The organism is Lentilactobacillus senioris (genome assembly GCF_026798195.1).
Classification (GTDB): Bacteria; Bacillota; Bacilli; order Lactobacillales; family Lactobacillaceae; genus Lentilactobacillus; species Lentilactobacillus senioris_A.
The window spans coordinates 1-57671 of record NZ_JAPQEZ010000003.1; the positions used below are offsets into that span (position 1 = coordinate 1).

65 protein-coding genes (1 of these 65 running past the window's edge) are annotated in these 57671 nt (G+C 37.5%); 58 read left to right on the top strand and 7 right to left on the bottom strand.

Annotated elements, in window-relative coordinates; all coding sequences use genetic code 11:
• Nucleotides 1-83: 83 nt before the first annotated feature.
• Nucleotides 84-959: a LysR family transcriptional regulator gene (locus tag OXT66_RS04030; protein ID WP_268595936.1), complete on the bottom strand. Its 876-nt coding sequence runs from the start codon at nt 957-959 to the stop codon at nt 84-86.
• 167 nt (nt 960-1126) lie between these two features.
• On the opposite strand from OXT66_RS04030, the gene OXT66_RS04035 reads away from it, so the two are divergent.
• The 21 genes from OXT66_RS04035 to OXT66_RS04135 all read left to right on the top strand — a co-directional run bounded on the left by OXT66_RS04035 (nt 1127) and on the right by OXT66_RS04135 (nt 17456).
• A complete protein-coding gene (locus tag OXT66_RS04035) occupies nt 1127-2083 on the top strand; it encodes an alpha/beta hydrolase (RefSeq protein ID WP_268595938.1) in 957 nt (318 codons plus the stop codon).
• A 20-nt stretch (nt 2084-2103) separates the two neighbouring features.
• Nucleotides 2104-2628 carry a DapH/DapD/GlmU-related protein gene (locus OXT66_RS04040; RefSeq protein ID WP_268595940.1) on the top strand — a complete coding sequence of 175 codons (525 nt, stop codon included), beginning with the start codon at nt 2104-2106 and terminating at the stop codon, nt 2626-2628.
• Nucleotides 2629-2707: 79 nt separating this feature from the next.
• A complete protein-coding gene (locus OXT66_RS04045; protein WP_268595942.1) occupies nt 2708-3130 on the top strand; it encodes a MerR family transcriptional regulator in 423 nt (140 codons plus the stop codon).
• Nucleotides 3131-3143: 13 nt separating this feature from the next.
• Nucleotides 3144-3557: a cupin domain-containing protein gene (locus tag OXT66_RS04050; protein ID WP_268595944.1), complete on the top strand. Its 414-nt coding sequence runs from the start codon at nt 3144-3146 to the stop codon at nt 3555-3557.
• A gap of 3 nt (nt 3558-3560) precedes the next feature.
• Complete coding sequence (locus OXT66_RS04055) at nt 3561-3875, top strand: carboxymuconolactone decarboxylase family protein (RefSeq protein ID WP_268595945.1); 315 nt, start codon at nt 3561-3563, stop codon at nt 3873-3875.
• Nucleotides 3876-3940: 65 nt separating this feature from the next.
• Nucleotides 3941-4990: a zinc-binding dehydrogenase gene (locus tag OXT66_RS04060; protein ID WP_268595946.1), complete on the top strand. Its 1050-nt coding sequence runs from the start codon at nt 3941-3943 to the stop codon at nt 4988-4990.
• A gap of 395 nt (nt 4991-5385) precedes the next feature.
• Nucleotides 5386-6123, top strand: a complete 738-nt coding sequence (locus OXT66_RS04065) for a YebC/PmpR family DNA-binding transcriptional regulator (protein WP_268595948.1) — start codon at nt 5386-5388, stop codon at nt 6121-6123.
• Nucleotides 6124-6203: 80 nt separating this feature from the next.
• Complete coding sequence (gene comGA, locus OXT66_RS04070; RefSeq protein ID WP_268595950.1) at nt 6204-7175, top strand: competence type IV pilus ATPase ComGA; 972 nt, start codon at nt 6204-6206, stop codon at nt 7173-7175.
• Nucleotides 7141-8154 carry a type II secretion system F family protein gene (locus OXT66_RS04075; RefSeq protein WP_268595952.1) on the top strand — a complete coding sequence of 338 codons (1014 nt, stop codon included), beginning with the start codon at nt 7141-7143 and terminating at the stop codon, nt 8152-8154. Before comGA ends, OXT66_RS04075 begins: the two co-directional genes overlap by 35 nt.
• Nucleotides 8154-8459, top strand: coding sequence for a competence type IV pilus major pilin ComGC (gene comGC, locus OXT66_RS04080; protein ID WP_268595954.1), 306 nt, complete (start codon nt 8154-8156; stop codon nt 8457-8459). The genes OXT66_RS04075 and comGC overlap by 1 nt, the downstream gene beginning before the upstream one ends.
• Entirely contained in the window at nt 8446-8898 is a 453-nt protein-coding gene (locus OXT66_RS04085) for a prepilin-type N-terminal cleavage/methylation domain-containing protein (RefSeq protein WP_268595956.1), read from the top strand. The genes comGC and OXT66_RS04085 overlap by 14 nt, the downstream gene beginning before the upstream one ends.
• Nucleotides 8879-9085, top strand: a complete 207-nt coding sequence (locus OXT66_RS04090) for a type II secretion system protein (RefSeq protein ID WP_268595958.1) — start codon at nt 8879-8881, stop codon at nt 9083-9085. Before OXT66_RS04085 ends, OXT66_RS04090 begins: the two co-directional genes overlap by 20 nt.
• Nucleotides 9075-9467: a ComGF family competence protein gene (locus OXT66_RS04095; protein ID WP_268595960.1), complete on the top strand. Its 393-nt coding sequence runs from the start codon at nt 9075-9077 to the stop codon at nt 9465-9467. Before OXT66_RS04090 ends, OXT66_RS04095 begins: the two co-directional genes overlap by 11 nt.
• 255 nt (nt 9468-9722) lie before the next feature.
• Entirely contained in the window at nt 9723-10739 is a 1017-nt protein-coding gene (locus OXT66_RS04100; RefSeq protein ID WP_268595963.1) for a class I SAM-dependent methyltransferase, read from the top strand.
• 12 nt (nt 10740-10751) lie between these two features.
• Nucleotides 10752-11945 carry an acetate/propionate family kinase gene (locus tag OXT66_RS04105; protein WP_268595965.1) on the top strand — a complete coding sequence of 398 codons (1194 nt, stop codon included), beginning with the start codon at nt 10752-10754 and terminating at the stop codon, nt 11943-11945.
• Between the two features lie 53 nt (nt 11946-11998).
• A complete protein-coding gene (locus tag OXT66_RS04110) occupies nt 11999-13369 on the top strand; it encodes an amino acid permease (protein WP_268595967.1) in 1371 nt (456 codons plus the stop codon).
• Nucleotides 13370-13437: 68 nt separating this feature from the next.
• Nucleotides 13438-14046, top strand: a complete 609-nt coding sequence (locus OXT66_RS04115; RefSeq protein WP_268595968.1) for a metallophosphoesterase — start codon at nt 13438-13440, stop codon at nt 14044-14046.
• Nucleotides 14030-15427, top strand: coding sequence for a bifunctional metallophosphatase/5'-nucleotidase (locus OXT66_RS04120; protein ID WP_268595969.1), 1398 nt, complete (start codon nt 14030-14032; stop codon nt 15425-15427). Before OXT66_RS04115 ends, OXT66_RS04120 begins: the two co-directional genes overlap by 17 nt.
• A 21-nt stretch (nt 15428-15448) precedes the next feature.
• The gene (locus tag OXT66_RS04125) at nt 15449-16024 is read left to right on the top strand and encodes a YutD-like domain-containing protein (RefSeq protein WP_268595970.1); all 576 of its coding nucleotides are present in this window, start codon (nt 15449-15451) and stop codon (nt 16022-16024) included.
• Between the two features lie 6 nt (nt 16025-16030).
• The gene (locus OXT66_RS04130) at nt 16031-16813 is read left to right on the top strand and encodes a TIGR01457 family HAD-type hydrolase (protein ID WP_268595971.1); all 783 of its coding nucleotides are present in this window, start codon (nt 16031-16033) and stop codon (nt 16811-16813) included.
• Nucleotide 16814: 1 nt separating this feature from the next.
• Nucleotides 16815-17456 carry a TIGR01906 family membrane protein gene (locus tag OXT66_RS04135; RefSeq protein ID WP_268595973.1) on the top strand — a complete coding sequence of 214 codons (642 nt, stop codon included), beginning with the start codon at nt 16815-16817 and terminating at the stop codon, nt 17454-17456.
• 13 nt (nt 17457-17469) lie between these two features.
• Here the strand turns inward: OXT66_RS04135 and OXT66_RS04140 are convergent, their stop codons facing one another.
• Both OXT66_RS04140 and OXT66_RS04145 read right to left on the bottom strand, forming a co-directional pair.
• Nucleotides 17470-18078: a hypothetical protein gene (locus OXT66_RS04140; protein ID WP_268595975.1), complete on the bottom strand. Its 609-nt coding sequence runs from the start codon at nt 18076-18078 to the stop codon at nt 17470-17472.
• Between the two features lie 67 nt (nt 18079-18145).
• Nucleotides 18146-18334, bottom strand: coding sequence for a PspC domain-containing protein (locus tag OXT66_RS04145; protein WP_268595977.1), 189 nt, complete (start codon nt 18332-18334; stop codon nt 18146-18148).
• A gap of 120 nt (nt 18335-18454) precedes the next feature.
• Here OXT66_RS04145 and OXT66_RS04150 point away from each other — a divergent pair, with 120 nt between their 5' ends.
• Genes OXT66_RS04150 through OXT66_RS04160 form a run of 3 tightly spaced genes read left to right on the top strand, consistent with a single transcriptional unit; the run spans nt 18455 to nt 20418 of the window.
• The gene (locus tag OXT66_RS04150; RefSeq protein ID WP_268595979.1) at nt 18455-18700 is read left to right on the top strand and encodes a hypothetical protein; all 246 of its coding nucleotides are present in this window, start codon (nt 18455-18457) and stop codon (nt 18698-18700) included.
• Between the two features lie 47 nt (nt 18701-18747).
• The gene (locus tag OXT66_RS04155; RefSeq protein ID WP_268595982.1) at nt 18748-19917 is read left to right on the top strand and encodes a hydroxymethylglutaryl-CoA synthase; all 1170 of its coding nucleotides are present in this window, start codon (nt 18748-18750) and stop codon (nt 19915-19917) included.
• A 60-nt stretch (nt 19918-19977) separates the two neighbouring features.
• Entirely contained in the window at nt 19978-20418 is a 441-nt protein-coding gene (locus tag OXT66_RS04160; RefSeq protein WP_268595984.1) for a nucleoside 2-deoxyribosyltransferase, read from the top strand.
• A 34-nt stretch (nt 20419-20452) separates the two neighbouring features.
• On the opposite strand, the gene lexA is transcribed toward OXT66_RS04160, so the two are convergent.
• Nucleotides 20453-21082, bottom strand: a complete 630-nt coding sequence (gene lexA, locus OXT66_RS04165) for a transcriptional repressor LexA (protein ID WP_268595987.1) — start codon at nt 21080-21082, stop codon at nt 20453-20455.
• Between the two features lie 200 nt (nt 21083-21282).
• Here lexA and OXT66_RS04170 point away from each other — a divergent pair, with 200 nt between their 5' ends.
• Nucleotides 21283-21516, top strand: coding sequence for a DUF896 domain-containing protein (locus OXT66_RS04170; RefSeq protein ID WP_404819905.1), 234 nt, complete (start codon nt 21283-21285; stop codon nt 21514-21516).
• A 75-nt stretch (nt 21517-21591) separates the two neighbouring features.
• On the top strand, nt 21592-21819 hold the full coding sequence (locus OXT66_RS04175; RefSeq protein ID WP_054668907.1) for a YneF family protein: 228 nt from the start codon (nt 21592-21594) through the stop codon (nt 21817-21819).
• 24 nt (nt 21820-21843) lie between these two features.
• Here the strand turns inward: OXT66_RS04175 and OXT66_RS04180 are convergent, their stop codons facing one another.
• The gene (locus OXT66_RS04180; RefSeq protein ID WP_268595990.1) at nt 21844-22470 is read right to left on the bottom strand and encodes a lysophospholipid acyltransferase family protein; all 627 of its coding nucleotides are present in this window, start codon (nt 22468-22470) and stop codon (nt 21844-21846) included.
• 92 nt (nt 22471-22562) lie between these two features.
• On the opposite strand from OXT66_RS04180, the gene OXT66_RS04185 reads away from it, so the two are divergent.
• The 26 genes from OXT66_RS04185 to lepA all read left to right on the top strand — a co-directional run bounded on the left by OXT66_RS04185 (nt 22563) and on the right by lepA (nt 51383).
• The gene (locus OXT66_RS04185; RefSeq protein WP_268595992.1) at nt 22563-23300 is read left to right on the top strand and encodes a tRNA1(Val) (adenine(37)-N6)-methyltransferase; all 738 of its coding nucleotides are present in this window, start codon (nt 22563-22565) and stop codon (nt 23298-23300) included.
• The gene (locus OXT66_RS04190) at nt 23287-23583 is read left to right on the top strand and encodes a GIY-YIG nuclease family protein (protein ID WP_268595994.1); all 297 of its coding nucleotides are present in this window, start codon (nt 23287-23289) and stop codon (nt 23581-23583) included. Before OXT66_RS04185 ends, OXT66_RS04190 begins: the two co-directional genes overlap by 14 nt.
• A 35-nt stretch (nt 23584-23618) precedes the next feature.
• The gene (locus OXT66_RS04195) at nt 23619-24620 is read left to right on the top strand and encodes a D-2-hydroxyacid dehydrogenase (protein WP_268595996.1); all 1002 of its coding nucleotides are present in this window, start codon (nt 23619-23621) and stop codon (nt 24618-24620) included.
• 147 nt (nt 24621-24767) lie between these two features.
• Nucleotides 24768-25553: a 30S ribosomal protein S2 gene (gene rpsB, locus OXT66_RS04200; protein ID WP_268596487.1), complete on the top strand. Its 786-nt coding sequence runs from the start codon at nt 24768-24770 to the stop codon at nt 25551-25553.
• 84 nt (nt 25554-25637) lie between these two features.
• On the top strand, nt 25638-26516 hold the full coding sequence (tsf, locus tag OXT66_RS04205; RefSeq protein WP_268595999.1) for a translation elongation factor Ts: 879 nt from the start codon (nt 25638-25640) through the stop codon (nt 26514-26516).
• Nucleotides 26517-26645: 129 nt separating this feature from the next.
• Nucleotides 26646-27368, top strand: a complete 723-nt coding sequence (gene pyrH / locus OXT66_RS04210) for a UMP kinase (RefSeq protein ID WP_268596000.1) — start codon at nt 26646-26648, stop codon at nt 27366-27368.
• 1 nt (nt 27369) lies between these two features.
• Nucleotides 27370-27933: a ribosome recycling factor gene (frr, locus tag OXT66_RS04215; protein WP_268596002.1), complete on the top strand. Its 564-nt coding sequence runs from the start codon at nt 27370-27372 to the stop codon at nt 27931-27933.
• Between the two features lie 23 nt (nt 27934-27956).
• Nucleotides 27957-28394, top strand: a complete 438-nt coding sequence (locus OXT66_RS04220) for a hypothetical protein (protein ID WP_268596003.1) — start codon at nt 27957-27959, stop codon at nt 28392-28394.
• 67 nt (nt 28395-28461) lie between these two features.
• A complete protein-coding gene (locus OXT66_RS04225) occupies nt 28462-29232 on the top strand; it encodes an isoprenyl transferase (protein WP_268596005.1) in 771 nt (256 codons plus the stop codon).
• A gap of 9 nt (nt 29233-29241) precedes the next feature.
• Nucleotides 29242-30030, top strand: coding sequence for a phosphatidate cytidylyltransferase (locus OXT66_RS04230; protein WP_268596008.1), 789 nt, complete (start codon nt 29242-29244; stop codon nt 30028-30030).
• A 25-nt stretch (nt 30031-30055) separates the two neighbouring features.
• The gene (gene rseP / locus OXT66_RS04235; protein ID WP_268596010.1) at nt 30056-31330 is read left to right on the top strand and encodes an RIP metalloprotease RseP; all 1275 of its coding nucleotides are present in this window, start codon (nt 30056-30058) and stop codon (nt 31328-31330) included.
• 20 nt (nt 31331-31350) lie between these two features.
• Nucleotides 31351-33060 (top strand): proline--tRNA ligase, encoded by a 1710-nt coding sequence (locus tag OXT66_RS04240; RefSeq protein WP_268596012.1) that lies wholly within the window; start codon nt 31351-31353, stop codon nt 33058-33060.
• A 98-nt stretch (nt 33061-33158) separates the two neighbouring features.
• The gene (locus tag OXT66_RS04245; protein WP_419146378.1) at nt 33159-37469 is read left to right on the top strand and encodes a PolC-type DNA polymerase III; all 4311 of its coding nucleotides are present in this window, start codon (nt 33159-33161) and stop codon (nt 37467-37469) included.
• 112 nt (nt 37470-37581) lie between these two features.
• The gene (gene rimP, locus OXT66_RS04250; RefSeq protein ID WP_268596016.1) at nt 37582-38052 is read left to right on the top strand and encodes a ribosome maturation factor RimP; all 471 of its coding nucleotides are present in this window, start codon (nt 37582-37584) and stop codon (nt 38050-38052) included.
• 20 nt (nt 38053-38072) lie between these two features.
• A complete protein-coding gene (nusA, locus tag OXT66_RS04255) occupies nt 38073-39245 on the top strand; it encodes a transcription termination factor NusA (protein ID WP_268596017.1) in 1173 nt (390 codons plus the stop codon).
• Between the two features lie 18 nt (nt 39246-39263).
• The gene (gene rnpM, locus OXT66_RS04260) at nt 39264-39563 is read left to right on the top strand and encodes an RNase P modulator RnpM (protein WP_268596019.1); all 300 of its coding nucleotides are present in this window, start codon (nt 39264-39266) and stop codon (nt 39561-39563) included.
• Entirely contained in the window at nt 39553-39870 is a 318-nt protein-coding gene (locus OXT66_RS04265) for a YlxQ-related RNA-binding protein (RefSeq protein WP_268596021.1), read from the top strand. Before rnpM ends, OXT66_RS04265 begins: the two co-directional genes overlap by 11 nt.
• A 4-nt stretch (nt 39871-39874) precedes the next feature.
• On the top strand, nt 39875-42259 hold the full coding sequence (gene infB, locus OXT66_RS04270; RefSeq protein WP_268596023.1) for a translation initiation factor IF-2: 2385 nt from the start codon (nt 39875-39877) through the stop codon (nt 42257-42259).
• Nucleotides 42260-42272: 13 nt separating this feature from the next.
• Nucleotides 42273-42623, top strand: a complete 351-nt coding sequence (rbfA, locus tag OXT66_RS04275; protein ID WP_056978274.1) for a 30S ribosome-binding factor RbfA — start codon at nt 42273-42275, stop codon at nt 42621-42623.
• Nucleotides 42624-42705: 82 nt separating this feature from the next.
• Nucleotides 42706-43614: a tRNA pseudouridine(55) synthase TruB gene (truB, locus tag OXT66_RS04280; protein WP_268596026.1), complete on the top strand. Its 909-nt coding sequence runs from the start codon at nt 42706-42708 to the stop codon at nt 43612-43614.
• Nucleotides 43615-43626: 12 nt separating this feature from the next.
• Nucleotides 43627-44574 (top strand): riboflavin biosynthesis protein RibF, encoded by a 948-nt coding sequence (ribF, locus tag OXT66_RS04285; protein ID WP_268596028.1) that lies wholly within the window; start codon nt 43627-43629, stop codon nt 44572-44574.
• Nucleotides 44575-44696: 122 nt separating this feature from the next.
• Nucleotides 44697-45734 (top strand): heat-inducible transcriptional repressor HrcA, encoded by a 1038-nt coding sequence (gene hrcA / locus OXT66_RS04290; RefSeq protein WP_419146376.1) that lies wholly within the window; start codon nt 44697-44699, stop codon nt 45732-45734.
• 20 nt (nt 45735-45754) lie between these two features.
• A complete protein-coding gene (gene grpE / locus OXT66_RS04295; protein ID WP_268596030.1) occupies nt 45755-46312 on the top strand; it encodes a nucleotide exchange factor GrpE in 558 nt (185 codons plus the stop codon).
• Nucleotides 46313-46358: 46 nt separating this feature from the next.
• A complete protein-coding gene (gene dnaK, locus OXT66_RS04300) occupies nt 46359-48191 on the top strand; it encodes a molecular chaperone DnaK (protein ID WP_268596032.1) in 1833 nt (610 codons plus the stop codon).
• A gap of 101 nt (nt 48192-48292) precedes the next feature.
• A complete protein-coding gene (gene dnaJ / locus OXT66_RS04305; RefSeq protein ID WP_268596034.1) occupies nt 48293-49420 on the top strand; it encodes a molecular chaperone DnaJ in 1128 nt (375 codons plus the stop codon).
• Between the two features lie 124 nt (nt 49421-49544).
• Complete coding sequence (gene lepA / locus OXT66_RS04310) at nt 49545-51383, top strand: translation elongation factor 4 (protein ID WP_268596036.1); 1839 nt, start codon at nt 49545-49547, stop codon at nt 51381-51383.
• Nucleotides 51384-51476: 93 nt separating this feature from the next.
• Here the strand turns inward: lepA and OXT66_RS04315 are convergent, their stop codons facing one another.
• Nucleotides 51477-51872, bottom strand: coding sequence for a hypothetical protein (locus tag OXT66_RS04315; RefSeq protein WP_268596038.1), 396 nt, complete (start codon nt 51870-51872; stop codon nt 51477-51479).
• Between the two features lie 138 nt (nt 51873-52010).
• On the opposite strand from OXT66_RS04315, the gene OXT66_RS04320 reads away from it, so the two are divergent.
• Genes OXT66_RS04320 through OXT66_RS04345 form a run of 6 tightly spaced genes read left to right on the top strand, consistent with a single transcriptional unit; the run spans nt 52011 to nt 57480 of the window.
• Nucleotides 52011-52355, top strand: coding sequence for a hypothetical protein (locus tag OXT66_RS04320; protein ID WP_268596040.1), 345 nt, complete (start codon nt 52011-52013; stop codon nt 52353-52355).
• Between the two features lie 46 nt (nt 52356-52401).
• Nucleotides 52402-53364, top strand: a complete 963-nt coding sequence (gene prmA, locus OXT66_RS04325) for a 50S ribosomal protein L11 methyltransferase (RefSeq protein ID WP_268596042.1) — start codon at nt 52402-52404, stop codon at nt 53362-53364.
• A 3-nt stretch (nt 53365-53367) separates the two neighbouring features.
• A complete protein-coding gene (locus OXT66_RS04330) occupies nt 53368-54108 on the top strand; it encodes an RsmE family RNA methyltransferase (protein WP_268596044.1) in 741 nt (246 codons plus the stop codon).
• A gap of 19 nt (nt 54109-54127) precedes the next feature.
• The gene (locus OXT66_RS04335) at nt 54128-56359 is read left to right on the top strand and encodes a RelA/SpoT family protein (protein WP_268596046.1); all 2232 of its coding nucleotides are present in this window, start codon (nt 54128-54130) and stop codon (nt 56357-56359) included.
• 9 nt (nt 56360-56368) lie between these two features.
• Complete coding sequence (dtd, locus tag OXT66_RS04340; protein ID WP_268596489.1) at nt 56369-56815, top strand: D-aminoacyl-tRNA deacylase; 447 nt, start codon at nt 56369-56371, stop codon at nt 56813-56815.
• Nucleotides 56816-56838: 23 nt separating this feature from the next.
• The gene (locus tag OXT66_RS04345; protein WP_268596047.1) at nt 56839-57480 is read left to right on the top strand and encodes an HAD-IA family hydrolase; all 642 of its coding nucleotides are present in this window, start codon (nt 56839-56841) and stop codon (nt 57478-57480) included.
• Nucleotides 57481-57517: 37 nt separating this feature from the next.
• Here the strand turns inward: OXT66_RS04345 and OXT66_RS04350 are convergent, their stop codons facing one another.
• Nucleotides 57518-57671 carry the final stretch of an N-acetylmuramoyl-L-alanine amidase gene (locus OXT66_RS04350; protein WP_268596048.1) on the bottom strand. It continues 692 nt past the right edge of the window, so 154 of the gene's 846 nt are visible here — the last part of the coding sequence; the start codon falls outside the window, past its right edge — the gene reads right to left on this strand; it ends in the stop codon at nt 57518-57520.

Genomic DNA, 57671 nt, shown 5'->3' on the forward strand with positions numbered 1-57671 from the left:
TTTTAGTCATAAAAATACCCCTAAAGTTAAAGTATTTTTACTTCAACTTTAGGGGTATGGCACAATGTGAGAGGGTCTCTTTTTTATAAGCTAGCTTTTAGTTTATTCAAAAATAGGGTTGCCACTGATAATAAGGAATTATTTTTTTGCCAAATTAAAGTTGTTGGTTCAATTTGTTCGGGTTCTAGTGGCCGAAATGTTAATTGAGAATTTTGTTCAACTGAAATCAAATTTTCAAATGCTAATGCCAAGCAACTATGGTTTTGGACCATAATAGCAGCATTGAAAAGTAGGTTATAGGTGCCAATAATATTAATATTATCAGATTCATTGCGCCACCAATCTTCAAATCTTTGTTGTTGGTAGGCTTGTTCAGATAAAATAACTGGTCGATCGTTTAAGTCTTCAGGGGTAATGGTTTGTTTTTCAACTAAAGGATCCTCAATGGGTAAGATAATTCCCCACCTATCAATATCAGGGAGTCTGAGTGAATTATATTGAGTTAATCTTCGTTCGCCCATAATAACTCCGAAATCTAGTGTCCCGGAAACCAATTTATTTTCAATTTCGTCTGCGTCACCACTGTGTAAGTGTATTTTGACATCAGGATGATCTTTTTGAATTGCACTAACTATTTGTAAAATTCTTTTCATGCCATTACTTTCACCCGCCCCAATATCTAATTCTCCGTTGATTAATGAATTGTTGCTTTGTAAAGTAGCTTGAGTTTTATCAACTAAACGTACAATTTCTTTAGCTCGGAACTGTAAGTAACGCCCTTCTTCTGTAAGGGTCATCTCGTGGTAATCTCGATTAAATAATTTAACGCCCAAATCGGTTTCTAAATTACTAATTTGTTTAGATAAATTTGATTGAGAAATATGTAAAGAATTAGCCGCTTTAGACATAGTATGCATTTCGGCAATGATTAAAAAATAACGTAAAACCCTAATATCCATATTAACTACCCACTATCGTTTTTGTTCATAGTATACCATTCAATATCGATATTAGACATTAGTCATTAGAGTGATTAAACTATCTTCAAGTTAAATTATTAACTGATTTAATACAGATTAATTAAGTTTATTTATAAAACCAGAATAATAATTTGGAGGATAGGTTAATGGCTGCTAATTATATTACAGAGTTAAGTACTAACGTTGAAAGAAGACATGTTCGCTATAACAATCGATACGGGATCGCGATTGCGGCAGATATTTATCAAGCTAAAAATTTAGACACTGATCAAAAACATCCGGCTTTGATTGTAGGAGCTCCCTACGGCGGAACTAAAGAACAAGGACCAGCAGTATACGCCAATCAGCTTGCACAGCAGGGATTTGTAGTTTTAACATTTGACCAAGTATACATGGGAGAATCTGGTGGGGAACCAAGACATGTTTCATCTCCGGATTTGTTTGCAGAATCATTCAGTACCGTTGTGGATTATTTGGGTGTGAAAGTACCGTACGTTGATCGTAACAAAATTGGGGTTGTTGGTATTTGTGGTTCTGCTGGTTTCGCGTTATCAGCAGCAGCGGTTGATACCAGAATTAAAGCGGTAGTTACAACGTCTATGTATGATATTACTAACGTCCGTGGAATGATGAATTTATCGAAAGAACAAATTAATGATATGAAAAATCAATTGGTTGAGCAACGTTGGGTTGATTTTGAGAATGGTGACCCCCAATATATTCCTAGCTTCCCAGAAACTCCATATCCTAGTGTGGATGAACTCCTTGAAACTGATCTAATTACTAATGAATGGCAACGATTTTATGCTGTTCCCCGAGGATTCCATCCTAATGCTCGGGGTAATTTTACGACAACTTCTAGTTTAGCCATGTTGCAATTTGATGCTTTAAGATATGTAGACGAGATTAGTCCTAGACCAATTTTATTTATTTATGGTGATAAAGCTCATTCGAGAAGTTTTTCAGAAGTTGCTTATGACAAGGCAGCAGAACCAAAAGAAAAATATATTGTAGAAGACTGTGAACATATTGATTTATATGACAAAGTGGACAAAATTCCATTTGATAAAATTACATCATTTATGAATGAAAATTTGAAATGATTTTTTAAGGAGTAATCTAAATGGTCGAACGAGTAGTGTTAACTGAAAAGCAACAACAACTAATTACTAAAAATAAGCTTTTAATTCAAAAGTTAAATACAGAAGTACATTCAGATGATGAAATTCGAGAAATATTAAGCGAAATTACGGGTAAGATAATAGATTCATCTAATGAAATTAGATTACCATTTTTTACGGACAATGGTTTTAATACACATTTAGGTAAGCATATTTTTATTAATACTGGCGTGACGTTTACGGACTTAGGCGGTATTTATATTGGTGATAACGTGTTGATCGGCCCCGGAGCTAGCCTGCTAAGCGTGAATCATCCGCTAGACCCAGCCCAACGGCACCAATTAGAATTACAAGTCATTCACGTTAAGAAAAACGCCTGGATTGGCGCTGGATCAAGAATTTTACCGGGAGTAACTGTCGGTGAAAATGCAGTGGTGGGTGCCGGAGTAGTGGTTACCAAAGACGTTCCCGCTAATATGGTAGTTGCTGGGGTACCAGCAAAAGTTATTCGCCAAATTGAAAACTAAAGCCTAAATATCAATAGAAATTCTCTTGACTTAGAGTACACTCTAAGTTGTTCAATATAGATATTCATTAGGAGGCGAAATGATGACCCTAGCAAAACATTATAAAATTGGTGAATTTGCTCGGTTGGTAGGTCTATCAACCTATACGTTACGGTATTACGAAACTGAAGGGCTGATTGTGTCCCAACGAGATACCAATGGCGTCCGTTATTATACTGATCAAGATGTTAAATGGTTAGGATTCTTGCTACACCTCAAAGGGACCGGGATGAAAATCACGGATCTGAAAACTTACGTTAGATTACGGGCGCAGGGAGATAGCACCATTATGGAACGCCGCCAGTTATTAGACCGAGTTAAGCAAGAAAGTGAAGCCGAAATTCGAGAACGCCAAAATAATTTGGCCGTGTTGAGTAAAAAAATTGACTGGTATGACGGCAAACTTGATCGATCAATCGATTCTAATGAAAGTTTTGAAGAATATCTCAAACGATTTGAATAAGGGAGTAAGTTCGATGGTAAAAAATGAAAATGTTAAAAATGGAATTATCTTTCCAGTGGGTGAACCTAACGTAGAGTACGGCAAATACTTTGTGGGCCAAAGTTATTTACAGGGATTAGTCAATGATCCTACCGTTAATGTGGGAGTGGGCAACGTAACTTTTGAACCGGGTTGTCGCAACAATTGGCACATTCATCATGATGGTTATCAAATTTTATTAGTTACCGGTGGTGAAGGTTGGTATCAAGAAGCAGGGCAACCTGCTCAACTTCTGCATCCGGGTGACGTGATTGTGACCCATGATTGTGTGAAACACTGGCACGGAGCGACTAAGGACAGTTGGTTTGAACATATCGCAATTACTGCTTGTACTCCGGAATGGTTGGAACCGGTTAGCGATGAAGAATACGATCAATTGGAGGGCTAAATAATGGCAAAGAAACAAACGGCTGGTCGCGATAATTTAGGCGAATTTGCGCCTCAATTTGCGGCTTTAAATGATGATGTTTTGTTCGGAGAAGTTTGGGCCAAAGAGGATGAATTATCAGCCCACGATCGGAGTATGATCACGATTTCAGCGTTAATTTCTGGCGGCAACTTAGAGCAATTACCAGCACACTTAAATATTGGTAAACAAAACGGGATTACTAAAGAAGAAATTGTCGCCATGATCACCCACTTAGCCTTTTATGTGGGCTGGCCGAAAGCTTGGTCAGCTTTTAATTTGGCTAAGGAAATCTGGTAAGAAGTAAACCAATATTAATAAGGTATTTACTTGATTAAACTTATGTTTTAACAGAGGATAACAATATGAAAGCAACTATTTTTGAACAATCAGAATTAGTCCAAGTTGAAGATGTGGATAAACCCACAATTCAAGCTGACGATGATGTCATTATTCGGGTAGTTAGAGCCAGCGTGTGTGGTTCGGATCTGTGGTCATATGCTAATGGTGACGAAAAACCGGCTCATTCCATTAATGATGGTCACGAAGCTATCGGAATTGTGGAAGAAATTGGTTCAGCAATTACGACCGTTAAACCAGGCGATTTCGTGGTTGCACCATTTACCCATGGTTGTGGGGAGTGTGCTGCTTGTCTATCTGGATTTGATGGCACCTGTGATCGGCATCCCGGTTACACTAACTGGTCTAACGGTTTTCAATCAGAATATATCCGGTTTACCTATGCCAATTGGGCATTAATTAAAATTCCGGGCCATCCCGAAGATTACACTGATGGAATGCTTAAATCTCTCTTAACCTTAGCCGATGTTATGCCAACTGGTTACTATGCTGCGCGGTCAGCTAACGTCCAAAAAGGCGATAAAGTCGTCGTGATTGGTGATGGTGCGGTAGGGCAATGTGCCGTGATTGCTGCTAAGATGCGGGGAGCTTCCCAAATCGTATTGATGAGTCGCCATGCAGATCGCCAACAAATGGCCCTTCAATCTGGCGCTACTGCGGTAGTTGCTGAACGGGGCGCTGAAGGAATTGCTAAGGTACGAGAAATTCTAGGTGGCGACGGTGCAGATGCTGCCCTTGAATGTGTCGGAACTGAATCAGCTATTGAACAAGCTCTAGGTGTATTGCATAATGGTGGTCGCGTTGGGTTTGTGGGAGTACCACATTACAACACTCATCCAATTGGCTCAACTTTTGCGCAAAACATTGCGATTGCCGGGGGTTCAGCTTCAGTAACTACTTACGACAAACGCTTTTTGTTAAAAGCAGTATTAGATGGTGACATTAATCCTGGTCGGGTATTTACTAACACTTATGATTTAGTAGACATCAATCAAGCTTATCAAGATATGCAAAACCGTAAAACCATCAAGGCAATGATAAAAGTAGCGGATTAAATAATTAATTAAAATGAAAGAGACCTTCTTGATATGAGAAGATCTCTTTTTATTACCTGACTATATGGGGGGGATTATTAAGAAAGCAATTGATTAACCCAGTCAGTGTAAGGTAGGAAAATAGCATTGTGTTTGGCAAGACTTAAGTGCCTAAGGGAGGGAACTTTCAACGTTAGTTGGTGTTGATAAAGTTAATAATATTAGTAATAGAGTGTAACAGATTCAGATGATATCCAGATGACATCAGTAAGATAACAGTTTAATCTAGATATAGCTTATTAACTTAAATGATAAGCAAGTTAGCTGCTAACCTTGAAACACCGCCATTAGTTTGATAAAATAAACGAGTATGTAAACAGTAAATTAAATTAATTAAGAAAAGAGTTGTTTTAGATATGTCAGGACATTCAAAGTGGCATAACATCCAAGGCCGTAAAAACGCCCAAGATGCAAAACGTGGAAAAATTTTCCAAAAAATCTCTCGTGATCTTTATCAAGCTGCCAAAGCAGGTGGCGTAGACCCAGATAGTAACGCTCAACTTCGGCTTGTTATGGAAAAGGCTAAAGCAGCTAACATGCCTAAAGATAATGTACAACGTGCATTGGATAAGGCTTCTGGTGTTGGTGGTGCTAAGTTCGAAGAAATTACTTACGAAGGATATGGACCTGGTGGGACTGCTATCATGGTTTCTGCCTTAACTGACAACAAGAACCGGACTGCAGCTGCCGTTCGTTCCGCCTTTACTCACCACGGTGGTTCATTAGGAGCCAGTGGTTCTGTTTCATACATGTTCAATCGTCAAGGATACATTGTTATCTTGCGTGATGGTTTGGATACTGATGAAGACACTATGTTGATGGCTGCTTTAGATGCTGGTGCAGATGACATGAAGACTTCAGATGAAGTTTTTGAAATTTACACTGATCCTTCAGCATTACCAGCTGTTCGGGATGCTTTACAAGCTGATGGGTATGATTTGGATACTGCTGAAGTAACTATGTTCCCAGAAAATACTACTGAAGTTCCTGAAGGCAAAGTTTCCCAATATACTGGCTTAGTTGATGAATTGTCAGAAAACGATGACGTTCAAGACGTTTATGAAGCTGCTACGCTTCCTGAAGACGCCGAATAATATATTTTATAATTAAGAACCAATTGGATTAATTCCAATTGGTTCTTTTTTTCGTATGTACCTATTAAAGGAGTGAAACTATGATAGTGGAACATGCGTTTAACACATTAATGAAGGAAGCCGTTCAAAAAAGAATTAGTGACATTTATTTACTCCCACAAGGAGATAAATATTTCATTAAAATGCGGTGGCAAAATGAAATTGTATTGCACACAACGATGACAATCATTGATGGCCATAAATGGTTAAACTATTGTAAATTTCAAGCTGATATGGCAATTAGTGAACATCGTAGGCCTCAAGTTGGAGCCCTTAATTGGTATGACGATAATCAAAGTTATTCTCTAAGATTATCTACTGTGGGAGATTTTAATGCTCATGAAACATTAGTAATCCGTATTATCTATCCGTTAACTGCGATTCAAAAAAGCATTTATTTACCAGAACATATAGCTCATTTACGAGATTTAGTTGCTCAACGAGGATTAATTTTATTTGCGGGTCCCACCGGATCGGGGAAAACAACTTCTATTTATCAGATGGCTCAACAATATGCTAATGATAATTTGGTGATGACAATTGAGGACCCGGTTGAAATTTTGGAACCCAGATTTTTACAACTGCAAGTTAATGATAAGGCCGATATGGGATATGAGGAGCTGATTAAGGTGGGGTTACGTCACCGTCCAGATATCTTTATTATTGGTGAAATTCGCGATTTCAATACGGCCAATGCCGCTATTCAATCAGCACTTAGTGGCCACTTAGTTTTTAGTACGGTTCATGCACAAAGCCCATTAGGAATTATTAAACGACTCAGACAATTAGGGATTGACTCTGATTTTATTAGTCAGGCTGTTACTGGGGTAGTTTACCAACGCCTAATTCCCAATCAGCAACAACAATTAAAAGCCTTAATGGCTATTAAGGAACCAAATGAACTATATGGAAAAAGTGAATATGATTGGCTGAGCTGGCAACAAAATCTTACAGCGTTAGTAAAACGGGGTGAAATTGATGAACAAAATATTGAAAAGTATTGGTGGGGTTAAGCTTTCTAAAGAATCACAAAATCAACTTTTTAGTAAATTGGCAGATCTACTGATTATTGGATTTTCATTAAACCAGGGACTGAAATTTATTGGCCAAATTTATCCTAAGTTAGCTGATGCCACTCAACAAATTATGGAACGACTAAAATCGGGAGTTTCGTTTGCCCAATCGTGTACTGATTTGGTTGCTGATGAAGTTGTTGATCAATTAAGCATTGCTGAACAACATGGGCAACTACAAGCCACGTTAGAACAACTAGCCCAGTTTAATTTTCAGCGAATTGAGCAGCGAAAGAAAATTAAGGCATTATTAGTTTACCCGTTAGTATTGATGCTGATTTTATTGATATTACTGGTATTAATTCATAGTATTCTTTTGCCTCAGCTAAGTGAACTTAACGCAGGGAATGAAGAAGTCTCCAAACATCATGCAGGTATATGGATAGTTAGTGGCCTATTATTGAATTTTAGCGTGTTAATTTGGTTTTTACTTAAAAGATTACCGGTAACTAGACGTTATGGAATTTTAATGAAAATTCCATTAATAGGAAAATTAGTTCGCCAGTATACTAATTATTATTTAGCATCTAATCTGGCCATTTTGTTAGAGAACGGATTAACTAGTAAGGATATCTTAGCCGTGGTTCAACAATTTAAACCTAATTCTTTGCTCTATGAATTGGGTGGTGAAATTGCTGGTCATTTACAAAACGGTGATAGTTATAATGTCTCATTGTTTCACCACTCGTTAATAGATTCAGAGTTAATTTCGTTGCTTGATGGTGGAGAAACTATTTCAGAAATGGCAAGATTAATGACCGCCTATGCCCAACTAGTATTTAATAATTTGATTCGTGATTCTAATAAATTAATTTCGTTAATTCAGCCAACCGTGTTTATCGTGATTGGTTTGGTAGTAACAATTTCTTATTTACAAATTTTAATGCCAATTTATCAATCTATAAGGGGGCTTTACTGATGAAAATCAGCAGAAATAAGAAAGCGTTTACATTGATAGAAATGACAATTGTTCTTTTTGTGATTTCTTTGCTAATTTTGATTATTATTCCCAATCTTACAAATCAACGGAAAAATGCAGAAACTATTCATACAGGAGCAATGACTTCAATTATCCAATCTCAAATTGACGCCTATCTTAATGTATATCCAGCGGATATCAATGTTACTTACGCAGAACTACAAAAAAAGGGATATTTAACTAAAAAACAAGTTCAAAAGGCCAAATCGGAGGGCATTAGGATCAAAGATAATGAAGCTAAATAAAAGAAAACCGGGATTTACATTGGTGGAAACTATCTGTGCCATGACGATTACAGTTTTAGTTTTGGGAATTGGATTAACTTTAAACTCCATTACCAATCAAAAACAGGTATTAGCTGAGCAACGTTTTTTTGAAACTCTTAAAACCACTATAGCTGAAAGTAGTACTTCTGCACGAATATATAGAGTAGAGTTAAGAATTACCTTTAGAAAAGATAGTGATGTATTGGTTCAAATCAAAGAAAAACGTACAACTGTTATCAGAGTTATTCCTATTCCTAGGACCATTAAATTGATCGGGAGTCATGTAGTTGTAATTACAACTACTGGTTTTATTAGTCCGCAAACTATTCACTGGTATAGTTCCAAAGGACAGTTAAAATATTCACAAAAATTTCAGTTGGGATGGAGTGGATTTAAACTTGAAAAAAAGGATGTGTGATGGATTTACTACCGCTGATTCATTAATTGGATTAACGATTATTGTTATGTTTAGCTTACTTTATAGTGAAGTAACTGGGGTAATGAACCAAAAAATTGACCAGCAAGAAACTCAAATGCAAAAGGCACGGACAGCATATGAACTTAAACAAAGTGAACAAAAAAACAGGTTTTTTAATGATCGATAGCATTATCGGGTTGTTGATTTGTGGAATGGGAGTTTGGCTTATTTACTTTGTCGTCCAGAGTCTTACTAATTCACAATATGATTACCGATTAGATTATCAGCTTTTTTTACAAACTATAGAGAGTGACGAATTTAAATTTCAGCTGGAAAAGGTTGATGCTGAAACTATTCATTTTTATAGTCCTAAAACTAATAAAAAATACCGACTATCAAAATATAACGATACATTAAGACTTCAAGGTGCAACTAAAGGGCATCTACCAGTACTAGAGCATGTGAAAAAAGTTCATTGGGAATCACAAAGTAAATCACAAGTTTTAATAAAAGGAGAATTTGATAATGGTGAAACATTTTCATCCAGTTCAATTTTTGATAAAACCTAAAAGTAGGGGATCTTTAACTGTGGCAGCTATTATTTTTGTTAGTATAATAATGGTCTTTATCATCTTACAATGTGTTGTTTTTGCTAGTAAATTAAATACAATTGATGAAATTACAAGACAATATTTAAATTAAAATCAAGAAAAATGGTACCCCTTTCATCGCTTTTGGCATAGTATTTTTATCGGGGTTGGTCTTGAATTATACCCCCTATATCTGGTACTATTTACTGTGGTACTTTAATTACTGAAAAGGAGTTGATTGTCCTGGCGGAAAAACAAATCCAAGAATTATTTCAAATTCTTGATGACTCTTCACTTTTTCTCCAAGAAAAACTAGATCTTTCATACATTGATTCATTAATTGAAAGCCTAGATATCATTCAAAATGTGAATGATATTGAAGGGATTGAGGGACTATCAGCACAAGATTTTGAAAATTTCACAAGCAAAATGAAAAGCTTTGATCTTCAAAACCTCTCTGCAGAAGATGCCCGTAAAACAATTCAAATGACTATGCTAAAGGCAATTAAACAAGATAATCTTCAGGCCAACTATCAAATTACGCCCGATACTATTGCCGGCTTATTTAGCTATTTGATTAGTGGGCTGTCTAAAAAAGACACTGAAATCAGTCTCTTAGACCCTGCAGTGGGTTCTGGAAATCTGTTAGCTTCGGTAGTTAATTATTTACGAGCAGCCGGCAAAGACGTAGTTGCTACGGGATTAGAAAATGATGATGCTTTAGCAGATGTAGCTAGCTTAAACTTTGAACTGCAACGTTCTGAAGTCAATCTATATCATGAAGATACTATCCAAGATGTGGTGGCTGGAAACGTAGATTACGTTATTTCTGATCTACCGGTTGGATATTATCCAATTGATGATAACGTAGTTCGCTTCAAAACAAAGGCTAAAAAAGGCCATTCGTATTTGCATCATTTGTTAATTGAATTTGGGATGGAGCATGTTAATCCTGGAGGATTTGGACTCTTTTTAATTCCTAGTGACATCTTTAAGGACAAAGAAGCTCAGGCTTTACTTGAGTGGGTAAAAGAATCCGTCTACTTACAAGGTATTTTGAATTTACCAACTGAATTATTTCAGAATAAGGCCGCTGCAAAATCTATTTTGATTTTACAAAAACCTGGTAAAGGCGCTAAGCAAGTAAGCCAAGTGATGCTAGGAGAATTTCCATCCTTCAAGGATCCAGCAGCAATGAAACGATTCCTAACAGAAATTGATGATTGGGAACTAAAAAATTTAAATAATTAGGAGAATTTAGTCATGGGAAAATCAATTGCTATTAACGCAGGGAGTTCAACTTTAAAATTTAAGCTTTATGAAATGCCATCAGAAGAAGTTATTACTAGTGGTGCCATTGATCGAATCGGTTTGGGTGATTCTGATGTTACTATTAAGTATGGAGACGGCGAAAAGTTTTCAGAAACTATGAACATCCAAAACCATGAAGAAGCAATTCAATTATTGTTAGATAAACTACTTAGCTTAAAAATTATTAATGATTATAGTGAAATCACTGGTGTTGGTCACCGAGTGGTTGCTGGTGGTGAATACTTTACGGATTCCGTTGTGATTGATGATGAAGTATTGGCTAAAATTGAAGATTTAGTTGAATTTGCTCCGTTGCATGAACCAGCTAATATTATGGGAATTAAAGCTTTTAAGAAAATATTGCCAGATGTTATTAGCGTAGCGGTATTTGATACTTCATTCCACACTACACTTCCAGAAACTAATTATATGTATAGTTTGCCATATGAATACTACGAAAAATATCGTGCTCGTAAATATGGCGCTCATGGTACAAGTTACCGTTACGTTTCTGCCCGAGCTGCTGCTATGTTAGACAAGCCTATTGAAGATCTTAAAATGATTATCATGCACTTGGGAGCAGGTGCTTCATTAGATGCTATTAAAGGCGGTAAATCTTTCGATACTTCCATGGGATTCACTCCGGTAACTGGAATTACTATGGCAACTCGTTCTGGAGATGTTGATCCTTCAGTATTACAATACATCATGCAAAAAGAAGACATCTCTGATTTTGATGATGTGATTGACATTTTGAACCATAAATCTGGTTTACTTGGTATTTCTGGTGTTTCTGCTGATATGCGTGATATTGAAAAGAAAGCTGGAGAAGGGGATCATCGTTCACAATTAGCCCACGATATCTTTATTAACCGAGTAGTACGTTATGTTGGTAGTTATATTGCTGAAATGGGTGGCGTAGACGCAATTATCTTCACCGCCGGAATTGGTGAAAACGATAAAGGGATTCGAGCAGAATTAGCTGAAAAATTGGCTTGTTTCGGAGTTAAAATTGATGAAGCTAAAAATGATATTCGCGGAGAAGAACGAGATTTAAGTGCTGCTGATGCATCTGTTAAAACTTTATTGATTCCTACTGATGAAGAAGTAATGATTGTTCGTGATATTGAACGTTTAAGAAAATAATATTAATAAAAAAATATGCTATCATTATTTAAAAGTTAAGAGGTGAGATAGTTATGGAAAATAATTCTAATAACCAGCAACTATCACGGGAATTAAAGAATCGCCATGTTCAATTGATTGCCTTAGGGGGAACCATTGGAACAGGGCTGTTCTTAGGTGCTGGTGAATCAATTCACCTAGCTGGGCCGGCCATTTTAATTTCGTATATTATTGCCGGAATTGCATGTTTCTTTTTGATGCGAGCATTAGGTGAATTATTACTTTCTGATTTAGGAACCAATTCATTTGTTGATTTTATTCGAAAATACTTAGGAGATAAAGCAGGCTTTGTAGTTGGTTGGACATATTGGACTTGCTGGATTTCCATTGCAATGGCTGAGTTAACGGCTGCCGGATTATATGTTCAAATGTGGTTTCCGCATGTACCAGTCTGGGTAACTGCTTTGGTATTATTGGCCATTTTGTTCGCAATGAACATTTTTACTGTTTCTGCATTTGGCGAAACCGAATTTTGGTTTTCTATTATCAAGATTGTAGCAATTATGGGTTTGATTATTGCTGGAATAGTGATGGTGTTAATGAGTTATAAAACACCATTTGGCCATGCTAGTGTGAATAATTTAGTGTCTAACGGCTTCTTTGCTCACGGTGCTAAAGGATTTCTCCTTTCGTTTCAAATGGTACTTTTTAGTTTTGCTGGTGTGGAAATGATTGGTATGACCGCTTCTGAAACTAAAGACCCAGAAGTAATTATCCCTAAGAGTATTAATGAAGTTCCTCAACGGGTTATCATTTTTTATATTGGGTCGTTGTTAGCGATTATGTGTATTTATCCTTGGCAGCAAGTTTCTCCGGATTCTAGTCCTTTTGTTCAAGTTTTTTCTGGAATTGGAATCCAATCTGCAGCTGCGATTATTAACTTTGTTGTTTTAACTGCGGCGGCTTCTTCATGTAATAGTGCTATTTTTACGACTGGTCGGATGATTTTTTCAATGAATTACAATGCTAAATCAAAGTTTGGCAAGCAATTAGGTTCTTTATCATTAAGACAAATTCCACGTAACGGAATTATTTTCTCCACTTTAATAATCGCTTTGATTATTATTTTGGGTATTTTCTTACCTGGGAACTTGTTTACCTTTATATCTAGTGTTGCTACCACTTGTTTCTTATTTGTTTGGGGCATGATAGTGATTGCCCATTTAAGGTACCGAAAGTCAGTTAAGCAGAATAATGGTGAGGCTCAGTTGAAATTTAAAATGCCATTATTTCCATTGTCGGATTACTTTGTTTTATTGTTTTATGCGGCAGTGTTAGTGGTCCTTATGATGCGGCTTAATACTTTGATCGCATTAATTGGTTCGATCATTTGGTTAGCAATTTTATGGATTATTTCAATCTTTCGAAAAAATAATCAAGTTTAGACGGTGGACGATGGTCTCACCGTTTTTTTAATGGTATCATCAATTTAGTTAGTAAAGGAGGGGCGCAAATGCAGTATTTTACTTCGGATACTCATTTTTTTCATGATCAATTGGTGGGCGTGAACGATTTTTCCAATCGTGATTTTATCGATGCTGCTGACATGAATGAAATAATTATGCATAATTGGAATGAAAAAGTGAGTCCTAACGATACAGTTTATCATTTGGGTGATATTGCGATGCTGCATACCAAACCAAGTAAATTAGCAAATGAACGGATATTTGAAATTTTAAGTCGGTTAAACGGTCATTTAGTGCTGATAAAAGGTAATCACGATAGTCGTGAGCTATTTAAGTATTTAGACCGACATAATTTTTTAATAGCGGGCAAACCTAAATTTGAGTTTCATGATGTTGGCGTGCTGATTAAAATGAATCACCGCCAATATTATTTAACCCACTATCCAATGATGCTAGGAATTGTTAAACAAATTATTAATGTACACGGTCATTTGCATCGGTATACAGTGCCAATTAAAGAAAATATTAATGTGGGTCCCGACTCAAGAGACCTGGACTTTTTAAAAACTGCAGTTCCATTTGGGGCACCACTATCAGCCATGGAACTAGAAGAAATTGTAATTCATAAGGGGATCGATTTTGCTAAACGAAGATAATCACGAAACCATTTCTATTTTTCATACTAATGATTTTCATTCGCATTTTGCTAACTGGCCAAAAATTAAACGGTATATTCTATCCGGCAAGAAAAAAGAACGTGCCATAGGAAACACCGTTTTAACTTTTGATATTGGTGACTTTATGGATCGGTTTGAGCCCTTAACAGAGGCAACTAATGGTAAGGCCGGTATTCAATTCATGAATGAGTTAGATTATGACGGGGTAACCATCGGTAACAATGAGGGGTTAACCAATTCTAAGCAACAGTTAGACCAATTATATGAAGATGCTAACTTTGATGTTTTGTTAGCTAACTTGAAGGATCCATACACTAATGCTTTGCCCAAATGGGCTAATGAAGCCAAATTAATTGTTACCCCGCAACATACCAGAATTTTAGTATTTGGAATGACCGCTCCTTATTCTAGTACTTATCCTAAGTTAGGATGGGAAGTTAAAGACGTTTATCAAACCACGGAGCGGTTGTTAGCTAAATATGAGGATCAATACGATATTTGTATTTTGTTGTCTCATTTAGGTTTGCCAACTGATCGCGAATTGGCAAAACAATTTCCAGCAATTAACTTAATTTTGGGTGGACATACGCATCACTTGTTAATGAATGGAGAGTTAGTTAATCAAACGATGTTGGCGGCTGCTCAAAAATGGGGCAATTATGTGGGGCACGTCACACTAACGTTGGCTAATCATCAAATTACTGAACAAAACGTTAGCGTTCAAGAAGTAGCTGCTTTACCCTCTGAACCAGCTGACTTAAAAGCGATTAATAAAACTTTTAGTATGGGCACTGCTTTGCTTGCTTCACAAAAAGTGGCTCAATTAGATCATTCGGTAAAGACTCAATTATTGGGATCTTCGGAAATGGTTGATTTAAGCCTAGCTGCTTTACAATCAAAGGCACATACCGACAGCGCTATTATCAATACCGGACTTTTTTTGAAAGATTTACCCGCTGGAGTGATCGATGAAAATCAAATTCATGATGTTTTACCTCACGCCATGCAAGTTATGAAGGTGACTTTAGATGGTTACAATCTTTGGCGGTTAATCCAAGAGATGGAAAAAAATCGCAACTTCTTGTTACGCTATCCGCAAAAAGGGATGGGATTTCGGGGGAAGGTTTTTGGAGAACTTCACTATCGAGGGATTGAATATCAAAAATCTACGGGAGAAGTATGGTGGCACGGTGAACCCCTTGATCCCAATCGAAATTACGAAGTAGCAATGTTAGATCATTACCTGTATATTCCATTTTTTCCAACTATTCAAATTTGTGGTAAAAATGACATTTACTTTGATGAAAATTTACGACAGGTATTTGCTCGCTATTTAAGTGAACAATTTCCCATTAAGTAAGTGAAGTGAAACGGAGCGATTATGGATAAAAATGAATTAAAGAACTTAATTGAAGAACGAAATGAAAAACGCAAACCACTAGTTAAAATTACTTTTGAAGATTTGACTTCCTTTTCTATTAATGACCATCAATACAAAATGATTAGCGATCATAATAATAGTTTTGACGTTCATCAGTTTGAAATGACGTTTAATTCGTCGTTTAGTAAATTTGATTATATTGTCGGTCAATTATTTGACGACCAATTGCGTTTGAGGGGTTTCTATGATGCTGGTCGAGAAAATGCCGATGGACCATTTATTGATCAATTAAATGATATTTTAGTCGAGCAACTTATTTTTAGTGATGATCTTTATATTATTCAAAATCTAGAACCTAGGCCCATTCCAGTTCCTAGAAGTAATTCCAGACGTCGTCGTTCTAGAAGAGGCCGGCAACGAAATCGGCGTAGTAATGCTGACAATAAGAATGGCGGCTTTAAGACTACTACCACTAAAGTTCAAAATAATGAAGGAAAACGCAAGATGGTAGTCAAAGAAAAACGTAAAACTGGCAACCATGATTTTGTGATTAAGGAAAACAAGAAGGGAAAATAATTAACTATGAAGCAATATCGAGGATACATGATTGACCTTGATGGTACCGTTTATGCGGGAACTAAAAAAATTCCGGCTGCTAAAAGATTTATTGAACGATTACAACAAAAACAAATTCCATTTTTATTTGTTACTAATAATTCTACGCAATTACCCGACGCAGTAGCTGCTAATCTAGCTAATAATCACGATATTCATGTGGATGCTAATAACGTTTATACGTCTGGAATGGCTACGGTAGATTATTTAAATCAAGAAACTAAGGATTGGCCAATTGAAGACAAAACAGTATTGGTGGTGGGAGAATACGGTTTAAAACAAGTTATTTTGCAGGCAGGTTATACACTAGCCATTGATAATCCAGCGTTTACAGTGGTGGGATTAGATTCTGACTTGACCTATGAAAAACTTACCCAAGCCGTGTTAGCCATTAGAAATGGTTCTCAATTTGTTGGGACTAACCCAGATACCAATATTCCTAAAGAACGGGGCTTATTGCCAGGAGCAGGAGCAGTGGTTGATTTTGTTCGTTATGCTACTCAAAAAGAGCCAATAATGATTGGCAAACCGCAGGCTCAAATTATTAATACGGCCCTAAAACGAATGGATTTGACGGCAGAAGAAGTTGTAATGGTAGGAGATAATTACAATACCGATATTAAAGCTGGAATTAATGCTAATGTGGACACGCTATTAGTTTATACGGGAGTTTCAACACCGGAATTGGTGGCTCAAGAAAAAATTCAACCAACTAATTTTGTTAATAGTTTGGATGAGTGGGAAGTTTAAAATGATTAAACGTAGCTTGCAGGCCGTTACCATTTTTTTATTTATGATTTCACTAGCTATATTTATTACAGTGAATTCAGTTTGGTTGTTTAGAATTTCCATTCCAATATTTGGGTTAACGGACTTAACGGGGCTGTATGTGCCACAGATGATGCATGAATATTTAAAAATGATTGGGTATTTGCAATTACCTTGGCAATCAGCTTTGCATTTTGATTTTTTTGCTAGTTCTGCACAGGGACTGCAACATTTTAAAGATGTTCGTTCACTAGTAATGGTTAATAATGCCGTAATGATAATTTCTGGAATTGCTAGCGGCTTAATCTTAGGGCAATTGGTTCAAACTAAACGTTTATATAATTTATTGAATCCACTAAGATTATTGATAGCAATGTTAGTTGCGGTTGCTGGAATAATGGCAGTCAACTTTGATCAGGCTTTTGTCTGGTTTCACCAATTATTTTTTAGAAACAATTATTGGCTTTTTGATCCTAATCAAGATGAAGTAATTAATATGCTACCTGATGGTTTTTTTGCTCTATGCTTTTTATTTTTTGGTGTATTAGTTGCAGCCGAAATTTTGGGACTATGGCTTATGATTCGCCACCAACTTAATGAAATGAAGACAGAAAAAAAGGACTGAATTTCAGTCCTTTTTAGTTGGCTTTTTGAGTGGTGTCTAAAATCGTATGGCCGTTGTAAATGATTAAAAACGGAAAGGTAGTTGAACCAGATTTAAATTGATATTCTAAATATGAATTTGCTTTTCCATGGTCATGAGCCAATTTTTGTGATTGCAAAATAGCTTGCTTTTTAAACCGATTCCAAGTATCCCGACCACCATCGGCAGTTAGTGCATCTGTAAATGAAGATTCATTATCAATGTTAATCTGAAATAAATTAAGCTGTTTATTCCAAGTTACTTTAGCATTACCGTACTGTTCAGAGGCGTATAGGTTATTTTTCATATCAGCTGCTAATTGTGGCTGATCCATAAATACGTACTTATGAAGAGGTAGGTAGATGATGAGTAAACAAGCAATGATAGCTGTCCAAAACCACCAACGAGTGTAAAAAGCCTTTTTCTTATGATCTTCAAATTCATCTTCTGATTCTAATGATGAATCTGTATCAGTACTAACCGTTTTTTTTAAATCTGATTTTGCAGTTATTGACGGTTGGGTGGCACCACAGTATTCACAGTATTCATCTGTAGCTTTAATATTTTGGTCACATTGAATACACTGTTTTGTTTCGTTGTTCAAGGTAATTCCCCCAAAAATTTAGTTAATTATTATTTTAAACTTTTAGAGGATAAAAGCAATCTACAGATTAATCAACTGGATCTTCCATTAGAATCCAGAGCACCAAATAGGCGATAATCCCTGGAAATAGGGGAGTAATTGCTAATAAAACAAATAAAATCCGCATTAAATTAGTATTCCAGTCAAAATGTTCACTGAGACCAGCAATTACGCCTGCGATAACTTTATTATTAGAACGATGAATATGAATTTTCATGTTATCACCTCTTTCTTATCAGTAGTCTATTAATAAATGTCTAAAATTTCAAACAAAAAGTTTCTTTTTTGGCAGAATAAAGCTAAAATATAATAGTAATTTTGGTAGGAGAATAATAATATGATAACTTTAAGTTTAAATGGTCAATTAGGTAATCAACAAGTCAGTTTATCCAATGGTAGCGAAGGACAATTATCTGGTGTCCGTATTTTTGGTGGTGTCCCTGGTCAAGTTCAAACTGTGCAATGGACCTTTATTCCCGGAGCTCCAGAATTAGAGGGCTTCGTATTTGCGGGTTCATTTACTGAAGGACAAGTAATTAAGTCAATTACTGGTCTAAATACGTATAAGATTCATTTTATTTAGGATTACATAGACTGCTTGATGCGGTCTTTTTCTTTTAGGAGGTTATTATGAAGGTAGGAATTGATAAATTAGGTTTTTATACCCCAGAAACCTATGTTGATATGACTGAACTAGCCAATGCTAGAGGTGAGGAACCTGCTAAATACTTAGTGGGAATTGGTCAGCAAAAACAAGCAATTGCCCCAGTAACTCAAGACGTAGTTACGATGGCTGCTAATGCGGCCACCCAAATTTTAACTCCTGCGGATAAACAAGCTATTAAAATGGTATTGTTTGGAACTGAAAGCGGCGTTGATAATTCAAAATCAACGGCCGTTTATCTTCAAACTCTCTTAAATTTATCTGCTGACGTGCGGGCCGTAGAAATTAAACAGGCTTGTTATGGAGCTACGGCCGGAGTGCAAATGGCTTGCGATTATATTAGAAGTCATCCAACTGCTAGTGTATTGGTTATTGGAGCTGATATTGCTCGTTATGGGTTGAATACTCCTGGAGAGGTCACTCAAGGTGCCGGGGCAGTAGCGATGTTAATTAAAGCTAATCCAGACTTAATTGAAATAGAATCGGAGAGCGTTTTTCATTCTGCTGACGTTATGGATTTCTGGCGGCCACTTTATAGATCAGAAGCATTAGTGGATGGTCACTACTCTAATAATGTTTATATTGATTTCTTCAATCAAACTTGGCAAGAATTTCAAAAGCGAACAAAGACTACCATTAATGATTTTGATGCCTTTTTATTTCACTTGCCATATACCAAAATGGGACTAAAGGCTTTGCGGACAATTGTTGCTGATGATCAACATTCTCAAGATTTACTTACGGAATTTGAAGCTGCTAAGAAATTTAATGCAGAAGTGGGCAATATCTATACTGGATCGTTGTATTTGAGTTTAATTTCTTGGTTAGTTAATTCTAAAACGATCACTCCGGGTAAGCATGTAGGTTTCTTTAGCTTTGGTTCTGGTGCTCAAGGAGAATTTTTTGCTGGTAAAGTGGGACCGTTAAAGCATCTAGAAAGTTTAACAAACCAAGTAACTACCTCACTTAATCAACGCCAACAAGTAAACATTAAGGAATATGAAAGTATGTTTATGGACCGTAAACCTTTTGATCCGAAAGACTATCTCTTTGATACTTCTGCTGAAAAAGCACAGTTTTACTTAAAAGGTCAGCAAAATAATCAATTAATATATGTAGATACGAAAAATAAGTAAATACGCTCTTGAAATGTTCGCATTTTTTGTTAAAATTAAGAAAAAACGGAGAGTGACAACATGAAAAATATTTATCTAGCTGCACCATTTTTTAGTGACGAACAAAATGAACGAGTAACTAGAGTAGAAGAGGCTTTAGCAGCTAATAAAACGGTCGGTGAAGTGTTTAGCCCTCGTAAAAATCAACTAGAGCAATTTGAGATGGGAACCAAAAAGTGGGCTCAAGAAATTTTTAAGCATGACACTTCTAAGATTGATTGGTGTGATGTAGTGGTTGCGGTTGTTGATTTTGATGACGATGATGTGGATAGTGGGACTGCATTTGAAATTGGTTATGCATACAGCACAAATAAACCACTCGTTATTTTCCATGAAAAAGACACAATTTTAAACTTAATGGTTTCAGAAAGCTTAGTGGCGCACTTGACTAGTGATAATCAATTAAAGGATTATGATTTCGAAACACTTCCTCAAATTCCATACGAAGGAAAAGTTATTTAAATAAAAAAGAGTTAACATTTTAGTTAACTCTTTTTTATTCGATATCATTACGATAAAGACCGACCACTTTTCCTAAAACTGAAACTTGAGTTAATATGATAGGAGCCATGGTATCATTTTCTGGTTGAAGACGGTAATGGTCACTTTCTCGGTAGAATCGTTTGCAAGTTGCTTCATTTTCATCTGTCATTGCAATTATGATTTCGCCGTTATCTGCAGTATTTTGCTTTCTAACAATGACGTAGTCACCATTTAAAATGCCAGCATTAATCATACTTTCTCCTCGAATCTGTAGCATGAATAGAGGTTGATCAGAGTTTCCCATATCAGGAGGTAATGGGAAATAATCGGTAGCTTCTTCTACAGCCAAAATAGGTTCACCGGCTGTTACTGTACCTAAGACCGGAATTTGCTTTTGTTCTGGTTCTACCCCCAGTTCTTCTAATCCAGCGGCAGTAACCTCTAATGCTCTTGGCTTGGAAGGGTCTTTAACTAAAAATCCTTTTTTTTCTAACCGGGATATGTGCCCGTGAACAGTTGAAGTAGAAGATAAATTCACTGCTTCGCCAATTTCACGAACGGTTGGCGGATAACCATGCTCGTTAACCTTTTCCCAGATGTAATGCAAAATTTGAATTTGCTTATTTTTTGGTGAATCCGTCATATTACTTACCTCAGTTTAATCGTTTGAATAATCACATTCTAGCATAGTTAAGCTAGCAATTCAAACAAATGTTCGGTTATTTTCTTAGCGTGTTTGCTAACAAACTGGTATAATGATTGAGATAAAAAATTCGATAGGGGGCATTTTTAATGGCTGAAGATAAAAAAGAAAACAAATTAGACCAAATCGAAGATGAGGTAATGAAACAAATCGTTCCGCGAATTAACGAATTGGCTAAAAAGGCTAAGGCTGAAGGCTTAACGGAATTAGAAAAAGTGGAACAAAAGGATTTACGGGACAAATACGTTAAGAGATTCCGGGAAAACTTCAAGTCACAAATTGAAATGATGAAAATTTACGATAAAGAAGGCAAAGAAGTTACTTCTGATAAAGTAAAGGATATCCAACGAGAAAAAGGGCTTCGTGACGATTAAATTTCAGATTCCTGCTTTTAATTTAGCTCGCTCTTGTGTAGAATTAAAGGGTGAGATTATAAAGGAGGACTGAACTTGGCTACTTGGGTTTGGATTTTACTTATTGTATTAGCTTTGGTATTGGGACTTGTTGGTGGCTTCTATGGCGCACGTCGTTACATGGAAAACTACATCAAGGATAACCCACCAATTAGTGAAGACCAATTGCGACAAATGATGATGCAAATGGGACAAAAACCTTCACAAAAGAAGATTAATCAAATGATGCACAGCATGAAAAATCAAAGTCGTAATCAAAAATAAAAAACCTGCCTTTGGGCAGGTTTTCTATTTTTTCTTGGAAACATCTACGTATTTAAAATCCGGATTAATTGATTTATCTAGTTCATCAAATGCGGTTTGCATCTGTGCGTCGATTTTGGCCTGGGCTTCGGCAGTCAGTTTAGTTTTGCGATCAATATAAATTGGTTCGCCAAAGTCTACAGTTACCGGTTTTCTACTAAAAAGACGCTTGAAAGTTAGTGGGCCTTGATAGACAGTTGGAACAAGTGGTAAACCAGTTAGTTGAGCAATTAGTAGTGCGCCGCCTTTTAATTCTGAAGAGTGTCTGGTACCTGAAGGGAAAATAATTAATGATAAATCGGTTTTCTTCAAAATTTTAACGGGAGTTTTAATTGCTGAGGGTCCTGGATTACTGCGGTCAACTGCAAAGGCATTGACGTGTAGTAAGATCCATTTGATAATGGGATTTTGAAATAGTTCTTTTTTAGCCATAAAACTAAATTTTTTCGGACTGGCTGCCAAAGCGTAATAAATTGGGTCAAACCAAGTTCGATGAGGACCTACAAGAATATAATTTCCTTTGGGGAGCCGTTCCTTGTGCAGGTAATGCGCATTACCGTTAATTAAAAACAGTAAAAAACGAACGACAACTCTTAAAAATGAATATACCAATGTTACTCTCCTTGATTATAAAGATACTAGGTTAATAGTACGTACAATCAAACTAATTAGCAAGTTAAAATGTTTTGAAAAGAGGATTCAAGATGCTTAAAGATGGTGAAAGAATTGATCAGCTCTACAGTCAAAATGTACAAATTATTCAAAGTGCAGACGTCTTTTCTTTTTCTTTAGATGCAGTTTTATTAGCCAATTTTGCTAGAATCGGTAAACGAGACCGTAGAGTCGTAGACTTATGTGCTGGCAACGGTGCAGTTGGGCTATTTTTAACTGCCAAAACACAGGCTCAAATTACAATGATAGAAATTCAACCTAAATTAGCAGATATGGCACAAAGAAGCGTGAAATTAAACCAGTTAGCTGATCAAGTAACCGTAATTAATGCTGATTTAAAAGATAGTTTTAACTATCTAAGAAAGGATTCTGTGGATGTTATCACGGTTAATCCCCCTTATTTTGTTAATTATAATGACAGTCACAAAAATCCTAATCCTCATTTGGCTTTGGCTAGACATGAATTAGCTACTAACTTGGAATCAGTGGTTAAGACTAGTTCTGGGTTACTCAAAATGAATGCTAAATTCTTTTGTGTTTTTCGACCAGACCGGTTAACAGATTTATTAGTGACGATGCGAGCTAATCGAATTGAACCTAAACGAATTCAATTTGTTCGTTCACATATCGGAGACAATGCCAACATGGTACTAGTGGAAGGTATTAAGGATGGTAAGCTAAACGGAGTGAACGTTATTGCCGACCTTATTGTATATGATGGTGACCAATATTCTAAATCGGTAAAGAAGATGTTGTATGGTGAACAATAATTACTATATGTATGTTATTGAATGTCAAGATGGTTCCTTATATACAGGATACAGTACCGATGTTATTCGTAGATTTAAGCAACACGTTAACGGTAAAGGGGCTAAGTATACTAGGGCTCATAAGCCTAAGCAACTTCTTTTTTATGAACAATTTGATAATCAACATGATGCTTTACATGCAGAAGCTGAATTTAAGAAAAAAAGTAGAAGTCAAAAGTTTGCATATATAAACTCGAATACATCTAAATTACCTCTTATTGAGGGAGGAAAAATGGTACAATAATTTTATAGAACTGACAATAATGGGAGGTTGCACTAATGAAAATTGTTGCTTATGGAATTCGTGACGATGAACGACCATTTTTAGATCAATGGAGTAAAGAAAATCCAGATGTGGAAGTGGTAGGCAAAAGTGAATTATTAGATGACCAAACTGTTGTAGACGCTAAGGGCGCAGATGGAATTGTAGTGTATCAACAAAAACCATATACAACTAGTGTGATTAACAAACTAGGTGAATACGGAATTAAATTTATGTCACTTAGAAATGTCGGAATTGATAATATTGATTGGCAAGCTATTAAAAACAATAATATTCAAGTTACTAATGTGCCTGCCTATTCACCAGAGGCAATTGGAGAGTACACCGTAACTACGTTGATGATGTTATTACGCCATGCTCGTCAATTTATGCGCAAAGAGTCCCAAGGTAATTTCAATTGGGCTCCAGACATTGCTGATGAATTGAATCAAATGACAGTTGGGGTTTATGCAACTGGTAAGATTGGGCGAGCAGCCATTAATATTTATAAAGGATTCGGTGCTAAAGTGATTGCTTACGATATTTATCGCAATCCTGAACTAGACGCAGAAGGCATTTATGTCGATACACCCGAAGAGCTGTATGCACAAAGTGACGTTATTTCTCTTCATGCACCTGCAACTGCTGAAAATGAACACATGTTAGACGATAAGGCCTTTGCTAGTATGAAGGATGGCGTTTGGATTTTGAATCCGGCTCGGGGAACTTTAATTGATACAGATGCTTTAATCCGTGCCTTGGATAGTGGCAAAGTAGCTGGTGCTGGTTTAGATGTTTATGAAGATGAAGTAGGTATCTTCAATAATGAATTTAGTAGCTTTGATGCTATTCCAGATGAACGGCTTAAGAATTTGATGAAACGTGAAAATGTAATCGTTACCCCTCATATTGCCTTTTACACTAAAAAAGCAGTTAAAAACATGGTTTACTACGCCATGGATGCCAATAAAGATCTTTTTGAAACTGGTAAGTCTGATAAATTAGTACAGGTTGATTAACTAAACAAAGCTTGCTATCTAAGAAATAATTCGGTATAATTTTAAGAGTATTTTAAATACACACCCGTAATGATGATAATTAAGTGCCGATTGGTATGATTGTCAGTTGAATTACGGGGAGGAAAAAACTAAATGGAGGCTATTACAATGGCTGTTATTTCTATGAAACAATTATTGGAAGCCGGGGTACACTTCGGTCACCAAACTCGTCGCTGGAATCCTAAGATGAAGCAATACATCTTTACTGAAAGAAATGGTATTTACATTATCGATCTTCAAAAGACTGTTAAGCTCATCGATTCAGCTTACAACTTCATGAAGGATGAATCTGCAAAGGGTGCTGTTATCTTATTCGTTGGTACTAAGAAGCAAGCTCAAGATTCAATCGCTGAAGAAGCTACTCGTGCAGGTCAATACTACGTTAACCATCGTTGGTTAGGTGGTACTTTGACTAACTGGAATACCATCCAATCACGTGTTCAACGTCTTAAAGACCTTAAGGCAATGGAAAACGATGGTACTTTTGAACGTTTGCCTAAGAAAGAAGTTTCACTTCTTATCAAGCAACGTGAAAAACTTGAACGTTTCTTAGGTGGTATTGAAGATATGCCACGGATCCCAGATGTATTATTCATCGTTGATCCTCGTAAGGAACAAATCGCAGTTCACGAAGCTCAAAAACTTAACATTCCTATCGTAGCTATGGTTGATACTAACACTGACCCAGACCAAATTGACGTTGTTATTCCTTCAAATGATGACGCTATCCGGGCCGTTCGTTTGATCACTTCTAAGATGGCTGACGCTATCATCGAAGGTCACCAAGGCGAAGACGATGTAAACGAAGAAGTTTTTGTTGAAAAAGTTTCTGACGGAAACGAATCAATCGAAGAAATCGTTGACGTTGTTGAAAACGATAACGACGCAAAATAATTAATAATTAACAAGGCTGACTAGTCGCTCCGGACCTTACTGGCCTAGTGACGGTCAGCTTTTATTTTTAGGAGGGTTTTAAACATGGCAAGTATTTCTGCTTCTCAAGTTAAAGAATTACGTGAAAAAACTGGTGTTGGTATGATGGACGCCAAAAAGGCTTTAGTTGCCGCTGACGGTGACTTTGAAAAAGCAACTGAAATTCTTCGTGAAAAGGGTGCTGCTAAAGCTGCTAAGAAGAACGATAAAGTTGCTGCTAATGGTTTGGCACGAATTGCCGTTCACGACAACGACGCTGCTATTACTGAAATTAACTCAGAAACCGACTTTGTTTCAACTAACGACACTTTTAAAGACTTAGTTGATATGGTTACTGATGTGATTGCAATTAAGAAACCTAACTCAATGGAAGGCGCTATGGCGCTTCCAACTGATAAGGGCACTATTCATGATGCAATTGTTGAAACTACTCAAGTGACTGGTGAAAAAGTTAGCTTGCGTCGTTTCCAAGTCGTTACTAAAGAAGACGATGAAGTATTTGGAACATACCTTCACAATGGTGGTTTGATCGGTGCTTTAACTGTCTTAAAAGGTGTAGATGATAGTGTAGCAAAACAAGTTGCAATGCACGTTGCTGCTACTAATCCACAATTCTTAAACCGTAATGACGTTCCTGCTGAACGTTTGGCTCAAGAAAAAGAAGAATTAACTAAGGAAGCTTTAAACGAAGGCAAGCCTGAAAAAATCGTTGAAAAAATGGTTGAAGGCCGTTTGAACAAATTCTTGGCGGACATTTGCTTAGAAGATCAACCATTCGTTATGGATCCAGACCAAACTGTTGCTCAATATGTAGCATCTAAGGGTGGTTCAATCACTAGCTTCGTTCGTTACGAAGTTGGTGAAGGTATCGAAGTTGAACAAAAGAGCTTTGAAGATGAAGTTCGTGAACAAATGAACGGTTAATATACTTTTTAAATATGAGCCATGGAAAGATTATTCTTTTCATGGCTTTTTATTTGACCAGATTTATTGTTGTGAATGTAGTTATTATGCTAAAATTGAATGTAACGATTAACCATAGGAGGCATTTTGATGTCTGAAGTAAAATACAAACGTATCGTCTTAAAATTGAGTGGAGAAGCCCTTGCAGGTGACAACGGCTTTGGAATTAATCCACCAGTGATTAAAACAGTAGCAGAAGAAATTAAAGCTATCTATGAAATGGGAATTCAAATCGGCATCGTTGTTGGTGGCGGAAACATGTGGCGTGGTGAAGCCGGTGCTGAGATGGGAATGGAACGAGCTCAAGCAGATTATATCGGCATGCTTGGAACCATTATGAATGGGTTAGCTCTACAAGATAACCTAGAATCCATTGGGGTACCAACCCGAGTACAAACTTCAATTGAAATGCGCCAAATTGCAGAACCATACATTCGTAGAAAAGCCGTTCGGCATTTGGAAAAAGGACGGGTAGTAATTTTTGCAGGTGGGACTGGTAATCCATACTTCTCAACTGATACTACTGCTGCATTACGAGCAGCCGAAATCGATGCTGATGCCATTTTGATGGCTAAAAATGGGGTAGATGGTATTTACTCTGCTGATCCTAGAACTAATAAAGATGCAGTTAAATTTGACTCTTTAACTTATATGGATATTTTAAATAAGGGACTCAAGGTAATGGACTCTACTGCTAGTTCATTGTCCATGGATAATGATATTCCGTTGGTTGTCTTTAACTTAAACGAGCCAGGTAATATTAAAAAGGTTATCAGTGGTGACAATATCGGCACAACTGTGAAGGAGAAATAAAATGGCAGATGTAGATACAATTTTAAATGATGCAAAAACTAAAATGAAAAAAGCTGAAGAAGTTTTAGGACGGGAATTAGGTGGTATTCGTGCGGGACATGCTAATGCTAGTCTGCTAAACCGCGTAATGGTAGATTACTACGATGTGCCTACACCGTTAAATCAAATTGCTGCCATTTCTATTCCAGAAGCGCGAGTAATTATGGTAACCCCATATGATAAATCAGCCTTGGAAGGTATTGAAAAGGGAATCTACGAAGCTGATTTGGGAATTAGTCCTGCAAATGATGGTACAGCGATTCGTTTAGTGGTTCCACAATTAACTGAGGAACGCCGTAAAGAAATTGCTAAACAAGTTAAAGCAACTGGTGAAAAGAGCAAAGTGGCGGTTAGAAATGTTCGCCGTGAAGCCATGGATTCCTTGAAAAAAGGTAATAAGGCTGACGAAATTACCGATGATCAACTGCATAACTATGAAGACAAAGTTCAAAAGATCACTGATGAAGCTATTAAAAAAGTAGATTCAATGGTGGCAGACAAAGAAAAAGAAGTTATTAGCGGCTAAGGTTAAGAAAGAGGGAAATAATAATGGCAGACGAAAATAATGAGATTGAAGTAATTCCTGGCTCACCTGAATTTGAACAAATGTTGTTTAAAATTAATGGTGAAGTGAATGATGATAATTTAACCGTCTTTAATTTTGGTGGTAACCAACTGCAAGAGGTCCAACCCGATATGTACGCAATGCCCGCATATATTGAAGATGATTTCAACTTATTCTTTATCGTTGCACCCCTAGTTGAAAACGACTGGGTAATTGCCTTTTCAACTGCTGAAATTGAAAATGGTAATAAAATTACCGATCTGTCTGAACCAATGACTACTGGTGAAGGTTTAAATTCAATGGGTGAAGTAAGTCCAGAATCAGCTAATCAATTATTGCAATATTTCAATACTTTGGTGGATGCCAAACGTGGGGAATGGCGGATGATTGAAAAAAACCAGAATCCAAACACTGAAGAATAGCGATAAAGGATGAGTTAGACCTCATCCTTTATTTTTGAAATGAGAAAATGGATAAGGGGACGATTAGATGGTCTTTAATACCAAAAAAACGCAGATTGAGCGATTAGATCCAGACAATATTCCCAATCACGTTGCAATTATTATGGATGGTAACGGTCGATGGGCGAAGCGCCGCCATTTACCACGAATTGCTGGTCATAAAAAAGGAATGGATACCGTTAAAACAATTACCATTGCTGCCAGCAAGCTAGGGGTCAAAGTACTAACCCTATACGCTTTTTCCACTGAAAATTGGAAACGACCTACAGATGAGGTTAATTATCTGATGAGTTTACCAACTACCTTTTTTAGTAATTTTGTACCGGACTTGATTAAAAACAACGTTTCGGTAAAGGTGATGGGGTATGTTGATCAGTTACCGCCTGCAACTCAAAAAGCAGTTAGAGATGCTGTGGAACAAACTAAAGATTGTACCGGCATGGTACTTAACTTTGCATTAAATTACGGTTCTAGAGCAGAAATAACAACTGCAGTTAAAGAAATTGCCCAAGAGGTTGCAACAGGCAATTTAGCTGCTACAGAAATTAATGATCAAACTATAGATCAACACTTAATGACTAATTTTTTAGGTGACTTAGCAGACCCAGATGTTTTAATTCGTTCTAGTGGTGAAGAACGAATTTCTAATTTTTTGCTATGGCAAATTGCATACAGTGAATTAATTTTTACCGATACGTATTGGCCTGATTTCACGGCTGAACTTTTTGCCAACTTAATAATTGAATATCAGGGACGGCACCGTAGATTTGGTGGCCTAGATCCCGATAAAAAGGAGTAGGTGAAAAAAGTGAAACAAAGAGTTATTACTGCTGTAGTAGCATTAATTATCTTTATTCCGATTAGTTTAGCAGGTGGGATCTGGATTGACATTGCTGCTGCTGTTTTAGGAATTGTGGCTATTTCTGAAATATTGGTGATGAAAAAGAAACTATTGGTTTCTCCGGAAGCTATTATTTCATATATTGGGGTGTTGAGTGTTATTGCTCCGGAAAGCTGGATCAATGAATTACCAGCAAATATTAGTCAATTTTTCTTGTTTTATTTGTTAATTATCTTGTTACTGTTATACACGGTATTTTCTAAAAACCGGTTTTCTTTTGATGATGCTGGAGTTTTAACTTTAGGCATGATATACATTGGAATTGGTTTTCACTACTTTTTAACTGCTAGACACGTGGGACTAACGGTTTTACTTTATGCTTTATTTATTGTTTGGACTACGGATAGTGGTGCCTATATTTTTGGTAGAATGTTTGGTAAACATAAGTTGGCCCCGCATGTTAGTCCCAATAAAACTTGGGAAGGATCTATTTACGGTTCTTTATTTGGAACCATTATCTGCAGCATTTGGGCTTGGTTCTTTCCAATTCCAGGGTTCAGTGGTATTCTGATTGTCTTAGTAACGTTATGCTTATCAGTTGTTGGTCAATTTGGTGATTTAGTTGAATCGTCATTGAAACGTTATTATGGAGTTAAAGATTCTGGTAAGATTTTGCCAGGACATGGCGGAATCCTAGATAGATTTGATAGTTTATTGTTCGTATTACCAATTCTTCATTTGTTGGGAATTATTTAAAAAGTAGTTGGGAGGAATTACATCCTTGATAACAACGATAATTGTATTCATCATCGTCTTCGGGATATTAGTAGTATTTCATGAATTTGGTCATTATATAATGGCTAAACGGTCGGGAATCTTAGTACGAGAATTTTCAATTGGGATGGGGCCTAAGGTATTTTATTATCGCAAAAATGAAACTACCTTTACTTTGCGATTATTACCAATTGGTGGTTACGTCCGTATGGCCGGTAGTGCCGATGATGAAGACGAAGAAATTAAGCCAGGGACACCGGCAACTTTACAACTTGATGATAACAATCGAGTTTCGTCTATTAATATCAGTAACAAAACTTCTTTATTCCAAGGGATTCCATTAACCATCACTAATTCTGATCTGGAAGAGGATTTATGGATTGAAGGCTATGAAAATGGTGATGAATCTGAAGTTAAACGCTTTAATGTTGATCATGATGCTACCATTGTCGAAAGTGATGGAGTAGAAGTTCAGATTGCCCCCAAAGACGTGCAATTTCAGTCAGCTTCATTAAAGAACAGAATGCTAACCAATTTTGCTGGGGTGTTTAATAACTTTTTATTGGCGATCATCGTTTATACCATTCTAGGATTTGTCCAAGGTGGTGTGATTACTAACACTAACAAAATTGACGTAATGAGCCATGATTCAGTTGCTAAAGATGCTGGCATTAAATCTGGTGACAGAATTATTGCAGTGGAAGGTCATAAAACTAATGATTGGCAATCGGTTGCGACTCAAATTCAAACTCGTCCAGGCAAAAAAACTGATATCACCATTAGTCGAAACGGAAAAACTAAGCAAATTGAACTAACTCCAAAAAAACAAACTACTAATGGTAAGTCAGTAGGTGTTATTGGAGTTACTCAGCAGCTAGATCATAGTTTTAAAGCCAAAATTTTATCAGGCTTTACTCAATCATGGTCGATGACTAAACAACTCTTTACAGCCATAGTATCCATGTTCACCGGTCATTTTAGTTTAAATGATTTAGGTGGCCCAGTTGCGATTTTTGCAACTACCTCACAAGCAACTAAATTAGGAATAACGGGAATATTGAGCTTCTTAGGATTCTTATCACTTAACTTAGGAATTGTTAATTTAATTCCAATCCCAGGATTAGATGGTGGCAAACTAGTGCTAAATATCATTGAGGCTATTAGACGAAAACCAGTTTCAGAAAAAACTGAAACAGTGATTACTCTTATTGGCTTTGCCTTTTTGATGATTTTGATGATTTTAGTTACCTGGAATGATATTCAACGCTATTTCTTGCATTAAAAAATAGGGAGATAAACAGAATGAAGCAATCAATTATATTCAGTCCAACGCTTAAAGAAGATCCAAGTGGTGCTGAAGTCTTAAGTCACAAACTCTTATTAAGAGCTGGTTATATTCGCCAAATTTCAGCCGGAATGTATGCTTATTTACCATTAGCATACCGTGTGCTGGCTAAAATTGAGGCTATTATTAGAGAAGAAATGGTAAGCACTGGTGCTCAAGAAATGTTAATGCCTGATGTTTTACCAGCTGAATTATGGCAACGTTCTGGCCGTTATGATACATACGGTCCAGAATTATTTAAATTTAAAAATCGACATGAAACTGACTTTATTTTAGGACCTACTCATGAAGAAACTTTTGCTGATTTAATTAAAGACTCTATTAAGTCTTATAAACAATTACCATTTTCACTTTACCAAATTCAAAGCAAGTATCGAGACGAAGATCGTCCTCGTTATGGTCTGTTAAGAAGTCGCGAATTCATTATGAAGGATGCCTACTCTTTTTCAATTAATGAAGAAGATTTAGATACTATTTTTAACTCTATGGAAAAAGCTTATGTTAATGTTTTTGACCGTATTGGCCTTAAATATCGAGTGATCATTGGTGATGGTGGAGCCATGGGGGGATCTGATTCTAAAGAATTTTCTGCTCCAGCTGCTATTGGTGAAGATACAATTGTATATTCTGATCAAAGTGACTATTCTGCTAACTTAGAAATGGCAACTAGCTTAGACACTACTGAAGAATCTTCTAAGGAAATACTACCCTTAGAAAAAATTGAAACTCCAGGTGCTAAAACAATTGAAAAAGTGGCCGAATTTTTAAATATCGATCCATTAACTACTATTAAATCCATGCTATATATCGCCGATGAAAAACCAGTTTTAGTGTTGGTTCGTGGCGATGATATGGTTAACGAAGTTAAGGTCAAAAATTTGTTAAAAGCTGATTTCTTTGAACCAGCTACGCCGGATGACGCCGTTAAGTACATGGGAGCTGGTTTTGGCTCACTTGGCCCGGTTGGAGTTTCTGACGAAGTAACTATTTTGGCTGATAATAAAGCTGCTAAGGTAGTGAATGCTGTTGCCGGTGCTGATGAAGATGGCTATCATTATATTAACGTGAATATTGATCGAGACTACCAACCAAGCCAAATTGCAGACTTAGTTATGGTTAAAGAAGGTCAACCTTCTCCTGATGGTAAGGGAATTCTTAAATTTACTCGTGGAATTGAAATTGGTCATATCTTTAAGTTGGGAACTCGTTATTCTGATAGTCTAGGAGCTACCGTTTTGGATGAAAATGGTCGTTCTAAACCAGTTATCATGGGCTCTTATGGTATTGGTGTGAGTCGATTGTTATCTGCTGTTTCAGAACAGCAGGCTGATGAAAATGGGTTGGTTTGGCCTAAAGCCATTGCTCCGTTTACGGTTCACGTAATCCCAGTTAATGCCAAGAATGAAGAACAAATGCAAATTGCTGATCAACTTGAAAATACTTTAGGTCAAGCTGGTTTAGAAGTATTAGTTGATGATCGTAAAGAACGAGCAGGTGTTAAATTTGCTGACTCGGACTTAATTGGAATTCCAGTCCGAGTTACGGTTGGTAAGAAGGCTGGAGAAGGTATCGTTGAAATTAAGGTTAGAAAAACTGGTGAAAGTCAAGAAGTCCCAGTTGCTGACGTTTTAGACACGGTTAATACTTTATTAGCTTCAATTGATTAATTGCAAATTTTTGAAAATGTTTTAAGATAATATGAGAAACCAAAAAACTGGGAACTTCCCAGTTTTTTTTAATCACACGGGAGGAAAATCACTTGGGATTGAATCAACATGAACTGTTTAATAAACTACTAGAACAGTTAAATTGGACCGAAATGAATTCTAATTCGGTATTTAACGATGCCCAAATTGAAAAAATTGAAGTTCACCAGCAAAGTCAAATTTGGAGTTTTCATATTAACGTTGAAAATATTTTACCGTTTGATGTTTTTACTGAATTTTATGCTCGTTTGAAAGCAGCTTTTCAAGAAATTGCTCACGTGGATCTTAAAATTAAGGCTACCAATACTGAATTTAATGAACCTTTGATGCAAGAATATTGGCAGTGGGCGGTTATGAATAGTGGGGTTACTTCTCCATTAATTCAAGAGCTTTGCGGTGGCAATAAATTACCTGTCTTGAATGATAAGCGGGTTGAATTTTTAGCCGAAAATGAAGTAGTTAAAAATTTTCTAACTACTCAGGCCTTGGGCCCAATTGAAGAAGCGTATCAAAGTGTTGGTTTTCCCAACTTTGCTATTCATACTTTTGTTGATGAATCTGCTTCTCAACAAAAAATTGAAGCCTTACAAAAAATGCGCGCAGATCAAGAAGCGTTTTTTGCTAAGCAAGCTAATGAAGAAAAAAAACAGTCCGATAATGGCTCCAAACAAGCTAAACCGTCTATTGGCAAGTTAGTAATTGGTCGTAAAATTGATCCCAAGGCCCCAGTAATACAAATGGCTAACATCGTGGACGAAGAAAATTCAGTGATTGTTTCGGGATATGTCTTTGATAAAGAAGTTCGGTCATTACGATCTGGACGAAAGTTATTGATGCTAAAAGTGACGGACTACACCTCATCTTTTCAGGTGAAAAAGTTTTCTGGTAAGGATGACGAAGCCTTGTTTGACCAGGTGAACCCTGGTGATTGGATTAAGGTTCGTGGGAACGTAGCTGAAGATAATTATTCACACGAGCTTACCTTAAACGCTAACGATATTAATGGTATTGCTCATGCTAACCGGCAAGATACAGCTGAAAACAAACGGGTAGAGCTACATCTACACACCCAAATGAGTCAGATGGATGCCACTAATAACATCGCAGATTTTGTGAAACAGGCGAAAAGTTGGGGACATTCTGCAATCGCCATTACCGATCATAGTGGGGTCCAAGGCTTTCCCGATGCCTTTCACGCTGCCGAGAAAAACGACATCAAAATGATTTACGGCGTGGAAGCTAATTTAGTCGATGATGGAGTACCGATTGCGTATAACGATGCCCATGAAGATCTTAAAAATGCTGAATACGTTGTTTTTGATGTGGAAACCACTGGGCTATCGGCTATTTATGACCGGGTGATTGAATTATCAGCAGTTAAAATGCAAAATAATAACGTAATTGATCAGTTTGAAGAGTTTATTGATCCAGGTTTTCCACTGTCAGAACAAACCACTAACTTAACGTCGATTACCAATGAGATGGTGCATGGCTCTAAGAGTGAAGAAGAAGTTTTTAAGTTGTTTCGCGAATTTTGTGGTGATGATATTATTGTTGGCCATAACGTTACTTTTGACGTGGGCTTTATGAACACCGGTTATTTACGGTATTCTATGCCCGAAATTGCCAATCCAATTATCGATACGCTTACGTTGGCAAGGTTCTTATATCCTAATTTAAAGGGTTACCGACTTAATACGCTGGCTAAGAAATTTGATATTAATCTGGAACACCATCACCGGGCCATTTATGATGCTGAAACTACGGGTCATTTAAACTACTTGTTTTTAAAAGATGCAGAAGACCGGTATGGTATTGAATTTCATGACCAGTTAAATGGTCATATGAATGATAATGATGCATACAAACACGCCAGACCTTCTCATGCTATTTTGTTAGCGCAAACGCAAGAAGGTTTGAAAAACATGTTTAAACTAGTTTCTTTATCTAATGTGGAATACTTTTACCGGGTTCCCAGAATCCCTAGAAGCGCATTAGAAAAATATCGTGAAGGAATACTAGTTGGTTCTGCCTGCTCTAACGGAGAAGTTTTTACCGCTATGATGCAAAAAGGGAAAGATGAAGCCAAAAGTAAGGCTCAACTTTATGATTATTTAGAAATTCAACCCACGGCGGCTTACAAGCCGTTAATTGATTCCGAAATGATTAAAGGGCAAGAAAACCTAGAAGAAATTTTGACTAATATGGTGGAGTTAGGAGCAGAGTTGGATAAACCAGTGGTAGCCACCGGCGACGTCCATTATCTTGATGCTCACGATTATATTTACCGGAAAGTTCTAATTAATTCTCAGGGAGGCGCTAATCCCTTAAACCGGCAAACTTTTCCAGATCTTCATTTCTTGACTACTGATGAAATGCTCAGTGATTTGGCATTTTTGGGTGAAGAAAAAGCAGAAGAAGTGGTAGTCACTAATTCTAATTTAATTGCCGATCGAATCGATGAAATTCATCCGTTAAAAGATAAACTCTATACTCCAAGAATGGATGGGGCGGAAGATGAAATTCAACGGCGGACAATGGATACCGCTCACGAAATGTATGGTGAAACTTTACCTGAGATTGTAGATCAACGATTAGAAAAAGAATTAAAAAGTATTATTGGAAACGGGTTCTCAGTAATTTATTTGATTGCTCAGAGGCTGGTTGCTAAAAGTAATAAGGATGGTTATTTGGTAGGTTCTCGGGGGTCAGTTGGTTCAAGTTTGGTGGCCACATTAACTGGAATTACGGAAGTTAACCCGTTACCACCACATTACCGTTGTCCTAACTGTCAGTATTCAGAATTCTTTACTAAGGGTGAATACAGTTCTGGCTACGATTTACCAGTCAAAGAATGCCCTAACTGTGGTACGACAATGATTGGTGACGGTCATGATATTCCGTTTGAAACGTTCTTAGGTTTTACTGGTAACAAGGTTCCTGATATTGATTTGAATTTCTCGGGAGATTACCAACCGATTGCCCATAACTATACTAAGGTGTTGTTTGGTGAAAAAAATGTATTTCGGGCGGGAACTATTGGTACCGTGGCGGATAAAACGGCTTATGGGTACGTTAAGGCCTATGAACGAGATAAAGGTCAAGTGTACCGACAGGCTGAAGAAGATCGGTTAGCTAAGGGTGCCACTGGAGTTAAACGAACTACCGGTCAACATCCAGCCGGAATTATTGTTGTGCCGGATTACATGGATATCTATGATTTCACCCCGATTCAATATCCTGCTGATGACCGTTCGGCTGCTTGGCAAACTACACATTTTGATTTCCATTCGATTCATGATAATATTTTAAAAATTGATATCCTGGGACATGATGATCCCACGATGATTCGGATGCTTCAAGATTTATCCGGAATAGATCCTAAAACCATTCCAATGAATGATCCAGGGGTGATGTCCCTTTTTTCTAGTCCAGAAATTTTAGGGGTGAATGAAGAACAGATTCAATCCAAAACGGGAACTTTAGGAGTACCGGAATTTGGAACGCGGTTTGTACGGGGGATGCTAGAAGAAACTCATCCCAAGAACTATTCCGAATTGCTACAAATATCCGGACTTTCTCACGGAACCGATGTATGGTTGGGAAATGCGGAAGAATTAATCAAAAACGGTACCGCTACAATTGCCAACGTAATTGGATGTCGGGATAACATCATGACCGACTTGATTCATTGGGGACTAGATTCTGAAATTGCTTTTCAAGTTATGGAACACGTGCGAAAAGGTAAAGGGATTCCTGATGAATGGCAGGATAAAATGCGAGAAGCGGACGTTCCAGATTGGTACATTGAATCTTGTCTGAAGATTAATTACATGTTCCCTAGGGCGCATGCCGCCGCATATATTTTGATGGCTTTACGAATTGCTTACTTTAAAGTTTATTTCCCATTGGTTTATTATGCAGCTTACTTCTCTGTCCGGGCAGACGATTTCGATATCGTTTCAATGTGCCGGGGCAAAGATGGCATCAAAAAAGCCATGAAAGAAATTAACGATAAGGGCATGGAAGCCTCTACCAAGGAAAAGAATTTATTAACCGTCTTGGAACTAGCTAATGAAATGACCGAACGCGGTTATGAATTTAAGATGGTAGATTTAGAAAAGTCTGATTCTAGTGAATGGTTAATTGACGGCAATTCTTTAATTGCACCTTTTGATTCCGTTCCGGGATTAGGATTAAACGTAGCTAAACAAATTGTGGCTGCTAGAGAAGATCGTCCATTCTTATCTAAGGAAGATTTGGCTAAACGGGGAAAAGTTTCTAAGACCTTGATTGATTTTATGACCGATAACGGAGTTTTAGCTGGGTTACCAGATGAAAATCAACTTAGTCTATTTGATATGATGTAACTAAGATTTGTAGTTATGCAGTAGGTGTGTTATAGTTAATCCATTGAATAACTCGAAAGGAGTGAGCAGAAATGCTCGCTCTTTTTAATGGAAAAAATTAGGAGGCGCTTGATTGAGTGAAGTAGTCGAAACAGTCAAAGGGGTGGTTGAACCAATTTTGGCTGAACATTCCTTTTATCTTTACGATATTGAATTTGTTAAAGAACAAAAGAGCTGGTATTTGCGAATTTATATTGACAAACCCGGGGGAATCACTATCGATGATTGTGTATTAGTTAGTGATGAGGTCAGTGAAAAATTAGATGAAATGGATCCTGATCCAATCCCACAAGCGTATTACTTGGATGTTTCTTCCCCTGGTGCGGAAAGAACTTTACGTAATGAAAAAGATTTAAATGACGTGTTAGGAAGTTACATTCACGTTTCTCTTTACAAAAACCTAGAGGGACAAAAGGTATTTGAGGGTGACTTAACTGAAGTTAACTCCGACACTTTAGTATTAGACAATGTTGCAGGTCGTAAGACCGTAATTGAAATTCCACGTGATCAAATTGCAAAAGCACGTTTGGCGATTAAATTCTAGTTTTTAAAGGAGAATGGAAAATGAGTAAAGAACTTTTAGGGGCATTAAGTTCCCTTGAAGAGGAAAAAGGGATTAAAAAAGAGATCATTATTGAAGCGTTAGAAGCAGCATTAGTATCTGCTTACAAACGTAATTATGGTCAAGCCCAAAATGTTGATGTTACCTTTGATGAAAAAAACGGTGACCTTCACGTGTACGCCGTTAAAAAGGTAGTAGAGGAAGTTTTGGATCCCCAACTAGAAATCAGCCTATCCGATGCATTACAAATTAATCGTGGATATGAACTAGGTGACGACATTAAATTTGAAGTTACCCCTAAAAACTTTGGTCGAATTGCTGCTCAAACCGCTAAACAAGTGATTATGCAACGGGTTCGTGAAGCTGAACGAGAAATCGTGTTTGACCAATACAGCAAGTACCAAGATGAATTGGTAACTGGTGAAGTTGAACGCCAAGATACTCGTTTTGTCTATGTTGATTTAGGTAATGTGGAAGCCGTAATGGGCGCTAAAGATCAAATGCCTAACGAAACTTACCGAGCCCAAGATAAGATCAAAGTTTATGTGACTAAGGTAGAAAATGCTAGCAAAGGACCTCAAGTTTTTGTTAGTCGGACAGCTCCAGGAATGCTTAAGCGGTTGTTTGAACAAGAAGTTCCGGAAGTTTATGATGGAACTGTGGAAATTGTATCCATTGCTAGAGAAGCCGGTGATCGAGCTAAGGTAGCAGTTCGTTCTAATAATAGTGACATTGATCCTGTAGGTACCACCGTTGGTCCACGGGGACAACGGGTCCAAACCATTGTTAATGAATTACATGGTGAAAACATGGACATCGTTGAATGGAATGATGACAATGCTAAGTATATTGCTAACGCATTGAATCCTGCTGAAGTGGTTGATGTTATCTTTGATAAGGAAAATGATCGGGCATGTACCGTGATTGTTCCAGATTATCAACTATCCTTGGCAATTGGTAAACGAGGTCAAAATGCTCGTTTAGCAGCTCGGTTGACTGGCTTTAAGATTGATATTAAATCTGAATCTGAAGCACAAGAGTTATTCAATGAAACTAACGATCAACAAGTAAACAACAGCGTGGATGTCGAAGCTGATGATGGTTTGGACGATGCCCACTACGTTGAAGAACTAGATGCTGATCAACAAGCTGCAGATTTTGAACAAGATAATTAATATTAGGAGGTGGCACGAGTGAAAAACCGAAAAATTCCAATGCGAAAAGACGTCGTAACCGGAAAAATGGCTCCTAAAAAGGAGCTGGTTAGAATCGTTCGTGACAGTGAAGGTAACGTGTCCATCGATGAAACCGGCAAAAAATCCGGACGAGGAGCATATGTTTCAATTAATGTAGACGTAGCCAAGAAGGCTAAAGCTCAGCATGCTTTTGAAAAGACCTTTTCTGTAACGGTACCTGATGAATTTTATGATGAATTGATTGAATATGTTGATCATAAACAGGCCCGAAAAGAGTTGTTCGAAAATGGACAATAAACAGGCTGCTTTACAGTTCTTGGGTTTGGCCCGTCGCGCGCGTAAGCTAGTTACCGGACAAGATTTAGTTTTGGCGGCAATTAGAAGCCAAAAGGCCAAATTTGTGTTTGTTGCTTCAGATGCCGGAGCCAATACAACTAAAAAATTTATTGATAAATCAAATTACTACCACGTACCCGTTTATAACGGTTACACTAAGGATGAGTTAAGTACTGCCATTGGCCAAAAACGTTCAATTATTGGCGTTTTAGATGCCGGAATGGCAAAAAAGCTGGTAACCCTTATCCATAATCAAAAAGGAGAGTGATGATATGGGGAAAAAGCGTATCTATGAACTAGCAAAAGAATTGAATGTATCTAGTAAAGAAATTATTGATGATGCAAATCGAGCTGGCTATGATATTAAAAATCATATGTCAACGGTCGACGATGCTCAGGAAAAGAGAATTCGCCAAGTGTTTTCAAAACAAAATCAAAAGAGCACTACTAAACCTACAAATACTACCAGTCACACTAATAATGCTGGTAAGCAAAATCATAACAGCAGTGATGCTAAACACTCGGCTAATAGCCAACATAATAATAACAACCGTTCTAGCAATCAAAATCATGCTAGTGGTCAAAATAGAACTAATAATCAAAACCGTTCTAATAATTCTAATCGAAATGGTAACCAAAGCCACACTAGTAACCAAAATCATACTAGCAGTAGCAATCAAAACCGTTCTACTACTAGTAGTCACAAACCGGCTGGAAACCAATCCCATGGTAACAATGGTGGTGGCAGATACGGTGGCAGCTTGAACCGGAATAATAATTCAGGCAACCGTAACAGTAAGAAATTCAACAAGAAGCAAAATAAACGCCAAAAGAAACAAAAGAATCAACGATTAAAAGAAACTGAACACCATGTATCTGTTCGAAAAGAACGGCCATTACCAGAAGTATTGGTTTATTCTGATGGCATGAACGCTCAAGATTTAGGAAAGCTATTGCATAGAGAACCAGCTGAAATTGTTAAAAAATTATTTATGCTGGGGGTGATGGTTAACCAAAATCAATCATTAGATAAAGATGCTATTGAAGTTTTAGCTGCTGACTATGGAATTGAAGCAGAAGAAAAAATTGAAGAAAACATTTCTGACATTGATACTTTGTACGATCAAGAAATGGCCAACACCGAACACTTAGAAAACCGGCCACCAGTTGTTACTATCATGGGCCACGTTGATCATGGTAAAACTACTTTGCTTGATCACCTTCGTCATTCTCATATTACTGCTGGAGAAGCTGGGGGAATTACCCAAGCGATCGGTGCTTACCAAGTTCGCCATGGCGACAACGTTATTACGTTCTTAGATACTCCCGGACATGCTGCCTTTACTGAAATGCGTGCACGTGGTGCTAACGTCACTGACATTACCATTTTGGTGGTAGCCGCTGATGATGGGGTAATGCCTCAGACTATCGAAGCCATTAACCATGCTAAAGCTGCGGGAACCCCAATTATCGTGGCAGTTAACAAGGTTGATAAACCGGATGCCAATCCTGCTCACGTAACGGAACAATTGGCTGAATACGGATTAATCCCTGAAGACTGGGGTGGCGATACTATTTTTGTTAATATTTCTGCTAAATTTGGCGAAAATATTGATGAATTACTAGACATGATCGTCCTTCAATCAGAAATGATGGAATTAAAGGCTAACCCTGATCAAGCAGCGGTTGGTTCAGTTATCGAAGCTCGTTTGGATCAAGGTAAGGGTTCTGTAGCTACGTTACTAGTTCAACAAGGCACGATGCACGTTGGTGATCCAATTGTTGTCGGTCATACTTTTGGTCGGGTTAGAACCATGACTAACGAACGTGGCCGAGATTTAAAGAAGGCTACTCCATCTACGCCAGTAGAAATTACTGGACTTAATGAAGTTCCAGAAGCGGGGGATCATTTTGTAGTCTTCCCTGACGAAAAGAGTGCTCGAGCAGCTGGTGAAGCCAGAGCTAAAGAAGCTCAAATTGAAGAACGCCGTAAAACTAACCACGTTACTTTGGATAACTTGTTTGATTCGCTTAAAGAAGGCGAAATGAAATCAGTTGATATCGTTATCAAGGCTGACGTTCAAGGTTCAGTTGAAGCCTTGGCTAATAGTTTGCAAAAAATTGACGTTGAAGGTGTGAAAGTTAACATTATTCATACTGGAGTCGGTGCCATTAACGAAAGTGATGTCGCTTTAGCTGCTGCAAGTAATGCCATTATCATTGGTTTTAATGTCCGCCCAACTCCACAAGCCAAAGCCCAAGCGGAATCTGAAAAGGTTGATATGCGTTTACACCAAGTTATCTATAACGCTATCGACGAAGTGGAATCAGCCATGAAAGGGATGCTTGAACCAACTTACGAAGAAGAAGTCACTGGTGAAGTTGAAGTTCGTGAAATTTACAAGGCATCTAAAGTCGGTACCATTGCTGGTGGGATGGTTGTTAGCGGTGTAGTTAACAAAAATAGTAAAGTTCGTTTAATTCGGGACGGCGTAGTTATTTACGATGGCGAATTGAACAGTTTGAAACGCTTCAAAGATGATGTTAACCAAGTTAAGCAAGGTTTCGAACTCGGCTTAACTATCCAAGATTACAATGATATTAAAGTCGGCGACGTTATCGAAGCTTACGTTATGAAAGAAGTTCCAGTTAAGTAAGGAGGGCTGCTAAATGGCTCAATATCGAGTAGGTCGATTAGAACAAGAAGTACAACGAGAAGTAAATGATATTTTACTCAAACGAGTACGTGATCCTCGAGTACAAGGGGTTACCGTTACTGGAGTAGAAGTGACCGGTGATTTACAACAGGCTACCATTTACTACAGTATCTTGTCTGACAAGGCTGGCGAAGGTCAAAAAACTGCTGCTGGTTTAGAAAAAGCCACCGGTTTGATTCGCAAAGAATTAGGTTCACGTCTTAGTATCTATAAGACTCCAGAATTAAAATTTGTTCGCGATGAATCAGTTCAATACGGTGATAATATTGACCGGTTAATTAACGAAATGAATCGCAAAGATTAAGCTAACAGCCATCTTCCATCTGGAGGGTGGCTGTTTTTATGTTATAATTTTGACTAATAGTGTTTTAATATAGGAGATAAAAATGGACGGATTAATTGCTCTGTATAAAGAACGTGGCATGACTAGCTTTGATGCGATTAGAGCGTTACGAAAAATTTTGCATACTAAAAAAATTGGACATACTGGAACCTTAGATCCAGATGTCGATGGCGTTTTACCAATTTGTGTGGGAGAAGCTACTAAAATTAGTGAAATTGTAATGAATTCCGGGAAAATTTATCGAGGCAGTATCACTCTAGGGTTAGCTACTGATACGGAAGATTTGTCTGGTAATGTAATTGCCAGACAAGCAATTGAGACCCCACTTAATAATACTGAAATTAATGCGGTATTGGCTCAACTAACTGGAATTATTGAACAAATTCCCCCTATGTATTCTGCAGTTAAGGTTAACGGCCGCAAGCTATATGAATACGCCCGTGAGGGAATTGAAGTAGAACGTAAACCGCGAAAAATCACCGTTACTAGTTTTAAGCAAGTTAAACCAGCTACTTACGATGCTGAGCAAAAACAACAAACGATTTATTTTGAAGTGGCTTGTTCAAAGGGAACTTATGTTAGAACCTTAGCCACTGATTTCGGTAAGTTAATCAATGTTCCAGCGGTAATGAGTGATTTGACGAGAATTCAAAGTGGTGGTTTCACTATTGATCAAACTACATCCTTAGAACAAGTGGCTGAAGCACAAGAAAATGGTAATTTGACTGCGGTGTTAAAACCATTAAACGAAGCCTTAAAACAGTTTCCGGAATTAGATATTGATGAAGCCCAAAATGAAAAAGTCCACCATGGCGCCTTTATTAAGGGAGATCAATTAGATTCAAAACCCGTTGTTGTTAGAATCATATATCAAAATGAACTACTGGCTCTTTACCAGTGGGATGCTGATAAAAACTTATATCGGCCATATAAAATGTTTATTCACAGTTAGGGGCATAGTTTGATGAAAGTAATTAAAATACATCATCCAATGGCAGATTCACTGCAATTTTCAGAACCAATTGTGTTAGCAATGGGTTTTTTTGATGGAATTCATTTGGGGCACCAGCAAGTAATTCAAACTGCTGTAGATCGTGCCAAACAGCTTGGAATTAAATCAGCTGTCTTAACTTACGACCATCATCCTCAAATTGTTTATAACCGGTTAAATGATCATGATAGGCGTTACTTGACTTTGCCAGAACAAAAACTGCAACTTTTAGAAAAATTGGGAGTTGATCAAGTATTTATCATTAACTATTCCTATGCTTTTCAAGACCAAACTCCAGCAGAATTCATTCAAAATTACCTAGTGAGATTTAAAGCTCAAGTAGTCGTAGCGGGATTTGACCATACCTATGGTGAAAAACACATCGCTACCATGGACCGGTTACCTGAATATAGTCAGGGACAATTTGAAATCATTACCGTTCCTAAGTTACAACAACAATCCCAAAAAGTTAGCTCTACAGCAATTAAAGCAGCATTAGATAACGGGAATGTTACGGTAGTTAATGAAATGTTAGGGCGTAATTTTGCAACTAAGGGGACCGTTGTTCATGGCGAACAAGTGGGTAGAACAATTGGTTATCCTACTATAAATGTGGATCATGATCCTCTCCAGTGGCTTCCTACAATTGGAATCTACGTGGTAAAAGTTAAAGTTGGAGATGCCTGGTATCAAGGGATGGCTTCGATTGGTAAAAACGTCACTTTTTACAGTAACCATCCTATAACCGTTGAGGTTAACTTACTAGATTTCAACCGAAACGTATATGGAGAAGTAGTGACGGTGGAATGGTTGAAATATTTACATGATGAGGAAAAGTTTGATGGTATCGATGAATTAATTGAACAACTACAAATTGATGAACAAGATACCCGTCAGTTTTTCAAGCAGAATGAAAATTAGCACTCTAACAAAATAATTGCTAAAAAACCGTTGATATTTCTTGACTAATTCTCAATGGTTTGTTAGATTATAAATGTGCCTTAGCACTTGAAAGAATAGAGTGCTAAAAAGAGGTGATAGCTATGTTAACGGATAGACAAAAAGCGATTCTTTCAGTGATTGTCCGTGATTACACTAATACTGGTAACCCGGTGGGGTCTAAAGCATTAGCTTCAGAGTTAAATACCCACGTTAGTTCTGCTACTGTCAGAAACGAAATGGCTGCTTTAGAAGAAAAAGGGTTAATTACTAAAACTCATTTTTCTTCTGGTCGAGTGCCATCGATGGAGGGGTATCGGTACTATGTTGATCATCTAGTACAGCCTGATCCAATTGAGGATAGCGTCGAGGATATGATTAAGAATTCTCTTCATGGGGAGTTCAACCGAATCGATGAAATTATTCAAGAATCTGCCCGTGTGTTGTCTGATTTAACCAATTATATGGCACTAACTTTTAACCCTGAGCGTAATGAAGATTTTAAACTTGGTGGTTTTAGGTTGGTTAAGTTAGATGAACGTCAAGTAATGGCCATCATGGTTACTCAAAATGGTCACGTTGAAAATCAAGTTTTTCAACTAGGTGATGTTTCCAGCGAGCAACTAGAGGCCATAGTTAGAATTATTAATGATCAACTAGTTGGTAAACCGCTTAGCGAGGTATCAAAGGCGCTTCAATTTGAACTACCGGTATTGTTAGCACAATATGTTCATAGTCCGGACGGTTTTTTAAAGATCTTTGGTGATATGTTAGATAATGCCAGTAAAGATCGAGTTCACGTTGGCGGCAAGCTCAATTTATTGAAGTTTGCTGAACGACAGGATTTGGACTATTTAAAACCGCTGTATAACTTATTGGATACCGGCGATGGGATGGCTCAAATCATCAATCCGGATTCTAATAAAGTTCAGGTTAAAATTGGTAGTGAGCTACGCAACGATTTACTCAAGAATTACAGCATTATCACCGGCACGTATGATTTAAAAGAGTACGGCCAAGGAGTAATTGCTGTTTTGGGTCCTACTAGAATGCCATATTCCAAAGTAATTGGAATTGTGGGAGCTTTGCAGGAAGAATTAACTAAAAAATTACTCGGTTATTATGAAAATGGTAACCGTTAAACCGATTAGGAGGCGACAAATTGGCTGAATTAAGTGAAGAACAACCTAAAGAAGAACAGGTTGATAACTCCGCTGTAGATTCACAAGATTCTAAGGCTGAAACGGATGCCGTTGATGATTCACAAGCTCAAATAGCTGAATTGACGGCAAAAGTAGATGAATTAGAAAACAAGTATCTACGAGCAGAAGCTGAGATTCAAAACATTCAAAGTCATGCTAAAAAAGAGCAAGCTGATTTGATTAAATATGGGGCGCAACCTTTAGCTAAGGCTATCTTGCCCATCATTGATAATTTAGAGCGAGCTCTTCAAGTAGAAGTGAGCGATGAAAATGGTGAACAACTTAAAAAAGGTGTTTCCATGGTATCTGATCATCTAATTAGTGCAATGAAGGAAAACGGAGTTGAATTACTAGATGTATTAGATAAACCGTTTGATCCTCAGTTTAGCCAAGCAATCCAAACGGTTCCAGCCGATGATGATCATCCGGCTGACACAGTGGTTTCAGTATTGCAATCCGGTTATAAATTAAAAGACCGGGTTTTACGACCAGCAATGGTAGTTGTCGCTGCTGATTAAGATTAACGTTGTAAATAACAAATAAAAATAAAAAGAGGTTTTATTAATGGCAAGTAATAAAATTATTGGTATTGATTTAGGTACCACAAACTCTGCAGTTGCGGTTTTAGAAGGTAACGAACCAAAGATTATTCCTAATCCAGAAGGTTCTCGGACTACTCCATCAGTTGTTGCGTTTAAAGATGGCCAACCACAAGTTGGGGAAGTAGCTAAGCGTCAAGAAATTACTAACCCTAACACAGTGATCTCTATTAAGAGTCACATGGGTGAAGAAGGCTATACCGTTGATATCGATGGTAAGAAGTACACCCCTCAACAAATTTCAGCTATGATCTTGCAATATATCAAGGGTTTTGCTGAAGATTACTTGGGTGACACCGTTGAAAAAGCAGTTATCACTGTTCCTGCTTACTTTAACGATGCTCAACGTCAAGCAACTAAGGATGCTGGTAAGATTGCTGGGTTGGAAGTGGAACGAATTATTAACGAACCAACTGCAGCTGCATTAGCTTATGGTCTTGATAAACAAGAAAAAGATGAAAAAGTTTTAGTTTATGACCTTGGTGGTGGTACTTTTGATGTTTCTGTCCTTGAATTAGGCGACGGGGTTTTCCAAGTACTTTCAACTAACGGTGATACGCACCTTGGTGGGGATGACTTTGATAAGCGCATCATGGATTGGTTAATTGCTGACTTTAAGGCTGAAAACGGTGTTGATTTATCCCAAGACAAGATGGCTTTACAACGACTAAAAGATGCCGCTGAAAAAGCTAAGAAAGACTTGTCAGGAGTTACCGAAACTGAAATCAGCTTACCATTTATTTCTGCCGGTGCTAATGGTCCCTTGCATTTGCAAACTAACTTAACTAGAGCTAAATTCAATGAATTAACTTCAGACTTAGTTGAAAAGACCAAAGTATCATTTGATAACGCCTTAAAGGATGCTGGTCTTTCAACTTCTGATATTGACCAAGTAATCTTAAACGGTGGTTCTACTCGAATTCCTGCCGTTCAAGAAGCCGTTAAGTCATGGACTGGTAAAGAATCTAACCGTTCAATTAACCCTGATGAAGCCGTTGCTTTAGGGGCTGCTGTTCAAGGTGGGGTTATTACTGGTGATGTTAAAGACGTTGTCTTGCTTGATGTTACTCCATTATCATTAGGAATTGAAACTATGGGTGGTGTCTTCACTAAGTTGATCGATAGAAACACTACTATCCCAACTAGCAAGTCACAAGTCTTCTCAACTGCTGCTGATAACCAACCAGCCGTTGATATCCATGTTCTTCAGGGTGAACGTCCAATGGCCGCAGATGACAAGACATTGGGTCAATTCCAATTAACTGACATTCCTGCTGCTCCTAGAGGAGTTCCTCAAATTGAAGTTACCTTTGATATTGACAAAAACGGGATTGTTAACGTTTCTGCCAAGGATAAGGGAACTGGCAAAGAACAAAAGATCACCATCCAAGATTCATCTGGTTTAGACGATGCTGAAATTGATCGAATGATGAAGGAAGCTCAAGAAAACGAAGAAGCTGATAAGCAACGTAAAGAAGCAGCTGATTTGAATAATGAAGTTGACCAATTAATCTTCCAAACTGATAAGACTCTTGAAGAAGTTAAGGACAAAGTCTCTGAAGACGAAATCAAGAAGGCTACTGATGTTCGTGATGAATTGAAGAAAGCTCGTGAAGATAATAACGTTGACGAAATGAAAGCTAAGAAAGACGAATTGACTAAGATTGCCCAAGATCTTGCAGTTAAGTTGTATCAACAACAAGATAATGGTCAAGCTGCTCAAGGCGCCACTGACAATGGTAACGATGATGGTACTGTTGATGGTGACTTTAGCGAAGTTAACGATGACAAAAAATAAACCCTAACGTAAGAAGCCAAGACTATTGAGTTTTGGCTTCTTATTGAAATGTGGTATTCTATTTTAGAAGTTTAACATTTTTAGTGAGATGGGAGTTACGCATGGCAAATAAGGATTATTACGAAGTCCTGGGAGTTTCTCGGGATGCCAGCGACGATGAGATTAAGAAGGCTTATCGAAAGCTATCAAAAAAATATCATCCAGATATCAATAAAGCACCAGATGCTGAAGCCAAGTTCAAGGAAGTTACCGAAGCTTATGAAGTTTTAGGTGATAAGCAAAAACGAGCTAATTACGACCAATATGGTTCGGCTGATGGCCCCCAAGGTTTTGGTGGCGCAGGTAGCGGCTTTGGCGGAGGCTTTGATGGTGGCGGTTTTGGTTTTGATGACATCTTCAGTTCATTCTTTGGCGGTGGTAAACGTCAAGCTGATCCAACAGCACCTCAACGGGGGCGTGACTTACAATATGAAATGAATTTGAAGTTTGAAGAAGCCATTTTTGGCAAGAAAACCCGTATTAAGTACAACCGCGAAGCCGAGTGTGATACTTGTAAGGGTTCCGGTGCTAAGCCGGGTACTTCTCCAATTAAATGTACTAACTGTGGCGGGGCTGGATTTGTTACTGTTGAAACTAACACTCCATTAGGACGGATGCAAAGTCGTCAGGAATGTCCAGTTTGTCATGGTACTGGTAAAGAAATTAAAGAAAAGTGCCCAACTTGTGATGGTCGTGGAAAAGTTGATGAACGTCATGAAATTGATGTTACTGTTCCTGCCGGAATTGAAGATGGTCAACAAATGAGGCTTCAAGGTCAAGGTGATGTTGGTGCTAATGGTGGTCCTTACGGTGATTTATATATTGTATTTTATGTACAGCCAAGTAAGGACTTTAAACGGGATGGTTCAACTATTTACTTCGAACAACCAATTAGTTTTACTACCGCTGCGTTAGGTGGCACGGTTAAAACTAAGACAGTTCATGGAGATGTAGAATTAACGATTCCAGCTGGTACTCAGACTGGCACTACCTTTAAGTTGAAGGGCAAAGGTGCTCCAAAACTTCGAGGCAATGGTAATGGTGATGAACGAGTTAAGGTAGCAATTACTACGCCTAAATCATTGAATAAATCTCAAAAAGACGCCTTAAAGGCGTTCGCCGAAGCTAGTGGTGAAAAGCCAAGTAGTAAGGGTGGCAACATTTTTGATAAATTAAAAGGTAAAAAATAACTAACAAAAGGTTTAAGGAAAAAATTCCTTAAGCTTTTTTTGTTAATTCAGTGGCAAGAAGCTTTATTAAAGCCGTTTTGATTGTTATAATGGTTTGAATACGTATGAAAGTGAGATTAACAACATGGATTTAGAAAAAATGGCAGAGCACCAAAAATATATTCGGAATTTTTCCATTGTTGCTCACATCGATCATGGTAAATCAACTTTAGCCGATCGAATTTTGGAATTAACTGATACCGTTTCTAAACGAGATATGAAGGATCAACTCCTTGATAACATGGAATTAGAACGGGAACGGGGAATTACGATTAAGTTAAACGCAGTTGAGTTAACTTACCATTCTCAAGATGGTCATGATTATGAGTTACATTTAATTGATACTCCAGGCCACGTGGATTTCTCCTATGAAGTATCTCGGAGTTTAGCAGCCTGTGAGGGAGCAGTACTAGTAGTTGATGCTGCTCAAGGGGTGGAAGCACAAACGTTGGCCAATGTTTATTTGGCTCTAGACGATGATTTAGAAATCGTGCCGGTTATTAATAAAATCGACTTGCCTTCCGCTGATCCTGAAAAGGTTAAAAAAGAAATTGAAGATGTTATCGGAATTGATGCTGAAGATGCGGTTTTAGCTAGTGCTAAAAAAGGAATCGGAATTGAGGATTTATTAGAGCAAATCGTCCATAAAATTCCGGCTCCGGATGGAGAACTACGCAAGCCACTAAAAGCTTTAGTATTTGACTCAGTGTATGACGATTATCGCGGAGTGGTTCTTAGTGTACGGTTGTTTGAAGGAACCGTTAAACCCGGCGATAAGATTCGTTTAATGAACAGTGGTAGTGAATACGAAGTCACCGAAGTAGGGGTTAATTCACCTAGCCCGGTTAAGCGAGATTATCTAATGTCCGGTGACGTAGGTTATATCACCGCTAGTATTAAGGATATTACCCAAACTCGAGTGGGTGATACCGTTACTAACGCTAATGATCCAGCGGATGAAGCCTTGCCAGGATACCGAGAAATGAATCCAATGGTTTACGCTGGCCTTTATCCTACCGATAACGCTAAGTTTGATGATTTACGAGAAGCCTTGGAAAAACTTAAGTTAAATGATGCAGCATTAGAATTTGAACCGGAAGCTTCTCAAGCTTTGGGATTTGGTTTTCGGTGTGGGTTTTTAGGGCTATTGCATATGGACGTAGTGCAGGAACGTCTGGAACGAGAATTTAATTTAGACTTAATTACCACTGCTCCTTCTGTAACTTATCGAGTTAACATGGCGGATGGTAGTGTTAAAACAGTTGATAATCCAGCGGATATGCCAGATGTTTCAGCAATGAAGTCAATTGAAGAACCCTATGTTAAGGCGTCCATTATGGTTCCTAATGACTACGTAGGGGCAGTCATGGAACTTTGCCAACATCGGCGGGGTGAATTTGATACTATGGAATATTTAGATGAGTATCGCGTAAACGTGATCTACTACATGCCATTATCAGAAATTATTTTTGACTTCTTTGATAAACTAAAATCAAGCACTAAGGGTTATGCTTCTCTGGATTACGAATTAGCTGGGTATCGTCCAAGCGATTTGGTTAAAATCGATATTTTGTTGAATAGTGATAAAGTAGATGCATTAAGCTTTATTGCACATCGACAATTTGCTGCAGATCGGGGAAGAGAAATTACTTCTAAGTTAAAGACTATTATTCCACGACAAAACTTTGAAATTCCAGTACAAGCTGCAATTGGTTCTAAGATCGTGGCTAGAACGAATATTAAGGCTTATCGTAAGGATGTTACCGCTAAAATTCACACTGGTGATCCTGATCGACGGGCTAAATTGTTGGATAAACAAAAACGTGGTAAAAAACGGATGAAATCGGTTGGTAAAGTGGAAATTCCACAACAGGCTTTCATGGCCGTTTTACAGACTGGAGACGACGAAAGCGGCGCCAAATAGGCATTTTGCTTTTTGATAAATGTTAAAAAAATCAAATCTTTCGCCATTTTTCTGCCACGATACCAAAAAACGACCATTACTGGTCGTTTCAAATTAGCCAATTCGCGTTTCAGTGATGATTTCAGTGTCAATAATGGTTTGTTTGTTATCATCTAGGTGAGTCTTTAGCCGGTTTAATAGCTGGTGATTCGTTAAAGCTTCATCAAAACTTTGTTTGGACATGGCATTTAAAATATTTTTGTCCTGTGATTGATTTAGCAAAACACGATCTAAAATTAGATCAGGGGAAGTTACTGAAAGAATATTGAGGATTGCTTTAATGGCAACCGATCCATTTTTAAGGGATTTAGCATCAATATTATCTCTGTAAAATAATTGTCGACCTTCGAAAATGGGAGCACTTTTAGTTCCTTCAAGGGTAGCGACATAAGCAATTTCTACTGTTTCTGGTTTAATCTTATTAATAAAAGAAATTTTAAATAATTGCATGATAACCTCCATCAGTTAGATTAATAAATTTTTAACTGGAAATCCTTCCGAATATAGTTTATTTTATATCATAACACGTTTCTTTTTTCTTGATGAAAGGTTATCGTTAATTAACGTAACACTTTAATGAGTAAGGAGGTGGCCACAATTTTAGAAAGAACAAAGCAATTTTTAACGGACAATGGTTACAAATACAAAAAAGAATATATGCGCCCGTTATTAACGCCTGCAAATATCTACATTTTTAAATTTGGTCGTGAGAAGTTAGATAATCGTTTAATTATTCGTTATGACCATAAATGGACGGGACGACAACGAATTAAAGAAATTGATTTAAGATTGCATAAACAACGGCACCCCCGTGTTTTTGCAACCGAAACAGATTTACTGAGTTATTTAGAAGACCATCTTCTAAGTCATGAAGCAAAGGTTCACGATGACGAGACTAGTCAAAATGAAAGTTCCCAAGAAGCATCTCGTTAAAAGATGCTTTTTTTGTATTTTAAATTAAACCTGGGAGGGTAATTTTATGGAATGGATGCAGGTGGCAGTAAAAACAAGTAGTGAGGCAGTTGAGGCAGTAGCTAATATATTAATGGAAGCTGGAGCCAGCGGAGTAGCAATTGAAGATGCCGCTGATTTTGCTAAGATCAAGGCGGGAAAATATGGAGATCACGGGGAAATTGTTGATCCCGCCTCTTTAAAACACATTAAGTCAGGAGCCTTGGTAACTGCATATTTTCCTGAAAGTGAACAAGTAGAAAAAAGAGTACCACAGATTACCACCAGGGTATTAGGTTTGAATCAAGCTGGTCTTAATCCAGGGGCTGCTGAAGTAATTGCTAAACCAGTCGATGACACGGATTGGGCGACTGCTTGGGAAAAGTACTACCACCCGGTTCCAGTTACCCGTTTCTTGACGGTGGTTCCAGACTGGGAAGATTATGCTCCCCAAAATAGTGATGAACGAGTTATCAGACTTGACCCGGGACGGGCGTTTGGAACGGGTACTCATCCAACTACTAAGTTATCTCTACAAGGATTAGAAACGGTTATTCGTGGCGGAGAAACTGTAATTGATGTGGGGACGGGTTCAGGAGTGTTAACGATCGGAGCAGAATTATTAGGCGCTAACGTAATTTTAGCAACTGATTTAGATGATGTGGCGGTCGACTCAGCACAAAAGAACTTGGCGTTAAATCCTGAAATTAGTCCGGTCAAAGTAATCGCTAACGATTTATTAAATGGAATTAATCAAACTGCAGATATTATTGTTGCTAATATTTTGGCTGAAATAATCGTGCCATTAGTTCCGCAGGCTTGGAATAATTTACCGGTGAATGGTTATTTTGTTACCTCTGGAATCATTGATGATAAACTAGACTTAGTAATTAATGCAATGCAGCAGCAAGGCTTTGCAATTCGTGAAACTTTAAAAATGGGTGAATGGTACGGAGTAATTGCACAACGACCAGATCCAACTAAGGAGTAAGACGTGCAACATTATTTTTTAAAACAATCTTTGGTAGTCGATCAAATTGTAGAACTACCTACTAAAATCAAACATCATTTTTTTGGAGTTTTAAGGTCACAGCCAAAAGCAAAATTAGAGTTGGTAGACGAAAACCATATTGTTTTTCAAGCAATTGCTATTGATTCTGAACGAGGAATTGTTCAGATTGAAAAACAATTGAATCGGCAAACTGATTTGCCCGTTAAAACTACTATTATTTGTGGGCTTGCTAAGCAAAGTAAACCTGAATTAATTGTTCAAAAGGCGACTGAGTTAGGAGTTTCCGAGGTAATTTTTGTACCAATGGAACGGTCTATCGTCAAATGGGGCAACAAAAGTGAGAAAAAAATTGAACGTTTACAAGAAGTTGCAATAAGTGCAGCAGAACAATCTCACCGTAACAGCATTCCTACTATTAAGTATTTAACCAAATTAACTGAATTAGCTGATCAAAACTATGATCGAGCTTTGATTGCTTATGAAGAAGCAGCTAAGCACGGAGAAAAAGCACAATTAGTTCAAAATCTAGAGAAGTTAAAATCAGGTGAATCGGTTAGCTGCGTTTTTGGACCAGAAGGTGGAATTACCGATACAGAAGTTAGTTGGTTAAATGATCAGGGCTATCAAACAGTTGGTTTAGGCCCTAGAATTTTGAGAACTGAAACGGCACCGATGTATTTTTTGAGTGCAGTTTCCGTTATTTTAGAGTTAAGTCAAGCATAATTGGGGAGGAGGATGAAAAATGGTTAAAATCGAATGGACTGCTGACCAAGTACTTCAAAAAGTTAGTGAATATATGAATGAAGAACACTTGACGGAAGTTAAAAAAGCCTATCAGTTTGCTCAAATCGCTCATCGTGATCAGCGTAGACAATCGGGAGAACCTTATATTACCCATCCCGTGCAAGTAGCGGGAATTTTAGCTGATTTACACATGGATCCAGCAACTATTAGTGCTGGTTTTTTGCACGATATTGTCGAAGATACTGGTGTAGAATTAATTGACGTTCGGGAACTATTTGGTGATGACGTTGCTTTGATTGTCGATGGCGTTACCAAGTTAAGCAAGATTAAGTATAAATCTAATGAAGAACGGTTAGCCGAAAATCACAGAAAACTGTTACTAGCAATGTGTAAAGATATTCGGGTAATGATTGTTAAACTGGCCGATCGATTGCACAACATGCGAACCTTAAAATCCCTTCGTCCTGAAAAGCAACGCCGTATTTCTAAAGAAACCTTAGAAATTTATGCGCCCTTAGCTGACCGTTTAGGGATTGGAACAATTAAGTGGGAATTAGAAGATACTTCTTTGCGGTATTTAAATCCGCAACAGTATTATCGAATTGTTCATTTAATGAATTCTAGACGAGATCAACGGGTGGACTATATTGATAAGGCGATTAGTGAAGTTCAGGATTCAATTAGTGATTTAGGAATTGAAACTGAAATTTACGGTCGACCTAAGCACATCTATTCGGTCTATCGGAAAATGGTTGATCAACATAAACAATTTGATCAAATATATGATTTACTGGCTATTCGAATTATCGTTAATTCGATTAAAGATTGTTATGCCGTATTAGGAGCTATCCATACGGAATGGAAGCCAATGCCTGGCAGGTTTAAGGATTACATTGCTATGCCTAAAGCCAATATGTATCAATCTTTGCATACAACCGTTATTGGTCCCGAAGGCAAACCGTTAGAAGTGCAGATTCGAACTAAAGAAATGCACCAAGTGGCTGAATTTGGGGTGGCTGCTCATTGGGCATACAAAGAAGGTATTACTGATGAAGTTGAAGGTACCAGTGATAACAGCAAACTAAACTGGTTTAAACAAATTATCGAATTACAAGAAGATACTGATGATGCTGCTGACTTTATGGATGGCGTTAAAGGCGAACTTTTTGGTGATCGAGTTTATGTCTTTACCCCTAAAGGAGATGTTTATGAACTCCCCAAGGGGGCTGGTCCACTAGACATGGCATACATGATTCACACTGAAGTTGGTAATCATACTACCGGAGCCAAAGTGAATGGCAAAATTGTTCCATTGGATTATCAGGTGAAAAACGGAGATATTGTAGACATTATTACCTCCACTAATTCAGCTGGTCCTAGTCGGGATTGGATACCGCTAGTTCACACTAGAAGAGCTAGAAACAAAATTAAACAGTTCTTTAGACTTAAAGATCGAGATGAAAATATTGCTTCTGGTAGAGATGCTATTTTGCATAAAATCCATAGCGAAGGCTTTGATGATTTCAATATTTTAGATGATAACAGCTTAGAAACTGTTGCTCAAAGTATGCATTATCAGCATGCTGATGATTTATTAGCTGCTATTGGATTTGGCGATGTTCAACCAACTGGGGTGGTTAACCGGTTGACAGAAGATTTGCGAGCTGCTCAGAAGAGAGAACGTCAAGATCAGGCCGAACGAGAATTGCTAGAAGAACATCAAACATTAAGTGGTAAAGAAGTTGATGAGCGTAATCATAGACCTAAGAGTAAGCCTTCCAATGGTGTGGTTATTGAGGGAGTAGATAACCTGTTAGTTCGATTAAGTCATTGTTGCACCCCGGTACCTGGAGATGCCATTATTGGCTATATTACAAAAGGACGAGGAGTTTCGGTGCATCGAGACAATTGTCCTAACGTTAAGGAAGCAGAGCAGAATGCTGAAAGAGTGATTTCAGTTTACTGGGATAAGGTTTCTGGTGACGGGAGTAATTACTTAGCCAATATTGCAGTTCAAGGATACAATCGCGGCGGCCTACTGGCCGATGTTTTAGGAAGCGTTAGTAACGTAACTAAAAACGTGGCTTCTATTAATGGAAAGGTTGATCATAATAAGATGGTTACCATTTCATTGACGGTAGGGGTTAGAAATATCGAACAATTAGAGCGGGTAATTAATAGTGTTAAATCCATTAAGGACGTTTATTTAGTTGAACGGGTATTTAGATAGGAGGACATGATGCGAGTTGTATTGCAGCGAGTCTCTCAGGCTCAGGTTAGTATTGCCGAAGAAGTAGTGGGCCAAATTGGTCAAGGTTACGTATTATTAATCGGAGTAGCTGATACGGATGGTGAGGCAGAACTTGATTACCTAGTCCGAAAAATTACTAACCTACGGATTTTTGAAGATACTGATCATAAAATGAATTTAGGTTTAAAGGACGTTCATGGTGAAATTTTAGCAATTTCACAATTTACGTTATTTGCTGATACTAAAAAGGGCAATCGACCTAGTTTCACTAAAGCCGGTAAACCAGAGCATGCCGAACAGTTATATTTACAATTTGTCCAACAATTAAGGGATGAAGAAATTAAGGTGGCTACCGGTAAGTTTGGAGCGGATATGCAGGTGGAATTAACTAATGATGGGCCGGTAACTATTTTGTTTGATACGCAAAATAAATAATTAATTATTTAGGAGAAGTAATTATGATTAATCAACTTTTTTGGGATTTTGATGGAACGTTATTTGATACTTATCCAGCAATGGTTAAAGCATTTCATTTAACCTTAATGGATTTAAACGTAGATGAGATTGAAATTGATGACCACTCTATTTACACCACAATGCGTCAACAATCACTAGGAACGGCGTTTAATCAATACGGAGCTGAATATGGGCTTAATTTGGACCAATTAAAGTCCACTTATTACAACCATGAAGTCCAAGAAGTGGCCAATGCTAAACCAATTTCTGGGGTAGCAGAAATTTTACAACAAGCCATTGATAATGGTGGAGCTAATTATTTATTAACCCATCGAGATGATCAAGCTAAACAATTATTGATCGACAACGGCTTTAAGGATCAATTCGTGGATGCTGTTACGGCTGATATGCCGTTTCCTAGAAAGCCTAAGCCGGATTCATTAAACTATTTAATCGATAAACATCATGTAGATCGGGCAACGGCAATGATGATTGGAGACCGGGAATTGGATGTCTTAGCAGGGCACAATGCCAATATTGCTGCTAGTTTATTTGATCCGGATGGGTTAATCGTTCAAACTGGTGATCCAGAAATTCGGGTGGCTGCTATGCCAGAATTAAAATTATGGTTAGCTAAAAACTAATAAAAAGACCTTTAATGATAAATTAAAGGTCTTTTTATTATGCTTGATTAGCAAAGTATTTAGTTAATCCCTTAGTCACTGAAGAGGCAATTTGATTTTGGTAATTTACTGACTTAATTGCCGTAAAATTAGAATTAGAATTGATATACCCAGTTTCTAAAAGTACTGATGGTACGTTGGTATCTCTAATA

Excerpts from the sequence above, each read along its gene's own strand:
- OXT66_RS04050 (WP_268595944.1), top strand. The coding sequence starts at position 3,144 with ATGGTAAAAAATGAAAATGTTAAAAATGGAATTATCTTTCCAGTGGGT.
- truB (WP_268596026.1), top strand. The coding sequence starts at position 42,706 with ATGGACGGATTAATTGCTCTGTATAAAGAACGTGGCATGACTAGCTTT.
- dnaK (WP_268596032.1), top strand. The coding sequence starts at position 46,359 with ATGGCAAGTAATAAAATTATTGGTATTGATTTAGGTACCACAAACTCT.
- OXT66_RS04105 (WP_268595965.1), top strand. The coding sequence starts at position 10,752 with ATGGGAAAATCAATTGCTATTAACGCAGGGAGTTCAACTTTAAAATTT.
- OXT66_RS04160 (WP_268595984.1), top strand. The coding sequence starts at position 19,978 with ATGAAAAATATTTATCTAGCTGCACCATTTTTTAGTGACGAACAAAAT.
- OXT66_RS04265 (WP_268596021.1), top strand. The coding sequence starts at position 39,553 with ATGGACAATAAACAGGCTGCTTTACAGTTCTTGGGTTTGGCCCGTCGC.
- OXT66_RS04125 (WP_268595970.1), top strand. The coding sequence starts at position 15,449 with ATGGATAAAAATGAATTAAAGAACTTAATTGAAGAACGAAATGAAAAA.
- hrcA (WP_419146376.1), top strand. The coding sequence starts at position 44,697 with ATGTTAACGGATAGACAAAAAGCGATTCTTTCAGTGATTGTCCGTGAT.
- OXT66_RS04195 (WP_268595996.1), top strand. The coding sequence starts at position 23,619 with ATGAAAATTGTTGCTTATGGAATTCGTGACGATGAACGACCATTTTTA.
- OXT66_RS04190 (WP_268595994.1), top strand. The coding sequence starts at position 23,287 with ATGGTGAACAATAATTACTATATGTATGTTATTGAATGTCAAGATGGT.
- OXT66_RS04030 (WP_268595936.1), bottom strand. The coding sequence starts at position 959 with ATGGATATTAGGGTTTTACGTTATTTTTTAATCATTGCCGAAATGCAT.
- OXT66_RS04075 (WP_268595952.1), top strand. The coding sequence starts at position 7,141 with ATGAACAAAATATTGAAAAGTATTGGTGGGGTTAAGCTTTCTAAAGAA.
- OXT66_RS04345 (WP_268596047.1), top strand. The coding sequence starts at position 56,839 with ATGATTAATCAACTTTTTTGGGATTTTGATGGAACGTTATTTGATACT.
- OXT66_RS04145 (WP_268595977.1), bottom strand. The coding sequence starts at position 18,334 with ATGAAAATTCATATTCATCGTTCTAATAATAAAGTTATCGCAGGCGTA.
- OXT66_RS04220 (WP_268596003.1), top strand. The coding sequence starts at position 27,957 with ATGGCAGACGAAAATAATGAGATTGAAGTAATTCCTGGCTCACCTGAA.
- OXT66_RS04035 (WP_268595938.1), top strand. The coding sequence starts at position 1,127 with ATGGCTGCTAATTATATTACAGAGTTAAGTACTAACGTTGAAAGAAGA.
- OXT66_RS04155 (WP_268595982.1), top strand. The coding sequence starts at position 18,748 with ATGAAGGTAGGAATTGATAAATTAGGTTTTTATACCCCAGAAACCTAT.
- OXT66_RS04110 (WP_268595967.1), top strand. The coding sequence starts at position 11,999 with ATGGAAAATAATTCTAATAACCAGCAACTATCACGGGAATTAAAGAAT.
- lexA (WP_268595987.1), bottom strand. The coding sequence starts at position 21,082 with ATGACGGATTCACCAAAAAATAAGCAAATTCAAATTTTGCATTACATC.
- comGA (WP_268595950.1), top strand. The coding sequence starts at position 6,204 with ATGATAGTGGAACATGCGTTTAACACATTAATGAAGGAAGCCGTTCAA.
- OXT66_RS04130 (WP_268595971.1), top strand. The coding sequence starts at position 16,031 with ATGAAGCAATATCGAGGATACATGATTGACCTTGATGGTACCGTTTAT.
- OXT66_RS04240 (WP_268596012.1), top strand. The coding sequence starts at position 31,351 with ATGAAGCAATCAATTATATTCAGTCCAACGCTTAAAGAAGATCCAAGT.
- OXT66_RS04045 (WP_268595942.1), top strand. The coding sequence starts at position 2,708 with ATGATGACCCTAGCAAAACATTATAAAATTGGTGAATTTGCTCGGTTG.
- OXT66_RS04040 (WP_268595940.1), top strand. The coding sequence starts at position 2,104 with ATGGTCGAACGAGTAGTGTTAACTGAAAAGCAACAACAACTAATTACT.
- OXT66_RS04315 (WP_268596038.1), bottom strand. The coding sequence starts at position 51,872 with ATGCAATTATTTAAAATTTCTTTTATTAATAAGATTAAACCAGAAACA.
- OXT66_RS04060 (WP_268595946.1), top strand. The coding sequence starts at position 3,941 with ATGAAAGCAACTATTTTTGAACAATCAGAATTAGTCCAAGTTGAAGAT.
- infB (WP_268596023.1), top strand. The coding sequence starts at position 39,875 with ATGGGGAAAAAGCGTATCTATGAACTAGCAAAAGAATTGAATGTATCT.
- OXT66_RS04135 (WP_268595973.1), top strand. The coding sequence starts at position 16,815 with ATGATTAAACGTAGCTTGCAGGCCGTTACCATTTTTTTATTTATGATT.
- comGC (WP_268595954.1), top strand. The coding sequence starts at position 8,154 with ATGAAAATCAGCAGAAATAAGAAAGCGTTTACATTGATAGAAATGACA.
- frr (WP_268596002.1), top strand. The coding sequence starts at position 27,370 with ATGGCAGATGTAGATACAATTTTAAATGATGCAAAAACTAAAATGAAA.
- rpsB (WP_268596487.1), top strand. The coding sequence starts at position 24,768 with ATGGCTGTTATTTCTATGAAACAATTATTGGAAGCCGGGGTACACTTC.
- OXT66_RS04170 (WP_404819905.1), top strand. The coding sequence starts at position 21,283 with ATGAAACAAATCGTTCCGCGAATTAACGAATTGGCTAAAAAGGCTAAG.
- dtd (WP_268596489.1), top strand. The coding sequence starts at position 56,369 with ATGCGAGTTGTATTGCAGCGAGTCTCTCAGGCTCAGGTTAGTATTGCC.
- OXT66_RS04150 (WP_268595979.1), top strand. The coding sequence starts at position 18,455 with ATGATAACTTTAAGTTTAAATGGTCAATTAGGTAATCAACAAGTCAGT.
- OXT66_RS04225 (WP_268596005.1), top strand. The coding sequence starts at position 28,462 with ATGGTCTTTAATACCAAAAAAACGCAGATTGAGCGATTAGATCCAGAC.
- OXT66_RS04055 (WP_268595945.1), top strand. The coding sequence starts at position 3,561 with ATGGCAAAGAAACAAACGGCTGGTCGCGATAATTTAGGCGAATTTGCG.
- prmA (WP_268596042.1), top strand. The coding sequence starts at position 52,402 with ATGGAATGGATGCAGGTGGCAGTAAAAACAAGTAGTGAGGCAGTTGAG.
- OXT66_RS04335 (WP_268596046.1), top strand. The coding sequence starts at position 54,128 with ATGGTTAAAATCGAATGGACTGCTGACCAAGTACTTCAAAAAGTTAGT.
- OXT66_RS04065 (WP_268595948.1), top strand. The coding sequence starts at position 5,386 with ATGTCAGGACATTCAAAGTGGCATAACATCCAAGGCCGTAAAAACGCC.
- ribF (WP_268596028.1), top strand. The coding sequence starts at position 43,627 with ATGAAAGTAATTAAAATACATCATCCAATGGCAGATTCACTGCAATTT.
- OXT66_RS04085 (WP_268595956.1), top strand. The coding sequence starts at position 8,446 with ATGAAGCTAAATAAAAGAAAACCGGGATTTACATTGGTGGAAACTATC.
- OXT66_RS04185 (WP_268595992.1), top strand. The coding sequence starts at position 22,563 with ATGCTTAAAGATGGTGAAAGAATTGATCAGCTCTACAGTCAAAATGTA.
- OXT66_RS04095 (WP_268595960.1), top strand. The coding sequence starts at position 9,075 with ATGATCGATAGCATTATCGGGTTGTTGATTTGTGGAATGGGAGTTTGG.
- pyrH (WP_268596000.1), top strand. The coding sequence starts at position 26,646 with ATGTCTGAAGTAAAATACAAACGTATCGTCTTAAAATTGAGTGGAGAA.
- dnaJ (WP_268596034.1), top strand. The coding sequence starts at position 48,293 with ATGGCAAATAAGGATTATTACGAAGTCCTGGGAGTTTCTCGGGATGCC.
- nusA (WP_268596017.1), top strand. The coding sequence starts at position 38,073 with ATGAGTAAAGAACTTTTAGGGGCATTAAGTTCCCTTGAAGAGGAAAAA.
- OXT66_RS04115 (WP_268595968.1), top strand. The coding sequence starts at position 13,438 with ATGCAGTATTTTACTTCGGATACTCATTTTTTTCATGATCAATTGGTG.
- lepA (WP_268596036.1), top strand. The coding sequence starts at position 49,545 with ATGGATTTAGAAAAAATGGCAGAGCACCAAAAATATATTCGGAATTTT.
- rbfA (WP_056978274.1), top strand. The coding sequence starts at position 42,273 with ATGGCTCAATATCGAGTAGGTCGATTAGAACAAGAAGTACAACGAGAA.
- tsf (WP_268595999.1), top strand. The coding sequence starts at position 25,638 with ATGGCAAGTATTTCTGCTTCTCAAGTTAAAGAATTACGTGAAAAAACT.